This window comes from Algoriphagus taiwanensis (assembly GCF_036245645.1).
In the GTDB taxonomy this organism is placed as follows: Bacteria; Bacteroidota; Bacteroidia; order Cytophagales; family Cyclobacteriaceae; genus Algoriphagus; species Algoriphagus taiwanensis.
Map to the genome: position 1 here is coordinate 344,677 of NZ_BTPE01000003.1, position 57,671 is coordinate 402,347.

Annotated in this window: 43 protein-coding genes and 2 tRNA genes (2 of these 45 only partly in view); 18 read left to right on the plus strand and 27 right to left on the minus strand. The window is 43.1% G+C overall.

Annotated features, from left to right (window positions below; all coding sequences use genetic code 11):
- The 8 genes from AAA938_RS05845 to AAA938_RS05880 all read left to right on the plus strand — a co-directional run.
- Positions 1 to 1,390 carry the 3' portion of a M20/M25/M40 family metallo-hydrolase gene (locus tag AAA938_RS05845; RefSeq protein WP_338227705.1) on the plus strand. The gene continues 122 nt to the left of window position 1, outside the view, so 1,390 of the gene's 1,512 nt are visible here — the last part of the coding sequence; its start codon lies beyond the left edge, outside the window; it ends in the stop codon at positions 1,388 to 1,390.
- Complete coding sequence (locus tag AAA938_RS05850; RefSeq protein ID WP_338227706.1) at positions 1,390 to 2,541, plus strand: DUF819 family protein; 1,152 nt, start codon at positions 1,390 to 1,392, stop codon at positions 2,539 to 2,541. The genes AAA938_RS05845 and AAA938_RS05850 overlap by 1 nt, the downstream gene beginning before the upstream one ends.
- On the plus strand, positions 2,538 to 2,957 hold the full coding sequence (locus AAA938_RS05855; protein ID WP_338227707.1) for a DoxX family protein: 420 nt from the start codon (positions 2,538 to 2,540) through the stop codon (positions 2,955 to 2,957). Before AAA938_RS05850 ends, AAA938_RS05855 begins: the two co-directional genes overlap by 4 nt.
- Positions 2,957 to 3,430, plus strand: a complete 474-nt coding sequence (locus AAA938_RS05860; RefSeq protein WP_338227708.1) for a hypothetical protein — start codon at positions 2,957 to 2,959, stop codon at positions 3,428 to 3,430. Before AAA938_RS05855 ends, AAA938_RS05860 begins: the two co-directional genes overlap by 1 nt.
- Before the next feature lie 94 nt (positions 3,431 to 3,524).
- Positions 3,525 to 5,717, plus strand: coding sequence for a S9 family peptidase (locus AAA938_RS05865; RefSeq protein WP_338227709.1), 2,193 nt, complete (start codon positions 3,525 to 3,527; stop codon positions 5,715 to 5,717).
- A gap of 90 nt (positions 5,718 to 5,807) precedes the next feature.
- Positions 5,808 to 6,095 carry an AbrB/MazE/SpoVT family DNA-binding domain-containing protein gene (locus tag AAA938_RS05870; RefSeq protein WP_338227710.1) on the plus strand — a complete coding sequence of 96 codons (288 nt, stop codon included), beginning with the start codon at positions 5,808 to 5,810 and terminating at the stop codon, positions 6,093 to 6,095.
- Positions 6,092 to 6,430, plus strand: coding sequence for a type II toxin-antitoxin system PemK/MazF family toxin (locus tag AAA938_RS05875; RefSeq protein WP_338227711.1), 339 nt, complete (start codon positions 6,092 to 6,094; stop codon positions 6,428 to 6,430). The genes AAA938_RS05870 and AAA938_RS05875 overlap by 4 nt, the downstream gene beginning before the upstream one ends.
- 27 nt (positions 6,431 to 6,457) lie before the next feature.
- Positions 6,458 to 8,089: a M1 family metallopeptidase gene (locus AAA938_RS05880; protein ID WP_338227712.1), complete on the plus strand. Its 1,632-nt coding sequence runs from the start codon at positions 6,458 to 6,460 to the stop codon at positions 8,087 to 8,089.
- Between the two features lie 40 nt (positions 8,090 to 8,129).
- Here the strand turns inward: AAA938_RS05880 and AAA938_RS05885 are convergent, their stop codons facing one another.
- From AAA938_RS05885 to AAA938_RS05925, 9 genes are all read right to left on the minus strand, one after another.
- Positions 8,130 to 9,014 (minus strand): glycoside hydrolase family 17 protein, encoded by an 885-nt coding sequence (locus tag AAA938_RS05885; RefSeq protein WP_338227713.1) that lies wholly within the window; start codon positions 9,012 to 9,014, stop codon positions 8,130 to 8,132.
- A 5-nt stretch (positions 9,015 to 9,019) separates the two neighbouring features.
- Positions 9,020 to 11,365: an MFS transporter gene (locus AAA938_RS05890; RefSeq protein ID WP_338227714.1), complete on the minus strand. Its 2,346-nt coding sequence runs from the start codon at positions 11,363 to 11,365 to the stop codon at positions 9,020 to 9,022.
- A 42-nt stretch (positions 11,366 to 11,407) separates the two neighbouring features.
- Positions 11,408 to 12,676 carry a glycoside hydrolase family 17 protein gene (locus AAA938_RS05895; protein ID WP_338227715.1) on the minus strand — a complete coding sequence of 423 codons (1,269 nt, stop codon included), beginning with the start codon at positions 12,674 to 12,676 and terminating at the stop codon, positions 11,408 to 11,410.
- A 25-nt stretch (positions 12,677 to 12,701) separates the two neighbouring features.
- Complete coding sequence (locus AAA938_RS05900) at positions 12,702 to 14,456, minus strand: glycoside hydrolase family 3 protein (protein ID WP_338227716.1); 1,755 nt, start codon at positions 14,454 to 14,456, stop codon at positions 12,702 to 12,704.
- 21 nt (positions 14,457 to 14,477) lie between these two features.
- A complete protein-coding gene (locus AAA938_RS05905) occupies positions 14,478 to 17,933 on the minus strand; it encodes a hypothetical protein (RefSeq protein ID WP_338227717.1) in 3,456 nt (1,151 codons plus the stop codon).
- A gap of 84 nt (positions 17,934 to 18,017) precedes the next feature.
- Positions 18,018 to 20,516: an immunoglobulin-like domain-containing protein gene (locus tag AAA938_RS05910; protein ID WP_338227718.1), complete on the minus strand. Its 2,499-nt coding sequence runs from the start codon at positions 20,514 to 20,516 to the stop codon at positions 18,018 to 18,020.
- 25 nt (positions 20,517 to 20,541) lie between these two features.
- On the minus strand, positions 20,542 to 21,369 hold the full coding sequence (locus AAA938_RS05915) for a glycoside hydrolase family 16 protein (protein ID WP_338227719.1): 828 nt from the start codon (positions 21,367 to 21,369) through the stop codon (positions 20,542 to 20,544).
- Positions 21,370 to 21,402: 33 nt separating this feature from the next.
- Positions 21,403 to 22,809: an Ig-like domain-containing protein gene (locus AAA938_RS05920; protein WP_338227720.1), complete on the minus strand. Its 1,407-nt coding sequence runs from the start codon at positions 22,807 to 22,809 to the stop codon at positions 21,403 to 21,405.
- Positions 22,810 to 22,838: 29 nt separating this feature from the next.
- On the minus strand, positions 22,839 to 25,979 hold the full coding sequence (locus tag AAA938_RS05925) for a glycoside hydrolase family 2 TIM barrel-domain containing protein (protein WP_338227721.1): 3,141 nt from the start codon (positions 25,977 to 25,979) through the stop codon (positions 22,839 to 22,841).
- A 386-nt stretch (positions 25,980 to 26,365) separates the two neighbouring features.
- Here AAA938_RS05925 and AAA938_RS05930 point away from each other — a divergent pair, with 386 nt between their 5' ends.
- The 3 genes from AAA938_RS05930 to AAA938_RS05940 all read left to right on the plus strand — a co-directional run bounded on the left by AAA938_RS05930 (position 26,366) and on the right by AAA938_RS05940 (position 30,245).
- Complete coding sequence (locus AAA938_RS05930) at positions 26,366 to 27,832, plus strand: SLC13 family permease (RefSeq protein ID WP_338227722.1); 1,467 nt, start codon at positions 26,366 to 26,368, stop codon at positions 27,830 to 27,832.
- A gap of 308 nt (positions 27,833 to 28,140) precedes the next feature.
- Positions 28,141 to 29,568, plus strand: a complete 1,428-nt coding sequence (locus tag AAA938_RS05935; RefSeq protein WP_338227723.1) for a sensor histidine kinase — start codon at positions 28,141 to 28,143, stop codon at positions 29,566 to 29,568.
- Positions 29,565 to 30,245 carry a LytR/AlgR family response regulator transcription factor gene (locus AAA938_RS05940; protein WP_338227724.1) on the plus strand — a complete coding sequence of 227 codons (681 nt, stop codon included), beginning with the start codon at positions 29,565 to 29,567 and terminating at the stop codon, positions 30,243 to 30,245. The genes AAA938_RS05935 and AAA938_RS05940 overlap by 4 nt, the downstream gene beginning before the upstream one ends.
- A 1-nt stretch (position 30,246) precedes the next feature.
- Here the strand turns inward: AAA938_RS05940 and AAA938_RS05945 are convergent, their stop codons facing one another.
- On the minus strand, positions 30,247 to 31,131 hold the full coding sequence (locus AAA938_RS05945) for an AraC family transcriptional regulator (RefSeq protein ID WP_338227725.1): 885 nt from the start codon (positions 31,129 to 31,131) through the stop codon (positions 30,247 to 30,249).
- A gap of 129 nt (positions 31,132 to 31,260) precedes the next feature.
- Between AAA938_RS05945 and AAA938_RS05950 the strand changes: the two genes are divergently transcribed.
- The 3 genes from AAA938_RS05950 (at position 31,261) to AAA938_RS05960 (ending at position 36,867) form a co-directional block, all read left to right on the plus strand.
- On the plus strand, positions 31,261 to 34,761 hold the full coding sequence (locus tag AAA938_RS05950) for a PVC-type heme-binding CxxCH protein (RefSeq protein ID WP_338227726.1): 3,501 nt from the start codon (positions 31,261 to 31,263) through the stop codon (positions 34,759 to 34,761).
- A 2-nt stretch (positions 34,762 to 34,763) separates the two neighbouring features.
- A complete protein-coding gene (locus AAA938_RS05955) occupies positions 34,764 to 35,624 on the plus strand; it encodes a sugar phosphate isomerase/epimerase family protein (RefSeq protein WP_338227727.1) in 861 nt (286 codons plus the stop codon).
- 124 nt (positions 35,625 to 35,748) lie between these two features.
- Positions 35,749 to 36,867 carry a Gfo/Idh/MocA family protein gene (locus AAA938_RS05960; RefSeq protein ID WP_338227728.1) on the plus strand — a complete coding sequence of 373 codons (1,119 nt, stop codon included), beginning with the start codon at positions 35,749 to 35,751 and terminating at the stop codon, positions 36,865 to 36,867.
- A gap of 210 nt (positions 36,868 to 37,077) precedes the next feature.
- Here AAA938_RS05960 and AAA938_RS05965 read toward each other — a convergent pair whose 3' ends face one another.
- The 4 genes from AAA938_RS05965 to AAA938_RS05980 all read right to left on the minus strand — a co-directional run bounded on the left by AAA938_RS05965 (position 37,078) and on the right by AAA938_RS05980 (position 41,129).
- Complete coding sequence (locus AAA938_RS05965) at positions 37,078 to 37,452, minus strand: hypothetical protein (protein WP_338227729.1); 375 nt, start codon at positions 37,450 to 37,452, stop codon at positions 37,078 to 37,080.
- 764 nt (positions 37,453 to 38,216) lie between these two features.
- Positions 38,217 to 38,289: transfer RNA gene (locus AAA938_RS05970), tRNA-Thr, on the minus strand.
- A 107-nt stretch (positions 38,290 to 38,396) separates the two neighbouring features.
- A complete protein-coding gene (locus AAA938_RS05975; protein ID WP_338227730.1) occupies positions 38,397 to 40,511 on the minus strand; it encodes a DUF349 domain-containing protein in 2,115 nt (704 codons plus the stop codon).
- A gap of 48 nt (positions 40,512 to 40,559) precedes the next feature.
- A complete protein-coding gene (locus tag AAA938_RS05980) occupies positions 40,560 to 41,129 on the minus strand; it encodes a YqgE/AlgH family protein (protein ID WP_338227731.1) in 570 nt (189 codons plus the stop codon).
- 101 nt (positions 41,130 to 41,230) lie between these two features.
- Here AAA938_RS05980 and pdxH point away from each other — a divergent pair, with 101 nt between their 5' ends.
- The gene (gene pdxH, locus AAA938_RS05985; RefSeq protein WP_338227732.1) at positions 41,231 to 41,866 is read left to right on the plus strand and encodes a pyridoxamine 5'-phosphate oxidase; all 636 of its coding nucleotides are present in this window, start codon (positions 41,231 to 41,233) and stop codon (positions 41,864 to 41,866) included.
- Positions 41,867 to 41,871: 5 nt separating this feature from the next.
- On the opposite strand, the gene bshB1 is transcribed toward pdxH, so the two are convergent.
- The 8 genes from bshB1 to AAA938_RS06025 form a co-directional block, all read right to left on the minus strand.
- Positions 41,872 to 42,588 (minus strand): bacillithiol biosynthesis deacetylase BshB1, encoded by a 717-nt coding sequence (gene bshB1 / locus AAA938_RS05990; RefSeq protein ID WP_338227733.1) that lies wholly within the window; start codon positions 42,586 to 42,588, stop codon positions 41,872 to 41,874.
- 9 nt (positions 42,589 to 42,597) lie between these two features.
- Entirely contained in the window at positions 42,598 to 43,599 is a 1,002-nt protein-coding gene (locus AAA938_RS05995) for a peptidoglycan DD-metalloendopeptidase family protein (protein ID WP_338227734.1), read from the minus strand.
- A gap of 54 nt (positions 43,600 to 43,653) precedes the next feature.
- Positions 43,654 to 44,592 (minus strand): thioredoxin-disulfide reductase, encoded by a 939-nt coding sequence (trxB, locus tag AAA938_RS06000; protein ID WP_338227735.1) that lies wholly within the window; start codon positions 44,590 to 44,592, stop codon positions 43,654 to 43,656.
- A gap of 161 nt (positions 44,593 to 44,753) precedes the next feature.
- A complete protein-coding gene (locus AAA938_RS06005; RefSeq protein ID WP_338218629.1) occupies positions 44,754 to 45,617 on the minus strand; it encodes a sigma-70 family RNA polymerase sigma factor in 864 nt (287 codons plus the stop codon).
- Positions 45,618 to 45,676: 59 nt separating this feature from the next.
- Complete coding sequence (pnp, locus tag AAA938_RS06010; protein WP_338227736.1) at positions 45,677 to 47,818, minus strand: polyribonucleotide nucleotidyltransferase; 2,142 nt, start codon at positions 47,816 to 47,818, stop codon at positions 45,677 to 45,679.
- 101 nt (positions 47,819 to 47,919) lie between these two features.
- Entirely contained in the window at positions 47,920 to 48,195 is a 276-nt protein-coding gene (gene rpsO, locus AAA938_RS06015; RefSeq protein WP_338223413.1) for a 30S ribosomal protein S15, read from the minus strand.
- A 72-nt stretch (positions 48,196 to 48,267) separates the two neighbouring features.
- Positions 48,268 to 50,019 carry an LptF/LptG family permease gene (locus AAA938_RS06020; protein WP_338227737.1) on the minus strand — a complete coding sequence of 584 codons (1,752 nt, stop codon included), beginning with the start codon at positions 50,017 to 50,019 and terminating at the stop codon, positions 48,268 to 48,270.
- A 71-nt stretch (positions 50,020 to 50,090) separates the two neighbouring features.
- Positions 50,091 to 50,486, minus strand: a complete 396-nt coding sequence (locus AAA938_RS06025) for an START-like domain-containing protein (RefSeq protein ID WP_338218625.1) — start codon at positions 50,484 to 50,486, stop codon at positions 50,091 to 50,093.
- A gap of 437 nt (positions 50,487 to 50,923) precedes the next feature.
- Between AAA938_RS06025 and AAA938_RS06030 the strand changes: the two genes are divergently transcribed.
- The 3 genes from AAA938_RS06030 (at position 50,924) to AAA938_RS06040 (ending at position 53,077) form a co-directional block, all read left to right on the plus strand.
- A tRNA-Met gene (locus AAA938_RS06030) sits at positions 50,924 to 50,997 on the plus strand.
- A 172-nt stretch (positions 50,998 to 51,169) separates the two neighbouring features.
- On the plus strand, positions 51,170 to 51,430 hold the full coding sequence (locus AAA938_RS06035) for a GIY-YIG nuclease family protein (protein ID WP_338227738.1): 261 nt from the start codon (positions 51,170 to 51,172) through the stop codon (positions 51,428 to 51,430).
- 309 nt (positions 51,431 to 51,739) lie between these two features.
- Entirely contained in the window at positions 51,740 to 53,077 is a 1,338-nt protein-coding gene (locus AAA938_RS06040) for an Nramp family divalent metal transporter (protein ID WP_338227739.1), read from the plus strand.
- 55 nt (positions 53,078 to 53,132) lie between these two features.
- Here the strand turns inward: AAA938_RS06040 and rplT are convergent, their stop codons facing one another.
- From rplT to AAA938_RS06065, 5 genes are all read right to left on the minus strand, one after another.
- Positions 53,133 to 53,477 carry a 50S ribosomal protein L20 gene (rplT, locus tag AAA938_RS06045; RefSeq protein ID WP_297337729.1) on the minus strand — a complete coding sequence of 115 codons (345 nt, stop codon included), beginning with the start codon at positions 53,475 to 53,477 and terminating at the stop codon, positions 53,133 to 53,135.
- Between the two features lie 106 nt (positions 53,478 to 53,583).
- Positions 53,584 to 53,778 (minus strand): 50S ribosomal protein L35, encoded by a 195-nt coding sequence (rpmI, locus tag AAA938_RS06050; RefSeq protein ID WP_338227740.1) that lies wholly within the window; start codon positions 53,776 to 53,778, stop codon positions 53,584 to 53,586.
- 24 nt (positions 53,779 to 53,802) lie between these two features.
- Entirely contained in the window at positions 53,803 to 54,357 is a 555-nt protein-coding gene (gene infC / locus AAA938_RS06055) for a translation initiation factor IF-3 (protein ID WP_338227741.1), read from the minus strand.
- Between the two features lie 82 nt (positions 54,358 to 54,439).
- Positions 54,440 to 56,389: a threonine--tRNA ligase gene (gene thrS / locus AAA938_RS06060; RefSeq protein WP_338227742.1), complete on the minus strand. Its 1,950-nt coding sequence runs from the start codon at positions 56,387 to 56,389 to the stop codon at positions 54,440 to 54,442.
- Positions 56,390 to 56,499: 110 nt separating this feature from the next.
- A protein-coding gene (locus AAA938_RS06065) for a 6-bladed beta-propeller (protein ID WP_338227743.1) crosses the window boundary here: on the minus strand, positions 56,500 to 57,671 show its 3' portion. The gene runs 22 nt beyond the window's last position; only the last 1,172 of its 1,194 coding nucleotides appear in the window; its start codon lies beyond the right edge, outside the window; the stop codon is at positions 56,500 to 56,502.

The window sequence follows — 57,671 nt, forward strand, 5'->3', positions numbered from 1 at the left end:
GGAATACCTCACCTTACCCAACAATGGAAAAGTGCCGGAGGACATTCTCCTAAATCTTGAATGGACCCAAACAGCTTTGGAGAAAAGAGGCTTTCAGACGCAAATTTTAACCGGAAATGGAGTTCCCCATCTTTTCGCACAAGGAAAAATGGATCCTGAGAAGAAAACCATTTTGGTTTATATGCAAGTTGACGGCCAACCTGTAGATTCCTCTGCCTGGAATCAGGAAAGCCCCTATATCCCTGAGCTGATGGAGGAAATAGGCGGGAAATGGGAACCGATTAACTGGAACTTTTTGGATGGGAAAATCAATCCAGAATGGAAAATTTTTGCCCGATCAGCATCGGATTCTAAGGGACCTACCATGACTTTTCTTTCAGCTTTGGATATTCTGAGAGAAAGAAATTTAGAACCATCGGTTAATCTGAAATTCATCCTGGACTATCAGGAAGAAATCAGTTCTCCAGAATTGGCACCGATAGTAGCTGCCAATAAGGATCTATTCCAAGCAGATGGGATTTTGATCATGGATGGCACCCGACACTTTTCCAATCTTCCCAATTTGGCTTTTGGTGCCCGGGGCATAGTCACCGCTACTATCAAAGTTTTTGGGGCATCCAATGACTTGCACAGCGGACAGTATGGAAATTTTGCTCCTAATCCTGCTTTCCAGCTTTCCAGACTTTTGGCAGCGATGAAAGATGAAAAAGGAAAAGTCTTGATTCCGGGATTCTACGAGGGGGTAAATATTTCTGAGGAAGATTTTCGGGCCATGAGCGAAATCCCTGAAGACAATATAGAAATGGCTCATGAAATGGGTTTCGCGGAAGCGGAAAAAGTAGGAAGAAACTATCAGGAAGCACTTCAATTCCCTTCACTGAATATTCGGGGATTAAAATCCGGATGGACAGGATCTGAGGTTCGGACACTGATTCCATCTGAAGCAGTAGTAGAAATAGACATTCGAACAGTCAAAGAAACTCCCAATGAACGGCAATTGGCACTGCTTCAAAAGTTCATTTTGGATCAAGGATTTTACCTGATAGAGGGAGAGGAGCCTACGGAAGAAGAGCGTAAAAAATATCCCAAAATCGCTTCTTTCAAAACCCGCAATGGTTCTCAGCCTTTTCGTGCGGAGATGGATACCGACTTTGCAAATTGGCTGGACCAGGGAATGAGACAGGTGTTTGGAGATCAGTTTATCAAGACCCGACAGACCGGAGGCTCTCAGCCCATGGCTCCTTTTATCAATATTTTGGGAGCTCCAGCCGTTTCCGTTCGAATTCCCAATCCTGACAATAACATCCACGGACCCAATGAAAATATCCGAATCGGGAATTATCTGGAAGGCATTCAGACTTGCCTTGGACTCTTAACCCAAGACTTCTGATGGAGCTTAACCCGGATATTTTAGCATCACTTATAGTTATTATTACGGTTGTTTTTGTATTGAAAATCAATCAAATAAACAATCGTGTCATTCAAGGAATTCTGAACTGGTTTCCAGCCATTCTTTTTGCCTATGTCATCCCGGCAGGGTTTACTCATGCTTTTGGCTGGGACCTTTCGGGGGTGGTTTTGCACTCTTGGAGTCGAAACTGGATTATCCCGATCACCCTTTTGGCAGTGATGTCTGCACTTCCATTGCGGCAGTTGGCGATTGTGGGGGCGAGGCCTTTGATCTTGTTCTTTGCGGGGAGTCTTTTTATCGCCACACTTCCGGTAATCTTGGTTAGTGCCTTTACCCTCTTTTCTCCGGACAATCAGGCAATATTTATTGATCAGGATTACTGGAAAGGTTTGGTTCCGATCGTAGGTGGGTGGATCGGAGGCAGTACTTCTCAATTGATCTTGAAAGAATTGGCCCAAACCCCTGAGAATATCTTTCTGTCTGTGTTGGTTTTGGACAATATTCTAGTCAATATCTGGACGATTTTGATGTTTCAGTTTATCAAAAAAGGGGAAATGATCAGCCAATGGATGGGCATAAAGGACCCTTTGCCTGCAAATCTTGCTTCCGCAGACCAAACCACAGGGAAGAAAATCTATCCTTGGGCTATTTTTTTGGTATTTGTCAGTTTGGCAGGAATCACTTTTTGGCTAGAAATTTCATTCTTAAATCTGGTCATTAGTTTATCCATTTTGGGAATGATGCTCGGTAATCTGGTGCCTAATTGGAATACGGGCTTTTCTTTGAAATTAGGCGGTGTCTGCATCGTTTTGGTAATGGCCATTCTTGGGTTGAGGCTGGACTTCAGCAATCTGACTTTACCTTTCTCCTTTGTCGGTTTGGTTTTAGTTTGGCTGATTCTACATTTTCTGGGGATGATCCTTGTTTCCAGAGTTTTGAGATTAAATCTGATTTGGGTTCCAATAGCATCCATGGCCAATTTGGGAGGAATTTCTACCGCTCCGGCGGTTACGGCTGCCTATCGGAAAGACCTTATGCCGCATGCAGTGCTCCTGGCCATCCTGAGTATGGTGACCGGCACAGCCTGGGGGATGTTGACCATTTACTTGTTTTCCAACTGGATTTTATGACAAGGATTGGAAAACTGTATCAGCGCGAATTTCCTGATTTCGGAACCTTAATTCTCCGCATTGGTTTGGGTATTTACATGTTGAAAGCCAGTGGAAGTTACCTTTTCGAAGGAAAAATGGGGGAGTTGATTGGTTTTTTGGAAAGTCTAAACTGGCCAATTCCCGATATTTTGGCCCCACTTTCTCAAGGAGTGGAATTCATTTCGGCCATCCTTGTTTTAGCCGGAATTCGGTTGGGAGCCTTTTCCATGGCATTTACCTTATTTGTTGCTGTGGTCTTTGCTCATGGAGGTAGAATTCTAGAAGATGGGCAATTGCCGTTTATGTTGGCTACCTGTTTCCTGGCTTTAGGATTGATCGGGTCAGGAAAGTTCAGCATGGATTATTATTTGTTTGAAAGAAAAAGAAACCTGTGATGGAAATCCCCAGTCTGGCTCAACTCAAGAAAGAGCTCAGTTATCTCTCGGAGAAAGAATTGGTCGACTTAATTACCGAATTGGCCAAGTTTTCAAGAGACAATAAGGCCTATTTGTACTTCAAACTCAATGAGCGAGACATGCCTCAGCTCTTCGTCAATGAGGTGAAAGAGGAATTGGAGGAAGCTTTTCAAACGGCAAACACCAAGAACTACTTTCTGGCGAAAAAGTCAGCACAAGCTATTCGCAGGAAATTGAATAAAGCATTGAAGCTGAGTAAAAACAAAGCTGATCAGGCTGAATTGATCCTTTATTTCTGTGAGCAAATGAAGAAATCCGAGTATCTCAAACATCACCATCCTGTTATTGATAATCTTTATCGAGTTCAAATTGGTAAAGCTGTAAAACTGATTTCAACCCTTCATGAGGATTTGCAAAGCGACTTTGAATATCGTCTTGGAGAATTGGAGTAAATTCCAATAAAGACCTAGTGGGTCCTCGTCCATTCCTATCTCCACTCCACAAAGTTTGTTGGGCAGACTTAGAATTTCCTTTTATTTTCCGCTTATGAATCCACTTCGAAAAATCCTCCTCAGTTGGCTGTTTTTCAGTCTAATTCTTATTTCATGCCCACTATCAGCCCAAAACTTCCAATGGGGTCCAGATGGCAATTCCTATTTTCAGTTGGAACAAAACCAGCTGGTAAAATATGTTCTGCCTTCCTTAGAAAAACAAGTCATACTTTCTGAGGCTGATTTGACTCCTCCGGGTGAAAGTGCCCTTCGAGTCAGAGATTTTTCCTTTTCTCAAGACAATCAAAAACTACTCATCTACACCAATACCAAGCGGGTGTGGAGATTGGATACCCAAGGGGAATACTGGGTAATGGATTTACAGTCCAAAAGTCTAAAAAAGACCGGAAAAGGCCTTCCGGCATCTTCCCAGCGTTTTGCCAAACTTTCTCCTGATGCAACCAAAATCGCTTATGTCAGTGAATTCAATCTTTATGTTGAGGATTTGGCTTCCGGTATAATCACCCAATTGACAAAAGACGGAAACCGAAAACTGATCAACGGAACTTTCGATTGGGCTTATGAGGAAGAATTTGCCTGTCGTGACGGATTTCAATGGAGTCCGGATAGCCAAAAGATTTCCTTTTGGCAGATCGATGCCAATCAGATTCGGGATTATTACATGATGAATTTTACCGATTCGGTCTATTCTCAGGTGATTCCGGTGGAATATCCCAAGGTAGGGGAATCGCCTTCTCCAGCCAGAATTGGAGTGATTGATTTGGCTTCGCAAAAGACGACTTGGCTGAATATTCCCGGTGATCCTCAACAGCATTATTTGCCAAGAATGGAATGGAATAATCCAGATTTAATCCTGGTTCAACAGCTCAACAGAAAGCAAAACCACAGCAAAATCTATGCTGTGAATGTTTCTGCTAACGAGGCCAAAGTGATCTCTGAGGAAAAAGAAGAAACTTGGATAGATGTCCTTTCTAACTGGGAAAATGTCTATGGATTGACCTACAGACATGAACTTAAGTGGCTAAATGATAAGAAATCCTTTCTTTGGTTTAGCGAAAAAGACGGCTGGAGACATGTGTATTCCATCGGTCTGGATGGCAAAGAAACCCTCTTGACTCCGGGCGATTACGATGTGATCAATTTGCTGCATCTAGATGAAAAGGCTAAAATGGCTTACTTCCATGCTTCTCCTGAAAATGCTACCCAAAAGTATTTGTATCGTATCAAATTGGATGGAAAAAGCAAGGCTGAACGAGTCACTCCAGCTCTTTTTGAAGGAACTAACACTTACACCATATCCCCTTCTGGCCAGTTTGCTTTGCATCAGTTTAGCAATTCCTTCACACGGCCATCTTCAGAATGGATCAGTTTAGCTAAGCATGCGCCTTTGGATGCAGATAAGAGCATTGAAGCCAATTTGGCTCAAAATCAGGGACCCAAAACCGTGGAGTTCTTCAAAATCAATACCGCTGACGGTACCGAAATGGACGGATTGATGGTCAAGCCAACCAATTTTGACCCATCCAAAAAGTATCCGGTGGTCTTTTATGTCTATACCGAACCTTGGGGTGCCACTGTAAAGGATGGCTACGGCGTGGCCAGAAACCGAAATTATGACGGCGATATGGCTGAGGATGGCTATATCTATATTTCCGTTGACAACCGAGGTACTCCAGCACCAAAAGGGCGTGCTTGGAGAAAGAGCATTTACCGAAAAATCGGCCGTCTGAATATCTCAGATCAGGCAGAAGCAGCAGCACAGATTGTCAAATGGGATTTTGTGGATCCTGAGCGGGTTGCTGTTTGGGGACATAGTGGGGGAGGTTCAGCTACTTTGAACCTAATGTTCCAATACCCAGAAATTTACAAAACCGGTATTTCTTTGGCAGCAGTGGCTAATCAGCTGACTTATGATAATATTTATCAGGAAAGATACATGGGTCTTCCTCAGGAAAATCTGGAGGATTTTGTCATTGGTTCTCCGATGACTCATGCCAAGAATCTTCAAGGCAATTTGCTTTACATCCATGGCACAGGCGATGACAATGTCCACTATGACAATGCCGAGATGCTGATCAATGAGCTGATCAAACACGGCAAACTTTTCCAGTTTATGCCTTACCCAAATCGTTCGCATGGAATCAACGAAGGAGAGGGCACCACTGCCCATTTGAGAAAGTTGTACACCGACTTTTTGAAAAGGTATTGTCCTCCGGGGGGAAGGTAGGATTCCGATTTGGAATTGGAGATTTGAAATTTGATGCTGATAAAGCACTTATTTTGTTATAACTTAGTTATTACAATAAATTTCTGATTTATGGAAAAGACCCTAACGACAGTCGGAAACAGCAAAGCTTTGATAATTCCTGCGGATTTGATCAAGAAATACAGTTTAGAGACTGTGATAATTGAAGAAACTGCTGAGGGGCTATTGATCAAGTCTGCGTCAAAGGATAGTGGTTTTCAGAAAAACCTAGACCGCTTGAAGAGGTATAAAAATGAGATTTACAGTCAAATGGAGCTTGAAGTAAATGATCCTGAGGTCAAGGAATATTATTCAAATCCCGACACTAATTTCTCAGACACCGACCCTGATATCAAATGATTCGCTCCAAAGAGGTTTGGTTAGTCGACTTTGCACCACAAATTGGCCAAGAAATCAACAAAGTCCGCCCAGCAGTGGTAGTTAATCATGATTCTGTTGGAAGCCTAAAATTGAAAGTGGTTGTTCCAATCACTGATGCCTTAAAAAGCCCAAAACAATGGTTGGTAGGAATTTCCCCTTCAGAAACCAATGGATTGATCAAAGAAAGTATGGCCGACTGCTTTCAAATAAAGTCCATTTCAGAGGAACGGTTTATCCGGAAAATCGGTGAGCTATCCAATGAGGAGTTTGATTCAGTCAAATTGGGTTTAATCTTGGTATTAGGTTTATTATAATTTTAAAGACAGTTTAAAAACCCATTTATGATTCGCTTTAGGTTTCTAATAGTTCTATTTTCATTTCTATCCATAGGTCATGCCTTTGCTCAAAAATCCTTCACCCGAGCGGATACACTCCGGGGCAGTATCACTCCTGAACGGGCTTGGTGGGATTTGAATCATTACCATTTAGCGGTAGAGATTTTCCCTGAAACCAAATCCATAAAAGGCTCAAATACAATTCGATACAAGGTCTTGTCTGAAAATCAGGTTATACAGCTGGATTTGCAGGAACCTTTGAAAATCACTTCTATAATTCAGGAAGAAGAGAAGCTGGATTTCAAAAGGGAAGGTGCTGCTCACTTTGTGACCTTGAAGAAAAAGCAGATTCCCGGAAACTTTGAGGAGCTGATTGTTTCTTACGAAGGGCAACCCAAAGAAGCGATTCGACCTCCTTGGGACGGGGGAATTACCTGGACAAAGGATTCCAACGGAAAGCCATTTATCGCCTCCTCCAACCAGGGAATCGGTTCGAGTATCTGGTGGCCACTCAAAGACCATCCAGCTGACGAGGTAGACAGTCTGATGATCAGCGTCACGGTTCCGGATGGACTAATGGACGTGTCCAATGGGCGATTGGTGGAAATCGAAATAGGTGAGGGTAAAAACACCTACCATTGGTCTGTAGTCAATCCCATCAATGATTATGGGGTAAATATCAATATCGGTGACTATGTCCATTTCGGAGAAAAATTCGAGGGTGAAAAAGGGACTTTGGACATGGATTACTTTGTTCTCCGGGAAAATCTGGAAAAAGCCAAAGTCCATTTCAAAGATGCCCGACGAATGATGGAAGCTTTTGAGCATTGGTTTGGGCCGTATCCGTTTTATGAAGATGGCTTCAAACTGGTGGATGCGCCTTATTTGGGCATGGAGCATCAAAGTTCCGTCACTTATGGCAATGGCTACCAAATGGGCTATTGGGGAAGGGATTTGAGCGGAACAGGTTGGGGATTGAAGTTTGACTTTATCATCATCCACGAAGCCGGGCACGAATGGTTTGCCAATAACATAACCTACAAGGACGTGGCTGATATGTGGATCCATGAGAGCTTTACCAACTATTCGGAAAGCCTCTTTTTGGATTACCACTATGGAAAAGAAGCCGGTCAGGAATATGTCAGAGGTACTCGGATGAATATTTTGAACGATCGCCCAATTATTGGAACCTATGGAGTCAATCAGCGTGGTTCGGGAGACATGTATTACAAAGGAGGAAACCTCCTCAATATGCTTCGGGAAATCTTAAATGACGATGAAAAATGGAGACAGATTCTCCGAGGCTTAAATCAGGAATTTTACCACCAAACGGTCACCACACAGCAAGTGGAAAGCTATATTTCCCAGGCCTTTGGTATGGACCTTAAGCCAATTTTTGACCAATATTTAAGAGATTCACGAATTCCGATTTTGGAATACTATTTCACTGAAAATCAAACCCTAAACTATCGATGGATTTCCTGCCTGCCCAATTTTACCATGCCTGTGGATGTAGAATTAGGAGGAGAGAAGCTCAGAATTCAGCCAAAAGCAAGCTGGAGTCAGGTTCAAGTCAAAAATGAGAGTGATTTAAAAGTAGATCTAGATTACTGTGTAGGGGTGGAAAAAATGCGATAAAAATAAAAAGGGCCTTGAAGGCCCTTTTTTCATTAATCTCTCAATATTTCAACTTTTCATCCTTATCCCAAATTCCCCAGTAAGCTCCAACATCTCCTTCAGCACCAACTTTCCAGGACTCATCAAAAGACGAGAAGTAGAATACCGGAATGTCATCCAATTTTGACCAAGTCTGGATATTGATAAAGTATTTCATGAAGTTTTCATCGGAAGGAACAGCCCCATAAAGTGGAGTCCCCTGGCTTGGCCAACCCGTTTCAGTGATGATAACTGGTTTGCCATTTCCAGCTCTTTTTGCCCTATTGTACATGTCCTTGATGTAAAGCAGGGAATATTCCATAGCGCAACCTTCCCAATACGGATAGCAATTAGAAAGGACTACATCGCAAGCTTCGGTGATTCTGGGACGGTGCTCAAACTCATAATAAGCATCCACGTATCCCACCGGAATCTTGGGGATTTCCTTTTTCACTCTTTCGATGAATTCCAACAGTTGATCTTCAGTCAGGTCCTTACGGTACATGACTTCATTGCCAACCGCGGCAATATCCACATAGCCTTCTTTTGCCAATTTGACCAGGCCTTCAACCTCAGCCTGATTGATTTCGTCATCTTTTCCCAACCAAGCTCCGACCAGGGTCTTCATGCCCATTTCTTTGGCGATGACAGGAATCAGTTCATTTCCTTCCGTACAGGAGAAGGAGCGAATCCATTGAGTATAGGGACGGAGAATTTCCAATCTTCTCCGGATTTGTTGCTCTGTGAGCGTGTCACCGGGTTTTTGTCCTTCTTCATAAGGACTGATGCATATTCCATGCATTCCTTCTTCGAGGATTTCCCGGAATGATTCCGCTAGTTCTTGTTTGCTTAAACCCTGCAGATTCTTCCCTGCAAGTGCCAAAATTTTGTCAGCATTAAATGACATAGTAATCAGTATTTTAAGTGTTCGTTTTTATCCCAAATTCCCCAGCTTTGACCCACTTCACCTTCGTGATGTACCTTCCAAGGTTCATCAAAAGATGAGAAGGTGAATAAAGCTATATTTTCTCTTTTTGCCCATTCGTTTGATGCGATGAGGTATTTCATGGTATTTTCTTCGGAAGGAACGGCCCCATTCATTGGCTCACCGGAGTCGGGCCAGCCCGTTTCTGTGATAATCACTTCTTTGTTTCCTGCCGCAGATTTGACCATTTCATACATTTTCTGCAAGTAAATTGGAGCCTGCTCGATGCTGCAGCCCTCCCAGAATGGATAGCAGTTGGCCAAAACCAAATCGCAGTTTTCTATGACTTTTGGCCGCTGAGAAAGCTGGAAATAAGTATCCACATAGCTCACTGAGACATTGGGAATGGCCTGCTTTACGCTATTCAAATAGCCCAGCACTTCCTCTTCAGATAGTTCATTTCGAAGTAAAACCTCATTTCCGACAACGGCTATGTCAACCAAGCCCTCTTTGGCAAGGCGAATCAATTGTGCTATTTCCGCTTCATTTTTTGCTTTATCGACTCCTAGCCAGGCGCCTACCATCGTTTTCAAGCCTTTTTCTCTGGCAATTTTTGGAATCAACTCATTCCCGTCGGTACAGGAGAAGGAGCGCACCCATTGGGTATGTGGGGCGATTATTTCTATCCTTCGACGAATCTGCTCCTCCGTTAGAGTATCTCCGATATTTTGTCCTTCGAGATAGGGGCTAAAGCACAAGCCATGGAATCCGGACTCAAACATTTGTGAAAACATTGCTTTCAATTCCAGACTGGACTTGCCTTGGAACCGGGTCTGCAACTGAGCAACTGATCGCTGATCAGCATCGGAAAGCGTAATAATTTTTCCGGTTTGATAATCGGTGTAAGGAGTGGAAGGTGCTTTTTTAGCTTCTTTTCTCCTTTTGAGTTCTTCCCTGATTTCGTTGGCTCTAGCCTCATCCACATCGTAATCATGCATGAGATACATAGCAGCAAGGGTTCCTAGCATTGGAAGTCCTGAGAAGAAAAGTCGAAGCCCATCCACAGCACCTTCGGGTTGGACAGCGGCATTTCCATCAAAGCCCACAACAGTCAAGATAACTCCGCTCAAACCGCCGGCAATGGCAAATCCAAACTTGACCATATACCAATAGATCGCCCCAAAAACCCCTTCACGACGTACTCCATAATTCAGCTCATCCAAGTCAATCACATCTGCAGTCATGGACATCATCAGGACGAAAAGACTACCAATTCCGAATGAATGGAAAGGAAGGGAAAAAATGAACATCCAAGGCTTTCCTGGGACAAAGAGGAACCAAAGAGAGGCATAACCAATTAAAGCGATTCCTTGGGATACCATGAAGGCATTTTTCTTTCCGATCTTTCTGGACATCCTGGCCACAATCGGAATTACAATGAATGTGGTCACTAATGCACCTACACTTCCGAAAATCGGAGTCCAATAGCCCGCCGCTCCTGCATCTCCATTGAATAAGTGCCAAACGACGATGAAAAAGACAAAGCCAGCAACTGTATTAAATGCGTTGAAGATGAAGAAGGTAGAAATACAAAGCTTTCTAAACGGAGTGGATGAAAAAGCCTCTTTGAAACCTCTTAAAATTTGAGAAAGGCTATCTCCGATGGCATTGAAAGTGAGTGGGGAAAAGTTTTCATTCAAAGTAGATTTACTTTTAATGAAAATAGCCGGCACCATCGCACAAATCGCAAAAATGACTCCTACCCAGATCGCTAATGTCCGGGTCGCAGATTCTGGGTTAGGAAACCAACTCGGATCATACATAATCACCCAAAACCAAGGCGCAATCACCCAAGCCCACTGCCCAATCCACTGCGCGATAGCCATGATTTGAGTTCGCTCATGGAAATCCTCACTCATCTCATACCCCATGGCCACATAAGGAACACTAAATATGGTCAGACCGATGTAGAAAGCGAAGGAGCCCAAAAGGAAATAGATGAAGTTGTAATTCACGCTATTTTCCCCGTAGAGCTGCCACATCACTGAGAAAGTGACACCCATCACTATTGCCCCAAGGAAAACATATTGTCTACGTCTTCCCCAGACGGATTTGGTGTTATCAGAAATGAAGCCCATGATCGGGTCGGTGACAGCATCAAGCACACGAGGGAGAAAGTACACAATTCCCCACATCCATCCGGGAAAGCCCAGATTCTGCACGAGCACCACCATGAAAATTCCAAGGGACGCGGGAAACATTTGATTGGCTAACATACCCACGCCGAAGGCTATCTTTTGCCCCATCGGCACAGAAGTGGTCTTGGTTGACATAGTTTTGGGTTTTGGTGGTTAATTGGTTTGAAATAGGGTTGATTAATAATTTGCAGGTGGTGCCAAGACAGTTTTTAGCACGCTTTCTTTGTTCCCATCAAAGGTTTTGGTGATTGGATTTCCATCTCGGGTCAGGTCCTTGAAGATTCCTTGGTCGACCATATCCCAAAGGACATATTTTGCTTGACCTGTCTCTGTGAAGAGGCCAAAGTGGTTTTCTGAGCCAATAGGGTTGTTGGCGTCTTTCCAAGGTTCATTGAATCCTTCGAAATAAAAGCAGGAAATGCCGGCCTTATTGGTCCATTCTCGCATCAAATGATAATATCGGGCCTGCTTGTATTCATCGGTCGCATGGGAGCCCTCCGGTCCGTATAGCCCATCCGAAACAGAAGCCCAGCCGGTTTCTCCAATATGGATCGGTTTATTCACCCCGATGCTTTTCATGTAATTTCTCACTGAATCGTACTGAGCTTTGGCAAAATCTACCGCTCTAATCATCGCTGCGTCGACTTTTTCCATTTCCGATAATTTAGATTGCTCTACCGGTACCCTCCAGAAATTTGGATTGTAATGGGTGTTGTGATAGGGATAGGTATGCATTGAAATGTAATCCACTGCTTTCGCCAGTTTAGCGAGGTCTTCGGTATGATAAAGAGGATCCCCGCCACCCCAAGAGGCGAAATCATCCGAACTGGTAATCCAAAGATCTTTTGGAAGTTTTCCTTCTTCCTTGAGTGATTGAAGGTGGTTTACCCACTTGAGAATTACAGCAGGCTGGACAAAATAGCTTGTAGCCCACTTGACCATGGCTTCATTTCCTACTGCAAGGACTTTTACAATGTCCGGATACTGATTGGCCAAAGCCACTGCACGGTCTATTTCTCCGGCATTTTGCTCGCTTTCTACCTCATGGTCGGGCTCTAAATCCGTCCAGGCATTCTTACAGTCAATCCACGCCCCGAGCATCACGTACATTTCGAAGTTTTTATCTTCCGATTTCAACTCACTGATGGCCTTTAGAAGATTAGAGGCATGAGCAAATTGGACATTGTAGGTTCGGAGAACCTTGATATTCATGGCAGAAAGAATTTTCAAATCCTCTTTGAGCTGGGCAATGCTAGGTTGGATTTCTCTGGATTTGGCACGATAGCCTTCATAGGATATGGCTTGGTATTCGGGATTTCCTAAAATTTCTTTTGCTGTCACTTCTTTAGTATTAGTTGATTGTTCTTCTGTTGATTTTTCGTTGCAGGAAAAAGCTGCCCAAGCGGCTATTCCTATGCTTAGTAATTGGAAATAGGATTTTTTCATGGCAAGTATAGTCTAGAAAGATTGACTATTGGTTTTGATTTTCTGGTTTATAAGTCAATCCAAATCCGATAGGGTAGAGCCATTCTATTGAATTATCCCAATGATTCGGACCAAATTTTCCTTGGTAATCTTCCGTTGATTTTGGCCAGGAATGAGGCAATTTTCCTTTGAAATCAAAGAATCCAAATAGCACTTCGGCTATTCCATCTCCTTCCGAACCAGGCAACCAAGCCGCTACAAAGGCGTCGCTCTGCTCGATTTGTGGAGTTACTACCAAAGGCCTTCCGGAAATAAGAACCACCACAGTTTTGATTCCTTTTTGAGAATAGGTTTGGATCAATTGCTGATGCTCTTCGGTGAGTGTGAGTTGAAATAGATTCATTTCTCCTCCGATATCTCCAAAAAACTCTGCGTATGGATTTTCTCCCACCACGATGACCGCCGTGTCCACACCTTCTATCTCTGCGGTTCCATCGGGATCATATTTCACATCGTTGAGCGCAAACTTTTTGATGCCCTGCAAAATGGTGGTTGCTCCCTGATAATTTTCAGTAGTCCCTTGCCAGTTGACTGTCCAGCCACCGGATTGAAGGCCAGAATTATCGGCAAACTTGCCCACCACGACTATCTTGGAGGTTCGTTTGAGTGGTAGTGCCTGATTTTCATTTTTCAAAAGAACCAAAGATTCCCGTACTGCCTGCCGAGCAACTGACCGATGTTCAGAAATCCCAATTACATTGATTAGGCTTTTGTCAGGGTAAGGATTTTCGAAAAGACCAAAGCGGAATTTTTGCTTCAAAATCCTTCTGACAGCATCATTGATTCGCTCTTCGGCAATGCTTCCATCCAAAACACCATTTTTAACCCCTTCTTGAAAACCGTCCAAGTCTCCATCTACCGCCATCACCATGTCGATACCGGCATTGATGATGTCATTTTGACCAAAGCGGGAATAGGCCTTCCAGTCCGAAACGACTATGCCTTCAAACCCCAACTGAACTTTGAGTAAATCAGTAATCATAGCCTTGTGGGCATGCATGGGAAGCCCATCTAGGGTATTGAAGGAGGCCATAATCGAAGCAACTCCGGCATCCACGGCAGCTTGATAGGGTGGGAGTAGACGCTCCAACACTTCTTCCCGACTCAAGGAAGTATTTCCACCTTCAACTCCAAAATCAGTAGCTCCATCGCCGATAAAGTGCTTGGCAGTAGCCATTACACCCATATTTCCGATTTTCTCCTGATGGCCTATTACCGAAGCCTGAGTCAGTTCGGCGGTGAGTTCGGTGCTTTCGGAAAAAGCCTCGTAAACCCGACCCCATTTTTCATTCATTGGAATAGCAACACAGGGTGAAAAAACCCAATTGAAACCCGTGGCCTTGGATTCAATAGCTGTGATTGCAGCGGCTTTTGTGACCAAATCAGTACTCCCTGCAGCTCCCAAACCGATATTGTGTGGGAAGATGGTCGCACCCTCAAAGGTATTCTGTCCATGCACAGCATCCACTCCGAAGATGAGCGGAATTCCCAACCGGGTGGAAAGTGCCTGCTTTTGCAATTCAGTAAACTTGGCCTGCCATTCTTCAGCTGTTTTTCCGGGCACGGGACCTTGCGTATGAATTACCGAGCCGATAAATTTTCCTTTGATGTTATCAGGAGTGATATCGTCAAAATGCCGGACCTGGGACATCTGACCGATTTTTTCTTCCAGAGTCATCTGGGAAATCAGCTTCTCGATTTTTTCCTCTACTTCAGGATCCAGATTGAATTTCTTTGCCATAATCCGATTTTTATGAGTCGGTTACTTGATTGAGTCCTGATTGAGGAAAACATTCACTCTTTGAATCTCTCCGGTGCGGGTAAAAATTTTCCCACTCGTCTCCTTATCCAGGGTCAGTGTGTTTTCAAATGCGGTTTTTACTCCGTTCACAGAAATGACTTCGATTCCATTTTTCCCGGCTAATTCATAGACTACCGGAACTTGGCAGAAGGTGAAGCAAAGAGAATTTTCTGAGACCGGAAATTCAGCCATTTGCCCATGTACATCCACGTATTTGAAAACTTGACTCTCGGTTAAAAACTCAGATCTCTTGAGCATAAAGGGTTGAAATACAAGCTTTCCATCTTGGATATGTACGCCCAGTTCCCCAAATCTGGAAATGATATCTTCCTTGACCTGTCCTGTCATTCCAGGCTGCTGAGCACCTTTTCCAGCCGGGGTGTGCGAATAGGGGTCTGTAGAGAAAGCACCATAAACGCTTGGCGATTTGTGCACTCCGATGCCTTCATTGATTTCATAATAGTGGTTAATGAGTCCGTTTAGAATCTCTTGGGAAGCGTTTTCGGCATAGGCTTTTTCACAACATTCCCATACAGCCAACTGAAGTTTGGAGACCATGTGCCAATAAATTGACCCCAGTCCCTCATAGCCGTAGAAAGTACCCGAGCGTCCGGTAAAGGCTTTGTGATTGAACACTTTTTCAAAAATCTGAAGGGCTTCTTTCTTGGTTTGTGCTGTAACTGGATAGGTTTTGGAATCCAAGCTTTCCATGGCTTTAGCCAAGTCTGAAGCATTTTTGAAGGCTCCATTGAAGTGATATTGCCCGTCCACATCCATCTCCACTATGCTTTTGTCGCCTTTTTCAATCAGCTTGGACAAAAGTGAAGATTGGTTGACCTCAGCTTTTGGAATGTTGTTTTTCTCCAAAAATCCCGGTAATTCTTTATTGGGATACAGGAGATAGCTGTTCTGATCTTCTCGGTAAAGTTTACTAGCTCTTAGGGCATCCAAAGTCTGAAGCACCTGTTCTGAGCTCAAAAAGCCTGAACTCAAGGCCGCCACCTGTCCCTCAAGCATTTCAGGAAGATAGGAAATGGAAACTTCCTCCTCATTTTCTATCGTCATCAGGTTGTATGCATGATAGAGTTGATCTTCCCGCTTGTTTGCCACGATGGTATGCTCCAAATAGCTATTGGCCAAAGCTGAAAAATCAATCAATTCCTGAATGACAAGCTTCTTTTTCTCACTGCTGAATGAGTTCTGATAGATTTTAGTCCGGTATCGACTGGCAGCCATTCCCAACTCATCTAGCACTGTTTTTCTGTCCTTGTCAGTAAACTGACCAGAAAGCAATGTGCTGTGAGATTGGAGTGCTTGGGCGGTTTCGTGGAAAAACTCCAAGAGTTCGGCTGAAATCTGAACCTCTTTGCTGGGGCTATTTGGAAGTATTTCTGCGAAAAAGCTCAAAAATCGTCTCAAATAGTACAAGGTCACCATGGAAACTCCATTTCCGACCAGTGCATTGTTTGCATCGTTCCACTCCGGTCTTTGGGTATTCATCCAGATACCCCCTTCAGGGATGAAATTGGATAGCTTAGCCAGCACAGAGGCCATGATTTTCTCCAAAAAGTTCACCTGATGTATTGCTCCTTTTTGATTTTGGATCAAAGCTGCATCTGCACCCAAGCTTGACCATCGCTTTTGGATCTGCTGATCCAGATGATGATCGAAATCAATGGTGTCCTTGGGGTTTTTCAGAATGTCCTCATAAGGTTTGATTTTGTAAGGAACATTGGCGTAGACAAAGAGGTCCTCTCCGAAATAAGTAGCCAAGCTTCCTGGGGAATAATTCTCCGCAAACTCAAGGAATTTCAAGAGATAGATGATCTGATGATCTCCCCAATATCCGATGTAGGACCAAGGATCATCGGCTTCGATTCGTTCCCAATCTATCCCGTTTTTGGTGATGCGATAAGGATTATAACCATCAAAGGTAGAGGCATTTAAGAACTTCAAGATCATGCCTTCAATGAACTCAGGATAGGAGAGGGCTAAGGCCTCCCAGTTCTGGAAAATATCTCTCCAGTTTCCGGCATAGTCCAAGACTTTGGAGCCATCAGATTCATTTTTGGTATTGATGGAAAAATGATTCCAAGGTCTACTTGGATCTCCGTGTCTGCGGCTGAATTTCAAGGGTAAATACTCCAAGCAAAGACGCTTAAAGTCCAAGTCATTGGATTCTTCAGCAAGATTCTTCAAGGCAGTCACTGAAAACTGCTCTGGCAATGCCTCCAAACTGCTTTGATGACGGGAAAATACCTCCTTGTTGGCATTTAGGATATTGCCTTTGAGATCTGCTTTTTCAATCAGGTAATTGTTGTCAAAAATTCCACCCCGCATGATGTTAAACATGGAGTTGGCAAAGTGGCGTGTGTCCTTAAGTGAATCGGCTGTAAGCTGAAATGCATCCGCTGCACCATTCAGCTTAATCAATTCCTTGGTGCCTAACTCCACATCGTTTTTGACTTTTGAAATCAAATCGGAGTCATTTTTTATGGCTTGCGCCAAGGCTCGGATTTGGGAGACATTCTGATTGATGTCAGCTACAATCATCCAGTCCTTGCTTTCTCCAGCCTTCAGCTCCAAGTCCGCCGACACAAAATAGGCTCCCTTTTTGGCTTTGACGTCTGTTTCCTCCTGAAGACTTCCCCCTTTTCTGAATCCATCCAACTGGGAAGAGGAGAGGAGTCGGGTCGCTTTTTCCAGTCCCAAAGACCAAGCAATGCTGGCTTTTAGGGCTTCACTGGGCTCGGCTTTGTCTACGATTATCGCACTCAAAGCAAATATCCCAATCCCGCTTTCGGCATCCAGCTCGTTTCTCTTGTAGGCATCCACCAAGTTGCTTCGCATATTTTGCAGAGCACTACCCACACCATACGGCATGATGTTTTGTATCCCGTCCAATAAAGAAAGCCGGAGGGATTGTCCTGAGGTATTGATTAAGCGACTGGTCTTTACAAACCCAAATTGCTCACTGCTGGACCACTGATATTGAAAACAGAGTTGGAGATCAAGATTCTCTTCTTCGAATAGGATCTTGTTTCCATAAATGTTCTTGAACAGGTTTCTCTTCAATCGGTACTGATTGGCAAAATGAATGGAAAAAGGCTCCCAAACATGAACTTTTCCTTCTTTCTCTAATCTTATGATTGTTTTAGAACCTGTTATTTCAGACGACTCAATGATTTTGTCGTCTGTGTAGTAAGGAAAAAGGGCATTTTCAGGATCTTTTCTTCCAGCACTGATTCCTCCATTGCTTCCGATAAAAAGCCAATGGTTGGACGGGCTGATGATACTCATGAAAAAGGGAGGAATCCGATCACAATTAGAGATTTTGAGAAATTGCTCGGAACCGATGGTGACTGACTCAAGTAAATCCTGTTGGTTAGGATCCTGCATACTTTTGCCTTGTTGCATAATTTGGGCGTGAATTGAATTTTATGAGAAGCGAACCGGACTTTTCAATCCGGTTCGCCAGTGAAATTGCTTAAGTTTTCTTTTTTATCTTTTTTCTATCCGCACATTATCGATCAAAACTGCACCTGCGCCGCCTCCGCCAGTGGCGAAATTGAAATCAAGGATAAATAAAGTGCCTGCAGGATCGATTGCATCAATGTCCTGGGTGATAGTTGTGAAGGTGGTGTTATTGATAGCATTCTGGGTATCAAAGGTATTGGTGGTAATCACTCCTCCTCCTGGATTTGGCACCTGAGTTTGCATATGCAAAGCAGAACCAGTCACAGGAGTAACCACTTTAGCATCGTAACTCACTCGGATATTGGCATTGCCTTCATAATCAACCGTCGCATTGGTGTATCTAAAAATGTAAGCCCCACCAGCCGGGTCATTCAAGGTAAGGAGAATGGCCCCAGAACCTCCGACACCACCGTCTGCACTGTATGCTAAAGTAGCATTGGGGTTGTTTTCAGCATTTGCCAGTCGAGCCCATTTTTCGACTGCATTTTCAGAATTAAACTCATCGATGAAAAACGCCTCTCCGGTACCGCCTGGACCATCACTACCTTCCCAACGGATATCATCAAAGTAGTAGGTTTCGGTAGAACTGGTGAGCGTTCCGTCCGTGCCATCCGGATTATCCGGCTTGATAACCAATTGATTCAAACCGGTATTTGAGCCTGGAATGTCTGTGAAGACCACTTCAAGTTCCACCCAAGTATTGGCTTGAGCGACAGTTCGGAACTGAGGCGGAGGATTGCCAGAACCTGGCGCCTGAGGTTCGCTGTTCAGTTCAAATCTCATCACGACATCTGCTTTGGAAGAGTAAACTTTAAGCTTGAGCGTCTGATTGGTATTGAAGTTTTCAGCAAAAGCATTCTGGAAGCCAGCCCATCGATTAGTTCCTGCTGATTTCACCACTTTGAGTGAATTTTCAGAAGTATTTATTCCAGTTTTGGATGGGTTAGGGGCCAGTTCTGTCGTCAAGCTTCCTTCCCCAAAGAAGGTGCTGATAAAGGATTCGCAGGATTCGAAAGTGACCGGGAAGTCAACTGCTGCCACTGCAGGACCTTCACATCCGGATCCACCACCAGAACCACCACCATCGGACTGAGCAATATCATCGATGTAGAAATCACCTGCCGTAGTCCCAGGACCATCCACGAAAAGTGTCAGCTGAGAATATATACCTGATGCATCACCAAAATCAAAAGTAAGCTCTTGCCAGCCAGAGGCAGCAGCTTCTGCGACCACTTCCACAGGATCGGCTGAGCCACTCTCAAACTTCATCAATACAGGCACACCAGCAGTTGGGGTATTGAATCGCATGGTGATTATTTTTCCCTGATTAAAATTAACAGGGGTAGAGAGCGTGAAGAACATGCCCTCAAATGCTGCCCCAGAGTTGGTTATTTTTCCAACACTATTTCCTGAGTTGCTAGGGTCAGTGACCACTGAGAAGGCGGCACCATTAAATACGGTAGTTTGCAACTCCACATTCTCAAAGTCGAGTGGGAGAGCGGTGATACTCTGAGAGAGAAGCTCAAGGGAGACGTTGTCCAAAACGACGACACCCACATCGGCACCCATATCAAAAATCACCCGGCTATTGTCACTGTCAAAATTCGCGGTAAACTCAGCACTGAATCGCTGAACCTCATTCGTAAGCTCAAATTCCTGAGTCACATTGGTCCAGGGATCTTCATTCAAGCCAATTCCTGCCAGCATGGTTCTACCATCTGCTTGGTCTGTGACCGCATTGAAAGAAAGCCTGTATTTACTTCCGGCTCGGATAGGTAATACCTGACTGATATTGACATCAAAAGGATTTCCTGCAGTTGTCACGTTAGTAAAGGTGAATGAATTGCCTCCTTCCTCTCTGACTTCAAGACCATTTCCTATCCATCCCGATGTACCGTCCTCAAAGTCACCATTGACCAGTACACCTTGGTCATAATTGACCTTTACGGTACGGGTGACTTCTTCGGCGACATTTCCTGCAGCATCAGTCACATTGTAAGCTAGGACATATTCTCCCGGCTGTAAAGGATTGACCTCACCAGTCACAACAATATTTGCCGATACGTCTCCGTCCACCTCATCATTAGCAGTGGCTCCGGGATCGGTAAATTCATCCCCGATTTCAAGTTCGATGGAGGAATCCCCCAAGAGAGTAATCACCGGAGGATCCTCATCAATAATGATAACTTTTAGATCAATGGTTATGGTCTGTTTGTCTTCATCAGAACCTCCCGCATTGGTAGCGACCAGACTTACATCGTAGGTTCCGCTCTCCATATACATTTTTCGGGGATTACTTAATGTAGAAAATGTACCGTCACCAAAATCCCATTGAAAGGTTTCTGCATCGTCAGAAGTATTGTTGAAAGTAACTATACCACCGGTTTCTGAATCAATGGAATAGGTAAAACCTGCGGTGGGAGGAGGGATGACTAATTCATCTTCCGTACAACCTAAAGTGAACAGCAATGATCCGACTACCAAAAAGCTTAGTAAAAGATCGAGTCTAAATTTCCTAGTCATTTTCATATAGGATTAATGTGATAAATTATTGATATACTCGGACATAGTCGATGAGCATGGTTTGTGGAAAACGAGTATTTGGAGAAGGAGAACCCACAAAATTTCCGCCTACTGCCACATTCAATAGAAGGAAAAAATGTCTATCAAAAACCCATTCTGAACCAGCAGGAATATCTGCCGGAGTCAATCGTTTATAAAGTCGATCATCTACAAAGAAGTCGATGAAATCAGAACCCCATTCGATCGCAAAGACATGAAATTCAGTGTCAAATCTTCCATCAAAGAGCTGGAAGGCTGTGGTAATTGCATTTCCTGCCGAATAACCCGGACCATGAACGGAACCCAAAACTGTACTGGGTTGCTGTCCTCTGAGCTCCATGATATCAATCTCGCCTGTTTGAGGCCACCCGACGCCATCAATATTTGATCCCAGCATCCAGAAAGCCGGCCACAGTCCCTGACCGAATGGTGTCTTGATTCGCGCTTCAATTCTTCCAAACCGAAATTCCTTAAGGCCTTTAGTCGTTATCCGGGCCGAAGTATAATTTCTACCCGCAAACGGTTCGTTGATCGCTTTGATGACCAAGTTGCCTTTTCCGTCTATATGAATATTTTCAGTTCTATCGGTGTAATACTGAAGTTCATTGTTTCCCCATCCGTCAGTTCCAGTACCTATGTCATAGGTCCAAAATTCAGGGTTTGGTGGATCTCCTGTAGTCCCATCAAATTCATCTGCCCAAACCAAGGTGTAGCCCCTGTCCGGAAGCTCGTTGCTGTCAGTGCAGGCACTCAGCCCAACAAAGCCCAAGGAAAAGAAAAGGATTGTACCTAATGTTTTATATGTCTTACTCATGATCTTTCTTGTTTTACTTTAGGCATAGACTGATCATCTATAGAAATAAATATTGTCAACAAAAATGTCGGAAATGGTCCCGTCTGATACGAAGAAGATCAAATCCACATCATTGGGTGTTCCCAAACCTGTAAAATCTCTCAAAGGAATATCATAACTAACCCACTCCTCAGATATTAGGGGCTTGTAGTTACCTAGATTAACTGCTCCTGAGGTCTCGCCCGGACCGTTGTTATTGATAATTTGGAGTCGGATAAAATCTCCCGGATCTACATTTTCTCTCACATTGATATCCAAATGAATATGGGTCATCGCCGATGCGTCCACATCCGGAGAATTGAACATATTGACACTCACAAAATTGAGATTGGTGTAGCTGAGAATATTCTCTCCTGCAATAGAAGTAAGTCCTCCCTGAGTAGTCGCAAACTGGAAGAAACCGTTGTAATTATCCACCTGGACATTCGTGTAGGCATCGCTGAAAATAGATACCACATTACCGGAATTTCTGGCAGGTGGAGTAGGGGCTCCGATGAATGGTCCTTCTGAAATAACCGTTAATGCCCCCGTTGCATTGATCGAACTGGACGTGCCTCCTAGAGAAGCTGTTATGGTGCTGGTACCTGTAGCCAAAACTGATACCTCCCCAAATTCATTGACTGAAGCCACGGCGGGATTGGAAGACCTAAAATTGAAATAAGAAGGAGCAGCTACTACAGAAATATCCGTCCCGTCAGCATTCATTACTACACTTGTACCAGTCACCGGGATCGTCACTCCATTAAAGGAATTGACAGACTGATTTTCCCCATTTAGGATTCTTGGCAAGGGTTGGGCAAGAGTAGGTAGATTTTCAAATCTCAGTTCGTCTATCCAAAAAGAAAATCCAACTTCCTCACCTTCAGGGCCGATTCCTCCTGCAGCAAACTGAAACACTCCTCTTTCCTCCAAAAGCTTGGAAGGATCAGGAATCGGAATAATGAACTTCTGCCAGTTGGTTGTGAATTTTACGTTGGTTCGGAACGCCCGATAGGTGTCCCCTTCAAAATTCTGCCCAAATCCAATCTCAGAAATAGTAGCGGCCTGACTGGATCTGGCATAAAAGGTCAAAGCATTGTAATCTTGCAAATCTCTTCCCGCTCCATCGATTCGGAAGATGGCGCCGGCAAAATTCCCTCCTGGATCATCAGCATCTGGCACATCGATTCTTATAGAAGAGGTACCTTTAAACCGTTCATTTTCATCTACCGAAAATACATCTGGCTTGGCGCCTTGGTAGGGGAAATAGAAATCAGTACCCAGGCCCACAAAATTATCCGTGAAAATATCCGCAGTTCTGCTATATCTCGCTAGTGGAAGATCTTCAAATTCTTCTCTTACACATCCTATTGTACCAAAAATCAATAGGGCACTAAAAAGGAATATAAATTTATTTTTCATGTCCATTCTGTTCAAACTGTTAGTCATCATTATCTCCCGATATGGATATGGATGTAAGTCCTCAATTCCCATTCATTTCCGTTAGGAAAACCGATTGCCTTGGGGTCTGGTACGATATTTCCGCTCACATCTACAGTTTGGGCTGGATTGTACCGGGGAGAATACTGGTCAAGTGAGCGCCAAGTAAAGCGAATACCCATGGTGGTATTTGGAAGCATGTACCATTCTTGCTTTCCCACGGAGGTAGAGATATCCGTCATGACCTGCAGTGGAAAGGTCAAGTTGAAATCCCGGTGAAAGTCAAATGGTCCCCAATCATTAAATTTTATGAAAGATGCCACTTTCAAGTCCTTGTAGATCAATCTCACATCCCCACCGAATCTCTCTACAGTTCTGGGATCGGGACCATTTGCCTGCCCGTTTCCGCCGTATAGATTGGCGATAATCCCAAAGCGGGAATTGATCTTGGAAACTATCCGTGTATTGACTTCCCACAAATCCAAGGCAGGCGGAGCACCGTCAGCTGCCACAGGTACACGGCCTGTCCCCGGAAAAATAATTGCTGCGTCCATGGTGGTAGGCAAGTGCCTGTACACAAAACCCAAACTGGCGGCGAATGGAGCATCTTCCTGCATGTCATTGTCCCACTCATACATCCATGTACCGGGAGTTGGGTCAAAAGTCAAAAGAAGTTCTCCTCCTATAGTCTCTCTGTTTGATCTCACTACAAAAGGATCCTCCAGGATGTTTCTTGGTCTGGCAGGACCGCCGACAGTGGTGGGAATGGGATCCACCAAGGGCTTTTGCCACATGAAGTTTGGTGCGATCTGAAGGTTTCCGGCTGTGTATGTGGCTCCGGTAAAAATGCTGTTCTTGTTTCCGCTTCCACTATCCTTAAGAGTCCAGCCGGTAAAGGTCCGTGTGGCATCTCCTCCGCCATTTGCGACCAATCCCTGAGAGGAAGCTTGCGCATACCAATTGATTCTCCCGCTGGAGTAGGAAACTTTTACTTTTCCTCCCCAGAGATCAGTACTCCGGATCCGATCGGTGAATGTTTCAAAATTTCCTTCTTCGCCCCGAACAATTTGAAATTCTCTGCCTACCAAAGGCTGACCGGCCCAAATACCGCCCAATTCCACTTTTAAATTTTCGGAAAACTTGGTTTCTGTCTGAAAGGTCAGTCTTCTAGTTCTTGGTTGTGGGATAGCGATAGAGCTCACTGCGACTGCAGGATCGTCCAAATCCTCATGAAAAATTCCGGTGACTGCCGTTTTTCCCAATTCTTTTCGGTATTTCACCAAGAGGGCAGGGTTTGCACCCCACCAGAGCTCTCTACCGAAAGCGAGTTTTAGTCCTTTTAGCTGCTTTTTCCCTGAAATCTCCATTCCTGAGGGAGCGAGGGCATTATAAATATCAATGTTGGGTCCGTAGTTAGCTTCAGGATAAAGGCCAAAAAAGTCTCCTTCATATCCCCAATGGTAATGTCCTGTACGGTAAAAACCATTGAGATCAAACAACTTGTGCTTCCAGGTATATTCAGCCTGATAGACAGCCACTCTTCCCAAAGCTTCCACCACTTGGGTTCCTGCTTGGGTTTGAATATTCACCGGACGACCTCTGTTTTCGTAGAAAATCTCATCGATGGGATTCAGGGCTACATTACCCAAGACGTTGAAAACCACATTTGCGCGCACATTGGAAGATGGATTGGCTTCCACACCCACAAAAAAGGATTGCATATGATCAAAGCCCTGCTGATTGGGAAAAGTCACTTGGTCTGGATCAGGGTCTTCGGGAGTGGTAGTTAAGTATCCGCCCGTATTGAATGTAGTAAACTGGGCTCTCAACTCACTCACCGAGAGCAATCCGGCTTGCTCACCCATCAAAGCGGCTTTGTCTCCTCGTGCCTTCAAGACAGATTCAACCATATCAATGGAAGCAAAATGATTCTGAATGGACTCTAGAGTAACTCCAGCTTCATAGGGATTTACCTGATGAGCTTCCTGAAGGGCATAATAAGCAGCTCTTGGATAGAGTGTATAAAGACCCCTAGGGGTAGTTTGTCCTTTAGCAGCAATTCCAAACCACTCCTCATTCATGTTGTTTTCGCCCTCGACAAAATCATGGAAATAACCTCCATTTGACCAGGAAGCCTCCGAATTATGAAGATCCAAGTCTACAGTTTGGCCTGTTTTCCACCATCCATCACTAAACTGAAATGTATATCCTCCTAAGGAATTCCCTGCTTTGCCTAAGCCGGCTGCATTTTCATAGATTTCCTTCCAATTGTTGACCATAAAATAGGCCTGAGACTCCTGATCTTCGGCATTTTCTATAGCATTAAAAGCATCCGCACCAAACTCAGTAAATAAAATAGGCTTGTTGAGCTCATTTTTTACCCGCTCAAAAGCATCACCGAATGAAACGCCACGATACATGTTGGTGCCAAAAATGTCAATGTCTTTACATTCTTCTTTGATTATCTCCAAAAACAACAAATCTCCATTACATATAGCGATGGGAACGCTGGTGTCAATGTTTTTCATAGCCAGCGTAGCTTCATTGAATAGCTTGTACATCGCAATAGCTCTCGTGGTGGACTCTCGGTCTTCGATTGGGATGTCTTCAGTCTCAGCACCTTCCCAAAATAATCCATAGTTATTCTCATTCCCCAAAAGGTAGAGTAGGAGACCGGGTGTACCCTGATATTCCTTCACCATTTGAACCACCTCATTTAAAAGCAGCTTTCTTACCCTTGGATCAGCGTATTCTGTGTTGGCCATCCAGCCCCCGTCGATGGTCAATCCATATCGTCCGAAGGAATGATTGAGCATGGTATAAATCCCGTACTTTTCGTAGATGTACTTGATCCACTTGGCAGGAATTCCGGTATAAATCCGGACCGAATTGACACCCATATTTTTTAATAAGGGCATTTCGGAATCGAGCGCAGCCATAATGATGTCATCGGGCTGTTTCCACAAACTGTAGTTGAAATTGGTTCCAATCGGAAAATAATCCCAGTTCATCCCGTTGACCATGAAATCTTTTCCATTTACCTGGAGCTTCATTCCACTGTCATTCTGAACTACACTTACCCGATTGCTTTGAGCTTCAACAAAAACGGTAGCTAGCAATAAAGCCAGAGCTGTTAAATAGAAGTGTTTCATTGCACTTGGATTTGAAAAACAGAACTAAATAAAAACCTTGAATAGACGTGCTATCAAAAGATACTTCTAGTTATCGAAAAAATAGGGGCATTCCAAAAAAATGGACTACATCATTTCTTTCATTTTACCTCATCAAAACCTCAAATTTGGCTCATTCAATCGATTTCCTGATTTCTTTACCTTGTTTAAACAGCCTATAGAGCCCATATTGACAGAAATTGTAGTGCACTCAAAAAATAAGCACCTAAACCTGAATTTTAGAGATAAAATTCTTAATTAATTGTTTTATAATTTATCTTATGTTAAATAGAAATTTTAAACAGGAAGAAACAATACTTTCTTATCTTGGGCCTATCATCCATCATTAGTGAAGATTCCTCACCCCCATGACTAATTGGTTTTCAAGAATCGGTCTTTTCCTTGGACCTATAGCCTTCCTGATTATCTTATTTACCGTACAGGCACCGGGATTGAATCCTGAAGCCAAGGCCATGCTGGCACTGACTGCTTGGATGGCGATTTGGTGGATCTCTGAAGCCTTGCCTATTGCAGGCACCGCTTTATTGCCTTTGATTTTCATGCCCACTTTGGGATTGCTAAAAATCGGTGACGTTTCTGCCAATTACATGCATCCCACAGTCCTATTATATATGGGAGGTTTTCTTTTGGCTACAGGAATCGAAAGATGGAACTTGCATCGACGTATCGCACTTAACATAATAAATTTATTAGGAACTAACCTTCGCACCACTGTTTTGGGATTCATTTTGGCAACTGGATTCCTGTCCATGTGGATTTCCAATTCAGCTACATCGTTGATGATGCTACCCATCGGTTTGGCTGTAGTATCCCAATTCAAAGCTCAATTGGGAGAAAATAATGATTCAATTTCCGATAAACTAGGGAAAAACATCATGCTGGGAATTGCCTATTCAGCTTCTATCGGAGGAATGGCTACCTTGATTGGAACCCCAACCAATGCAATTCTTCATGCCGTCGTAAAAGAGCTCTACAATTACGAAATTCCATTCAACGAGTGGATGTTGTTTGGTTTTCCCTTTGCCTTGGTCCTGCTCTTTATCTGTTGGTATTACTTGGTAAGTTTTGGAAATCACCTTCCAAAAACATTTGAATTGAGCGGAGGTAAATCTTTAATTTCCAGTCAGTTAAAATCCTTGGGAAAGATCAGTTTTGAAGAGAAAACTGTACTGATTGTCTTTGGTTTAGTTTGTTTTGCTTGGATCACAAGAAGCTTTTTATTGGCTCCGATTATTCCTGGCTTGGATGATACCATTATTGTTCTCACAGGGGTGGTTTTACTTCTTTTACTCCCCTCTTCTACTCCGGGAAAGCGGATTTTGGACTGGAAAACGGCAGAAAGAATTCCATGGGGTGTTTTGATTTTGTTTGGAGGAGGATTGGCTTTGGCAGAAGGTTTCCAAAGTACTGGACTTGCCGAGTGGATCGGGCAGAAATTCACGCTTTTGGAAGGAGTAAGCTATTTCCTCCTTTTATTAGTGATCATCGCCTCGGTCAACTTCCTCACTGAAGTGACTTCCAATGTGGCTACTGCCTCCATGCTTCTCCCCATATTGGCCTCTGTAGCCATCAAGCTTGATTTGCATCCTTTCGGCTTGATGGTAGGCGCTACCTTGGCGGCTAGTTGTGCTTTTATGCTTCCGGTGGCTACTCCTCCCAACGCAGTGGTGTTCGGTTCTGGGTACCTTCAGATGAAAGACATGGTTAAGGCCGGACTTTGGCTGAATATCCTCTCCATTTTGATCATTACAGCCATGGTGTATTTTATCTTGCCTTGGCTTTGGGGCATTGACTTGATGGAATATCCTTTTTAATCAAAAAGCCAAATATTCTAATAGATCGAAGGATTTCGGATTCCTAATTACCGTTTCCCTTGCTCTAACTTCCTTTCCATCCCAGCAAAACCCCATTTCGTCCCATTTTTTTGATTGCTCTGGTCCGGGATTCTAATCTTGTCCCATCAACTCTTCGATCCCGCTTCACCGATGGACACGAGAAAAACATTTATCCTATTAATTATTGCAGCATTGATTTACAATCTGGTTTTGATCTTTTCCTGATCGAAAGCAGAGATTCTATCCAGATTTTGAAAACCACTCCAAAAAATATCCTAAACTCACCCATGAAATCCAAAGCACTAGATTTCCGTCAAATCGAATGGTGGATCGTTACCAGCGCCACCCTGATCGCATTTCTATTTATCCTGTTTGGGTATCGACCCCAGTTTTACAACGATTCAGACTTTGCCATTTTCAAATTTGCCAGCCGGTTGATCATTTTGGCGGCACTTTACGGTGCTTTTCATCTGATCCACATGGTGCTGATTCCCAAACTTCAAAGTCAATCCAAAAAGTGGCCCAGTATCCTTTGGATCTTCGTAATTGGCCTGTTCACTTTTGGGATTTGCGCCTTGTTCGGCTATCAGGCTGAATTGGTTAAAACTCCTTTTCCAGCCTTCTTCTTGGGAATTTTGGTTCTCTATGCCTGCTATTTGATTGGCTCCCATCTTTTTTCCCAAGCCCTGACACCGCCAAAAATCCGGGATTTCCAACTTTATAATATCTCCAGGCTGATCTTGGGCTATCTTTTTACCCTGTTTTTTTTAATCCAGGTGGAGCCGATTAGCAGCCAAGGTCCTGCTATCCTCTTCGGAGTTTTCATTCCGGTGATTCTGATTGCCAGCCTTTACAATTTCTTTCTGGTGTATGGCAAAAAGAAACAGGGCAAAATCAAGCAATCCCGATTGTTCAATTGGGGATTAGTGGCTGTATTGCTGCTCATTTTCCTGATTATTTCTGTAGAAGAAAACCAAGAAGAGATTTTCTTTATCGGCGGTCTAGGCACGGTGGCCTTCATCCAGTTGATCTTTTTCCCGCTGACTTCTCTCGTCTTCAGAAAGTACGATTCCTTTGTGGGCCAAATCCACAATCTATCCTTTCAGGTAGACCAAGGCAATGCAAACTTTGATTTTCTCCGCTCTCAGATCAATCCACACTTTCTTTTCAATGCACTTAATACTCTCTATGCCAGCGCTTTGATAGAAAATGCTGAAAAAACTTCCGATGGCATACAGAAGTTGGGAGACATGATGCGCTTTATGCTGCACGAAAACCAACAGCCAAGAATTCCTCTTTCCCGAGAGATTGACTACCTGCGAAATTATCTGGACCTGCAGCTGCTTCGATTTGGTTCACAAAGCAACTTAGACTTGGATATCCAGATCAATGAAGGGAGCTGTCAGGGGGAAATTGCTCCCATGTTGATCATTCCGTTTGTGGAAAATGCCTTCAAGCATGGCATTTCTTCCAAGGAGAAATCCTGGATCCGGCTTAATTTGAGATGCATTTCAGGCTCAGTCCACCTCGATTTGGTCAATAGCATTCACCCGGATAAGCCGCAAAGCGAGAAGTCCAGGGAGGAATCAGGAATTGGACTGGACAATGTGAAAAAACGATTGGAATTGCTCTATCCCGGTCAGCATCAGCTCAGCCTGATCTCAAATGATTCCGATTTCTTTGTGCATCTTTCAGTTCAATTTGCCCATTCATGATTCAGGCTATTGCCATTGACGACGAATCTTTTGCTTTGGAAGTGATCAAATCCCACGCTTCCAAAGTCCCTTTTCTGGACCTTCAGGAGACCTTTACCAATGCGGTAGCCGGCTTGGAATATGCCAAAAACAATCCGGTAGACCTGGTTTTCCTCGATATCAATATGCCGGATATTTCCGGAATCGACTTGGCCACGCTGCTGCCCAAAGAAACCATGGTCATCTTTACCACCGCCTATTCTGACTATGCGGTCAAAGGCTTTGAACTTGATGCTACGGACTATCTGCTCAAGCCATTTCCGCTTAGCCGCTTTCTCAAAGCCTGCCAAAAAGCTCAGGAATGGCTGGAACTGAAGCCTAATCAGCAGAGTGCGTTTATTTTCGTCAAGACGAATGAGGGCTTGGCAAAAGTTGATTTCACAGACTTGCTTTATTGTGAAGCTCAGGGAAATTATGTCATTTTTCAGCTGGAAAATGAGAAAATCATCAGCAGAATGACCCTATCCGAAACTGAAAAGCTCCTTCCCTCCCACTTTATCCGTACGCATCGATCCTTTCTTGCCAATCAAAAGCAAATCCAAAAAGCCGAAAGGCATCAGCTTAAACTCGGAAAATTCCACGTGCCAATCAGCTCTAAGTATATGGAGGAAGTTTTTGAGAAGATTAAAAACGACTAAATCAGGAAACAGCAGCAAACGAATTCAAAAACTCCTTTCGGTACTCCAAAGGAGTTTTTTTGATTCTTTCTCTAAAAAGCCGATTGAAATTGGACAGGGTAAAAAAGCCGCATTCCATAGCTATCTCACTGATATTCAAATCTGTCTCATGAAGCAGCTTGCATGCATGGGAAATTCGAACCTCAGTCAAAAAATCAGAAAAGGACTTATTCACTCTCGATTTGAAATACCGGCTAAATGCGGAAACAGAGAGATTGCTGATTCTCGCAGCTTCCTCCAAGCTGACTTTTTCTTGAAAATGTTGCATAACATAGGCATATACCTTCCCCATTCGGTCCTTTTCTGACTCCTTATTGGTATTGATATATCCGGCATTGGCAATAAGTCTGCAATCCGGAGAATCCACCATCAGGTTTAAAATTTTCAGAAAGTGAATCAAGGAAGCCGCACCCTTCAATTGAAGCATTTCCTGCAACATTCGGGTGATTTTTTGATTGGTGTCTCCTAAAACCTCTATTCCCCGCTCTGACTTTTTCAGCATTTGCGCTATACCTTCCATTTCTTCCAGTTGAAAAACTGAATTGTTCAGGAAGTTTTCCGGGAAATAGATCACAATTCCGTGTGTTTCCAGACCATTGTCAGGATCGTGATAGTCCTTATCGTTTTTCCAAAGGTGAGGCAAATTGGGCCCCGTAAGCACCATATCCCCTTCTTTGAAGGCCTTCATATGATCACCGACAAAACGGGTCCCCTTTCCTTTCAGCACCACAAAAAGCTGATATTCAGAATGAAAATGCCAATTGACATCAAAAAAAGGAGCGATCAACTCTTGGATCACAAAAGCTTTTCCCTCGGGAATTCGTGTCTTTTTTACAGGACTTTTCACTGTTTTAATTCATTTTTTTTAATAATGAGATCTCAATTTGACAAAATTAAGTCAGAATTCAAGTTAAAACAGTGAGAATTCATTCCGTTTATTTCGGATAATTACCTTGTAAAACTGTAAGCCCAAAGTATGACCCGATTACAATCATCCAATCTGACCTTTGCTGCCCTGCTGTTCGTGGTTTTGTTCGCTTTTTCCTGTGGGAAAAAAGAGAGCTTTCTCTCCATGACAGAACCTAGAAGGGTAGAAATTCTCGTGCTGGGACACGAAAGTGAGCATCACAATTCTGAGAAATTGATGCAATATCTCGGAATTCCCCTTTTCCAAAAAGGCATTAACCTTACCTACACTTCTGATCCAAAGGATCTGAATGATGAGGTGTTATACAATTACGATGGCCTGATGATCTATGCCAATCACGATGAAATCACGGCAGATCAGGAAAAAGCGCTCAAAGCCTATGTTCAAAGTGGAAAAGCATTGATTCCTATCCATAGCGCTTCTTGGTGCTTCCGCAATTCGGATTGGTATGTCAAAACCGTGGGCGGACAATTTAAATCCCATGGAGATGGCAATTTCACGGCTACTATTGTCGACGCTGCACATCCTATTATGAAAGGCATTGAAGAGTTTGAAACTTGGGATGAAACCTATGTCCATTCCCAAATCAATCCGGATATGCATGTCCTGATGGAGCGAGTAGACGGTGATCATCGCGAGCCTTACACCTGGACTTTGGAAGAAGGAAAAGGAAGGGTTTTCTACACTGCCTATGGACACAATGAAGAGACTTGGAAGCAGCCGGAATTTCAAGAGCTGGTAGCCAATGGAATCTTATGGGCTGTGGGTGACGAGGTGAACGCTCTTTTAGCCGCTTACGAAATCCCTCAGCCGGAATTCCGTGATGCTGAAATTCCCAACTACGAACGAAAAGATCCTGCCCCTCGCTATCAGTTGCCTCTTTCTCCTGAGGAAAGCATGAAAACCGTGCAGCTACCTGTTGGCTTCGAGATGACGCTCTTCGCTTCCGAACCTATGATTATCAATCCCATGTCCATGACTTGGGATGAAAGAGGACGGCTTTTCGTCATTGAGACGGTGGATTATCCAAACGAAGTAAGAACAGAAGGAGGAAACGATAAAATCAAAATCCTGGAGGACACAGATGGTGATGGAAAGGCAGATAAAGTGACTGTTTTTGCAGATAATTTGAATATCCCTACTTCAATCATGGCTGTCAATGGCGGGATTTTGATCTCCATGGCTCCTGATTTTGTCTTTCTGAAAGATACGGATGGCGATGATGTAGCGGATGTCCGAGAAGTCGTCATGACAGGTTGGGGAAAAAGCGATACCCACGCCGGTCCTTCTAACCTGAAGTATGGCTTTGATAATAAAATTTGGGGAGTCTTGGGCTATTCCGGATTTAGAGGTACAGTAAGCGGAAAAGAGCATTCCTTTGGCCAAGGAGTTTACCGCTTTGAGCCAAGTGGGGAAAACCTGGAGTACTTAGGAAACACCTCCAATAATACTTGGGGCTTGGCTTTTACCGAAGATTTCGAAACCTTCATTTCCACCGCAAACGGGCAGCACAGCGTGTATTTTTCAATGGAAAATAAATATGTGAAGCGTCCCGTATTCCAAGGTTCAGCCAATACCGTACATGGCATCGATAGCCATTACGATATGCCTCACCTCACTCCTTTTCTTCGTCAGGTGGACTGGCATGGAGGCTATACCGCAGCTGCAGGACATAATTTCTATACGGCCAGAAGTTTTCCTGAGAAATTCTGGAATCGGATAGCTTTCGTAGCTGAACCCACCGGTCGAGTACTTCACAATGCCGTCATCGAATCGGATGGATCTGGATATAAAGAGAAAAACGGATTCAATATTTTGGCCAGTTCAGACGAATGGTTCTCCCCTGTTCACGCCGAAGTGGGCCCGGATGGTGCTCTTTGGGTAGCTGACTGGTACAATTTCATCATTCAACACAACCCTACTCCTAGAGGCTTTGAAAATGGAGCCGGAAACGCCTACATCAATCCACTTCGTGATAGTCAGCACGGAAGAATCTATCGAATAAGCTACAAAGGCGGAGAGGACTCCAAAACCTTTGATCTGAAAGATGCAAGCAATTCCGAACTGATTGAGGCTCTGAAAAGTGAGAACATGTTCTGGAGATTGACTGCTCAGCGCTTGATCGTCGAGCAGCAAAACACCAATGTCCTTTCAGACCTTTACAAAATCATTGCAGATCAAACTGTGGACAAAATAGGTTTGAATGCTTCTGCTGTAAATGCCATTTGGGCACTTCATGGACTTGGACAACTGGATGGAAGCAACAAGGAAGCAAGTATGGTGGTAGAGAAAGCACTCCGACATCCTTCTGCCGCTGTCCGAAAAAATGCCCTGCGAGTCCTTCCTTCAAACCAGGAAAGTCTCCGAGCGATACTGGGTTCAGGCGTTTTGGATGATCCGGATATGCACACCCGTAAGTTTGCTTTCTTGGCACTTTCTGAAATGCCATTTTCAGAAGATGCAGCAAAGGTATTGCTACAGGCTGCTGACAAATCCGAAAACGGAAATGATCCTTTCTTGCCTCAAGCTGTATTTGCAGCGGTGCTCTCCCATCCTATCGAATTTGCTAAGCGGGATAATACAGCAGCTCTTCAGGCTTCCGGAGACTCAGAGATGTCTTTGGCAGATCGAATCAGTAGAAGCTTGGTGGCCGAGCAATATCCTTTGGATTCAAGAAACTCCATCCTCTTTCCACCGGACATAGCTGGAAAAGAGATTGAAATTAGAATGATCGTTTCCAAAGGCAATAATCCAATGGATGGAATTTTGGTGGCTTCTGGCAATAATACAAATGGATACAGTTTGTACATCTTCGAGGATGCTCTTCACTTTGCAGTAGCGCAGGATGAAAAATTGACAATCATCAGTACCAAAAAACCACTTCCTGAGGAGCAATTTATCATTGATGCAACCTTGGTGGAAGATGGAAGCATGAGTTTGAAAATCAACGGTGAAGAAATCGGAAAGGCCAAAACCAAAGGCCTATTCACAGCAGAACTTTCCCCAAAAAGAGTTCGTGTAGGCCAAAATGATTCCAGAAATCAAGTTGGAAAATATGTGGGAGGCTGGATGTTCTCTGGAAGAATAAGCAACAAATCTACCTTAGCCTTGAAAAAACCGGGGGCCAATATCGAAATGATGGAAGGTTCGGCTACAACAAGTACAGCCAATGGCACCTCTCTTGTCAAACTGGCCGTTATTCCACATGAGATGAAGTACGATAAGGCTTCTTTCAAAGTGAAAGCTGGTTCCCAGGTAACCATCGACTTCGAAAACCCTGACTTCATGCAACATAATTTGGTCATCGGTCAGAAAGGCTCATTTGATGCCATCGGAGAGGCAGCCGACGCCCTTGCCCGTGATCCAAAAGGTGCGGAGCAAAATTATGTTCCCAAAATACCACAAGTCATTGCCGCTACTCGATTGGTAGATCCGGAAGGACGGGAATCCCTCGTTTTTGTAGCTCCTACCGAGCCCGGTGAATATCCGTTTGTCTGTACCGTACCGGGCCACTGGAGAATTATGAACGGAATCATGATTGTGGAATAAGGATGGCACTGGACGTAACCTTCAGCGTGAGTACCTGGCTTTGGACTTCGCCATTCAACTCCGAAACAGTTTCTCTTTTTGAGAAGATCAAATCTTACGGATACGATGCTGTTGAAATACCGGTGGAAGATCCCCAATTAATTGACATAGACCGGGTCAAGAAAGCACTCGCAGAACACGCTCTCAAACCTATCATCTGCGGGGCTTTCGGGCCTACCCGGGACTTGACTCACGAGGATCCCGCTTTCCATCAGACCTGTTTTGAATACTTGGATGCTTGCTTTGAAATCGCATCTGAATTGGGAGCAGGATTTGTTGCCGGACCTATGTATTCAGCGGTGGGAAAAGCTCGTCTGATCTCTCCTGAACAAAGAAAAGTGGAATGGAATCGTGCCGTCACCAATCTCCAAAAAGTCTGTAAACGTGCTGGTGAATTCGGTTTGGACATTGCCTTAGAAACCTTGAATCGCTTCGAAACGGACCTAATTAATACTGCCGCTGAGCTCAAACAGTTGATTTCAGATATCAACGAACCTCAGGCCAAGGCGCTTTTAGATGGTTTTCATTTAAGTATTGAAGAGCCTAGTATTGAGGATGCAATTGCAGCCGTTGGGGATAAATTGATTCACGTTCAAGTATCTGAAAACTACCGAGGCACTCCTGGAACAGGTCAAACCAATTGGGCGGCTTGGAAGCGAGGGCTGGAAAAGATCGATTATCGAGGTGCCATTTCTATCGAAAGCTTTACTCCCAATGTCAAGGAATTGGCAGGAGCAGTCTGCATTTGGAAGCCCCTGGTACCCTCTCAGGATGACTTTGCCAAAGAGGGTCTTGAATTTCTCAAAAAATGGGCAGCTGATTAGACAATAGTATCAAGATGCAAGTATCAAGACAACATTAAACAACACCGGACATCTTGCAACCCACGCCGGACATCGTTCATCTGAAAACATTTCCATCATTTAAACCCAAAAAAACAACACAACTATGAGCCAAAAACCAATCAATATCGCCATCATCGGCCTTGGATTTGGTGCTGAGTTTATTCCTATCTATCAAAAGCACCCCTTGGCAAATATGTATGCAGTTTGCCAAAGAAATAAGGAGAAAGCCGAGGAAATCGGGAAAGCTTTTGGAATAGAGAAAGTCTACACAGACTATGACGAGCTGCTTAAAGATCCCAATATTGATGCAGTCCATATTAATACTCCCATTCAAAATCACGCGGAACAATCCATCAAAGCACTGAAAGCTGGAAAACATGTCGCCTGTACTGTTCCCATGGCAACAACAGTAGAGGAATGCCGTCAGATCGTCGAACTCTGTGAGGAGACGGGGCTGACTTACATGATGATGGAGACGGTGATTTACAGCCGGGAATATCTGTTTGTGAAGGAAATGTATGAGAAGGGTGAATTGGGTAAAATTCAGTTTCTCAGAGCCTCACATCAGCAGGAAATGGCTGGTTGGCCAGGCTATTGGGAGGGCCTCCCTCCTATGCATTACGCCACTCACTGCGTAGGCCCTGTATTGGCTTTACCTAAAGGACAAGCTGAATATGTGTCTTGTCTGGGTTCAGGGAGAATCGATGAAAACTTAATCCCAAAATATGGCTCTCCTTTCGCTATTGAAACGTGCCATATCAAGCTGAAAGATTCCGATTTGGCAGCTGAGGTAACTCGCTCCCTTTTCAATACAGCCAGACAATACCGGGAAAGCTTTGACGTGTATGGTTCAAAAAAATCCTTCGAGTGGACACTGATCGAGCATGAAGATTCCGTAATTCATACCGGTGAAGTCCCTGAGAAGGTGAAAATACCTGACTATGCACACTTGCTTCCTGATGGCATTCAGAAATTTACAACTCAAGGAGTTTATGATTCGGATGAAAACCAGCATTTGTCCTTTACCCAAGGTTCCGGTCATGGAGGCTCTCACCCGCATTTGGTTCATGAATTCCTCACCGCTTTGTCTGAAGGCAGAGCTCCCTATCCTGATGCCAGACAATCCGCCAATATCACCTGTGTGGGTATTTTGGCCCATGAGTCGGCGATGGAAGGCGGAAAAATCAAATATCTGCCAGAGTGGACTCTCAGCAAAAAGTAAATTAAAAAAGAGGCTGTCTTATGAATCGTTTCGTTGTCAGCCTGAGCGGAGTCGAAGGCCTTTTCCAACTCTCTAAACGACATTTCGACTTCGCTCAATGTGACAAACTTTACATTTTAGACAGCCTCTAGTTTTAGATTTTTACTTCGGAGAGAAAAAAGAAATAGTTTCAGTCTTTGGACATCTGACATCGGACATCCTACATCCAACTTACTTCACCTTTTTCGCTTCTGTCACAAACATATCCATCAGCGAACCGGAAGCACTTTCTTCGTCAACTTTTTTCAAACTGATATACACGTCGTAGCCTGTGATATTGAAATAAGCCGTCAGCACATCATCAGTGATGGTCACTGATGACATTTCCTTTTCAGTACCAGAAGGATCTTCTACAAAGTACCCCATGGTTTTGCCGTCTTTAGTCTCAAAACGCATAGGGATAGTTGCTGTGCCCTGAGGAGTATCATAAACAGTCACGGCCCACTTTCCTTCAAAGTATTCAGGAGAGGCTGTAAAGCTGGAAAGCGTGACTAAGGAACCCATGGCCACAATTAGAACTAGCAATAAGGAGGATAATTTTTTCATTGATGTAAAGGGTTAAATTTTGCTTTGGAATTTAAAGAATATTTGGACTTACAAAAAGATTAAGAAAATAAAATTAGGCATTTTAACAGGGGATTGAAATATTCTTGGGTATACCTTTTGGATCAAGTCTCGTGACTTGGATCTACCCTGACCGACTGGTTCAAGTCTCCTAACCTTCCAGAAACAGACGGCCTGCCCGACCCTTACTGGTTCAAGTCTCCTGACCTGCTCTCTCGGTTCAAGTCTCCTGATTTTATTGAAAAATTGAAGATCCCATGGTTCAAGTCTCCTGACTGGTTCAAGTCTTCTGACTTGGACCTACCCTGACCGACTGGGTCAAGTCTCCTGACTTGGACCTACCCTGACCGACTGGTTCAAGTCTCCTGACCTTCCAGAAACAGACGGCCTGCCCGACTCAGGCGGGCCTATCCTATGGTTCAAGTCTCCTTACTAGTTCAAGTCTCCTGACTTGGACCTACCCAGACCGACTGGTTCAAGTCTCCTGACCTGCCCGACTCAGGCGGGCTTGGACCGATCAAATACCCTCTTTCTAATGAAACAAGGCAGTCAAAAGACTGCAAGAAGGGAAAGTCCAAGTTTGAAAACTTGAACTAGCGCGTGGGATGGTTCAATAGTCCTTATCTGCCTGAATCAGGCAGGCCTGCCCGACGCAGGCGGGCTTGGAGCTAAGTACCTTGTGTGAACAATTTGTGAGCAAACAAAAAAGGCACTTAGATCTTTCATCTAAGTGCATAATAATTAAGAGCCCCTTGCCGGGATCGAACCAGCGACCTACTGATTACAAGTCAGTTGCTCTACCAGCTGAGCTAAAGAGGCGTTCCTTAATGGTGCTGCAAATATAGACTTACTCCACTTTACTGCAAACCCAAAACCTGATAAATTTCATAAAAACCGCTATCTCTCAGATTTTGAGCGGGAAAAATTTAGAATTCCCGTAAGATGGAAAGCTTCTTTTTCAGCTTTTCAATCTCTTCTTCTGCTTTTTGGATTTTTCCGTCAAACTGATCCTTCAACTTATCAGCTGTTTTGGAAGAAGCGAAAAACTCGAGGTTGTTTTTCCAAAGAGAAATGTTGTTTTCCAAATCTGCAATTTGCTTTCGTATGCCATGCTCTTTTTTGTTGAGCGTTTTGATGGCATTAGGATCACTTTGGATTCTGTTCAGATTCAATCGGAAAAGGAAGTCTTCTCTTCCCTCCTCTGTGGAATCCAACTGATCCAAATAGAAATCAATGGCTTCTTTGAATTGATTTTGAACCTCTTTGATATTCTTTCTTGGCACAAAACCGATTTCATTGAAGGCTTCCACAAATTGCGTCAACTCCTCCTCTGATTTGGAATCTTGCGAAGCTGCCGCTTTGATCTTTTGAATGAGCTCAAGCTTTTCCTTCAGATTCTTATCAAATTCTGAATTGGCTTGTTTGTTGGAGTTTCTTCGGTTTTCGAAGAAGGTATCACAAGCATTTTTAAACCTCTTGTAAAGGGAATCTCTATGTTTCTCTGGAGTAGGCCCCAATTTTTTCCACTCTTGCTGCAGTTGGATCAATTGATTTGCTGTTGACTGCCAATCTGTATTATCCTTGAGGTCTTCAGCCTTGGATATCAATTCCTCTGCCTTTTGTTGATTGGTGGCTCTGACCTCATCCAAATGCTTAAAGAAAGCATTTTTGTTATGGAAGAACTGCTTGAATAAAGACCAGAAGTTCTTGTTGATTTCTCGGCCAGTCTCTCTTGGGACAGGACCGATTTTCTCCCAGGCTTTTTGGATATCCAAAATCTCTTTGGTCTTGGAATTCCACTCTTTGATTCTTTCTCCACTAAATGAGGCAAACTCAGTCAATTGAGCAATGAGTTGTTCTTTGGCTGTCTGATTGGCCTTGAACTCTTCTTTCTGTCCTTCAAAATAGACTTTTCTCTTGTCATAGATCGCATCTGAAGCAGCTTTGAATCTTTGCCATAGCGCCTCTTGCTCTTCTCTAGGTACAGGACCGATATGCTTAAATTCCTCATGGAGTTCATTCAGCTGCTTGATCGCCTCCTTTAATTCCTTGACTTCAGAAAGGACTTCTGCTTTTTCGCAGAGTTCCAATTTGCTTTCCAGATTTTTCTTTCTGTCTAGCTCTTTGAGTTCAAAATAAATGCTTCTGTTATCATAGAATCGATCCATGAGCGCATTATAGCTCGCCCAAAGACTACGATTTTGAGCAGCAGGCACTGGACCAATAGATTTCCATTCTTCCTGAATGGATTTGATCACGTTCATGGAAAGAGTGGTCTCTTCTCCATCAACCAATTCTCTCAATCTATCGAGAATTTGATTTTTGGTCTCAAGATTTTTTTCTTTCTGACGCTCGGTTTCCTTTCTGAGGGAATTAAGCTGATATCTGAAATCATTGAAGACTTTATGAAATTCTCTCTCTTCTTCGTGCTGTCTATATTCAAAATCATCCTCTACTCCACCCTCTTCTTTGAATTTGGCTAATGCCTCTTCTTTTTCCTTGTTGACAATTTCTTCGAATGCGTCCTTGATTTCATGCGCAAGCTTATCCAGCTTAAGGATATTTCCTCCCTGAAGCTTGTCTTTGAGTAGCTTTAAAAGTTGGATTTTAGTGAGTGATGACAAATCCAAATGCTCTTCATGATCTTCTTCCTCATCATTTTCAGAGTCTTCGGAATCGTTGCTTGCAGCTTCTGAGGAGGAAACTTCTGCAACAACAGGAGCTTCACTTTCTTCAGAAATTTCTGCATTTACCTCTACCTCCTCAACGATTTCCGCAACAGTAGATTTGATTTCTTCTGGCTTCTCTTCCGGAGTATTAATTGCCGCTTCAGCTTCTACGACCACGGAATCAGAAGAATCTACCACTTCGGAAGCAGATTCAACTTCTATTTGATCTGCTTCACTTTGAGCAGGTTCTGAAGATTCAGAACTCTCTGATTCTTGTAAATTTTCACTTAGCTTTTCTTTACCAGTCGCTTCCTCAGCTGAAGCTTTGGTCACCTTGTCCTTATCGGACAAATCGTTACTTCTATCAGTCATAAACTCACTATAATTTCAAGGCAATATGGGCAAAAGTAGGGATTTTGCCTAATTTAATCTTGGGTCCACGGGATAATTTGCAATAACCTTAAACTCCCCTCCCATGTTTTTTAAAAGTCCCTTCCATAACTCTTCCGGGGTATTTTGAAGTGTTTCCGGAGATATTTGATCTCGATAAACAATCCATGTATTGGCTTCGAGTTCCTCAGTTAACTGGCCGGCTCCCCAGCCAGAGTAGCCGATAAAAAACATGATATCCTGAGGCTCAAATCTTCCAAGTTTTAGATTTTCAACCAGAGATTCAAAATCCCCTCCCCACCATATTCCGTTTCCGATAGGGATACTTCCTTCCAAAGCCTTTTCCCCAAAATAGATGAAATGGAGAGTATTCTGCTCGACTGGCCCGCCTACAAATACCTCATTGTCCAAAAAAGCCAATTCCTCAACCAAATCTCCCAAATGCAGAATAGAAGGCTTGTTCAATACCAGACCAAAACTTCCCTCCTCATTGTGATCACAAAGCAAAACTACCGACCGGATGAAGTTTTCATCCTGAAGAAAAGGCTCTGAAATCAACAGATTCCCAGCAATCGGATCGTTTTTTTGATTTTCGGACATGAGACTTGAATCACTTTGAGTGAAAAATATAGATCATAATTTTAATAATCCAATGGCAGACGTACTTTTAACCTGAAAAATATTCCAATTCGATAAGTCCTATGAAACTTTCAGACATCAGAAAAGACTACACCCTCAAATCTCTGGATATCAGCGATGTAAGCACAGATCCGTTTCGGCAATTTTCTCTTTGGTTTGATGAGGCTGTGGATTCAGAAGCTTTGGAAGTCAACGCCATGTGTCTTTCTACTCTTGGACTGGACGGCTATCCTTCAGGAAGAATAGTGCTCTTGAAGGGAGTGGATGAAGGGTTTGTCTTTTTCACCAATTATTCCAGTGCAAAAGGAAAAGAGATCGAGGCCATGCCAAAAGCCTCCTTAACTTTCTTCTGGGCAGAGTTGGAGCGACAGGTAAGAATTGTGGGGGATTTGGAGAAAATATCAGAAGCAGAATCTGACGAGTACTTTTTTTCCCGGCCCGTAGGATCCCAAATCGGTGCTTGGACTTCTCCCCAAAGTCAGAGAATTGAAAATCGGGAAGTACTTGCAGAAAGAAACAAACAATTGGAAGACCGATTTTCCAGAGAGCCAATTACCCGCCCACCTCATTGGGGAGGATATAGATTGAAACCCAAGCAGTTTGAATTCTGGCAAGGAAGATCTAGCCGACTTCATGATCGAATCGGCTATGAGAAAAATGGTGAAGGCAAATGGACAATATTCCGTCTTGCTCCCTGAGGAAGTTATTTTAGATCAAACAAATCCTTGACACCAATAAATCGCTCAATGGTAAAACCTTCTCCGTATTTGGTATGAATCCGGTGCCCCATCTCCCTTGACCTCGATTCAATAAATGGCAGAAATTCCGGGGATGAAATAAAGCTAGCGGGTTCTTTACTCTCAGGATCAAAAAACTGGGATTTAAATGCCATGATACTGGCCACTTTGGTGTCCCAGTAATCAGTGATGTCAACAATAAAATCCGGGTTGATGTAGTTGTTTTGAATGTAGTGGTAGACAAACTTGGGTCTCCATGGATCTTGATCTTTCCCATCAAGTTGGGTAACTATTCTTCTCAAACCACTCATAAAGCAGGCATTGGAGGCAAGAGAAGAACCTTTTCCGTGATCCGGGTGCCGATCAGTAATCGCATTAGCCAAAACAATTTCTGGCTGATACTTTCTAATGACCTTGATCAATTCCAGTTGGTGAACTTCGTCATCTTTGAAAAAAATATCTTTGAAGCCCATATTTTCCCTAGCAGCAAGCCCTAGAACTTTTGCAGCTTCTGCAGATTCCTGGAGTCTGATTTCAGGTGTTCCTCGGGTTCCCATTTCTCCTTGTGTGAGATCTACGATACCCACTTTGTAGCCTTTGGCAATGTGTGCGGCAATGGTCCCTGAACAACCCAATTCAGCATCGTCTGGATGTGCTGCAATGACTAAAATATCAAGTTTCATGTACTACTTTTATTTAACCCTTAAGTTTTGGCCGATTCTCAGAATGGTACGAGTGGAAATTCCATTCAGGCGGGTGATTTGATTGATAGGAACTCCGTATCTTCTAGCAATACTTCCTAAAGTATCCCCTCTTTTGACTCGATGGTAAGCTGCTTCTCTTGCTTTGGCCACATGACCAAAAAGCTCTTTTGAAATCAATAAATCCTGTTTGGTTAGTTCTTTTTTCTCAAAATCATAAACCAGTTCAGGATCAAACGGAAGCCCTTTGTATCTCAACTCATAATGCAAGTGGGCGCCGGTACTACGACCGGTACTCCCTCCTCTTCCCAGCAAATCTCCAGCTTTGACTTCATCTCCTACTTGAGCGATTTGCTTGGAAAGGTGGCCATAGACAGTTTCAAGACCATTTTTATGTCGGACTACATAGAAGTATCCATATCCGTAGCGATCATAAGAGCGCACCCGGACAATCCCATCAAATCCTGAGAAAACCAAATCTCCTGTATTCAGATCCAAATCAGTCCCGTAATGCATCCGTCCCCATCTGGGTCCAAATCTGGAGTTAACTTCAATCGGATCCCAATCCACTGGCATTTGCCAGTTCATCCCGAATCGAGGATCATATAGTCTTAGTGAGAGACTATCCTGAAAATTTCGAATATCAAGATTGTAAATATCTACCTTCTTGCTATCCCAATTAGAGTAGTGTTCGAAGGCAGTGACCCAAATACTGTCGATTTGAACTTGTTCCGAAATTTGAATCAATTGATTGGTTGGTGCCCAAATAAAGCCCAGTGGATCCTCACTGATGATGGACTGCATCCGGGCCAGATTCACCTCGCTTTGGAAAAGGATGGAATCTGTTTGAGTGGAAAGGGTACGGAGATAAGCCTCCTGATCAAACTGCCGAAGTTCGATATTCCTCCTTTCAGTAGGTACTCCAGTCTGGCTGTTTTTCTTGATAATCTTAGGAAAAACTTGAGCATTGGCTTCAATGAAACCAATGCTCAAGAAAAAGACTAAAATTATCTGTAAATACTTTTTCCTCATTTATTAAATTAAGGATTATTCTTGTTCGGCTAGGAAGCGCTCTGCATCCAAGGCTGCCATACATCCTGTGCCAGCCGCTGTGACGGCCTGACGGTATACATTATCCTGTGCATCTCCGCAAGCGAAAACTCCTTCCACATTGGTACGGGTGGTTCCCGGTATAGTTTTGATATAGCCGGAAGAATCCATGTGAATGAAATCTCGGAAGATGGAAGTGTTTGGCTGGTGACCAATAGCAACAAAGAAGCCAGAAATTGCGATTTCTCTTTTTTCTCCAGACAAATTGTTGACTACTCGTACCCCAGTTACCTCATCAGTTCCCAGAATTTCCTCAGTCTCAGTATTCCACAGAATTTCGATTTTGGGATTATTTTTAACCCGCTTTTGCATGATTTGAGAAGCGCGCATTTCGTCCCTTCTTACGATCATGTAAACTTTGGAGCAGATATTTGCCAAATAGGAGGCTTCTTCGCAAGCAGTATCCCCTGCCCCAATGATCGCCACTTCTTGACCACGGAAGAAAAATCCATCACAGACAGCACAGGCCGAAACCCCTTTTCCGTTAAGGCGAGTTTCACTTTCCAATCCAAGCCACTTTGCAGATGCACCTGTGGAGATGATGACTGTTTCTGCGCTGATCTGAACTTGATCATCTACAGTGACTAAATGCGGTCTTTTTGAAAAATCCACCGCCGTCACCAAGCCATACCTTACTTGGGTGCCAAACCTTTCAGCTTGTTTCCTGAAATCTTCCATCATTTCCGGCCCCATGATTCCATCGGGATAGCCGGGATAATTTTCCACATCAGTAGTGATGGTCAGCTGACCACCTGGCTGTCCCCCGGTGTAGAGGACAGGATTCATTCCAGCCCTTGCAGCATAGATAGCTGCTGTATATCCGGCAGGACCCGAGCCGATAATCAATACTTTTACTTTTTCAACTTCTGGATTCATCAATCGCTGCTGTTAAAACGGTTCAAATTTTGTCAATTGGGAATTTGAAACAAAAATCAGGAAGGTTAAAATTCCTTAAGGTAAGTTTGGTCACCAAACTTCAGGTAAATCTTTCCCGAATAGGTAATAAAAAAGGGGCTTTACAACCCCTTTTCAATTTATTATCCCAAGTAGGGCTTCAAGGTTTTGCTTCTTGAGGTGTGCCTTAATCTTCGGATGGCTTTTTCTTTAATTTGTCTTACACGCTCTCGGGTGAGGTTAAACTTCTCTCCGATTTCTTCAAGAGTCATTGCGTGTTCTCCATTCAGACCAAAATAAAGGGTGATGACATCTGCTTCTCTTTGGGTGAGTGTAGAAAGAGCACGCTGCACTTCTTTACGAAGAGAGTCTGTCATCAGGCCATCATCAGGCTTCTCATCTCCATCATTTTCCAATACGTCCAAGAGGCTGTTTTCTTCCCCTTGTACAAATGGAGCATCCATAGAGACATGTCGACCTGAAATCTTCATGGTATCAACGACTTCAGAAGCGGTCACTTCCAAAACTTCGGCCAATTCTTCTGGAGAAGGCTCACGCTCAAACTTCTGCTCCAACTCGCTGAAAGTCTTGGATATCTTATTCAAAGATCCCACTCTGTTTAGTGGAAGTCGAACGATACGGGACTGTTCTGCCAAAGCTTGAAGAATGGACTGTCTGATCCACCATACAGCGTAAGAGATGAATTTAAAACCTCTCGTTTCGTCAAATCGCTGTGCGGCTTTGATCAAACCTAAGTTTCCTTCGTTGATCAAATCACCCAAAGAAAGACCTTGATTTTGGTATTGCTTAGCCACAGACACCACAAATCGCAAATTGGCTTTGGTCAGCTTTTCAAGGGCCAATTGATCGCCTTCTTTGATTCGCTTGGCCAAAACTACCTCTTCATCAGCTGTCAACAGGTCTACTTTACCAATCTCCTGAAGATACTTATCCAAGGATTGGGACTCTCTGTTGGTAATCTGTTTGCTAATTTTTAGCTGCCTCATTCAGTCGTTATGTTTGAGAATTTAATGTTTATAGTTTTTCCGATTTACCCTCGATGGTATTATTCCTTAACGGCAGGCTTTTCTGGTTTTGGAAGAAGAGCCTTTCGGGAAAGCTTGAATTTACCGGTTTTTTTGTCAACATCGATCAATTTGACCATGATCTCCTCTCCTGGTTCAAGAACACCGTCCATGCTTTCCAATCTCTCCCACTTGATCTCGGATATATGAAGTAAACCATCTTTACCTGGCATAAATTCCACAAATGCTCCGAAAGGCTGAATATTCTTAACCTTTCCGGTGTAAGTCTCACCGATTTCAGGCTGAGCTACGATCGCTTTTACACGACGGATAGCAGCATCCATATTGGCTTGATTGGCAGAGAAGATATTGATTTTACCCTGATTGTCAATTTCTTCAATCACAATAGTGGTAGCGGTATCTTTTTGAATCTCTTGAATGACTTTTCCGCCTGGTCCGATCACTGCACCAATGAGTTCCTTTGGAATCCACATCATGAAGGACCTTGGCGTATGCGGCTTCAGATCAGGCTTAGGTGCCGCGAGAGTTTTGCTGATTTCCTTCAAAATATGAAGTCGGCCTTCCTTGGCTTGGTACAAAGCTTCTTTAAGAACTGAATAGTCCAAACCTTCCACTTTCAAGTCCATTTGGCAGGCAGTGATTCCTTGTTCGGTACCTGTCACTTTGAAGTCCATGTCACCTAAGTGATCTTCATCTCCCAAAATGTCAGAAAGAATGGAATACTTGCCGGTTTTGGAATCAGAAATCATACCCATGGCAATTCCGGTTACAGGAGCTTTGATTTGAACACCCGCATCCATCAATGCTAAAGAGCCAGCACAAACTGTTGCCATGGAAGAGGAACCGTTGGATTCCAAAATATCAGATACTACCCGGATGGTGTAAGGATTGTCAATTTCAGCAGGCAAAACTTTCTTGAGAGCTCTCATCGCCAAATTGCCATGTCCCACTTCTCTTCTACCTGGACCTCTGTTTGGCTTCACCTCTCCAGTAGAGAATCCTGGAAAGTTGTAGTGCAAGAAAAACTTATTGTAGCCAGAAATAACAGCACCGTCAATCATCTGCTCATCCATCTTGGTACCCAAGGTACAGGTAGTGATGGATTGGGTTTCACCTCTGGTAAATACTGCAGATCCATGAGCTGAAGGAAGATAGTCTACCACAGACCAAATAGGTCTGATTTCATCCAGCTTTCTTCCATCCAGACGCTTTTTCTCATTAAGCGTCAGATTTCTTGCAGCTTCTTTGTGAATCTTATGGAAATAAGGACCGATTAGGCTTGCCTCATACTCATGCTCCTCGCCTAAGTTTTGGACAAATTCTTCTTTAATCGCTTTCACCAATTCCGAACGCTCGGATTTATTGGCGATTTGCTTGCTTACTGCAGCATATAATTTATCATACAATTCTGCCTTCATTTTGTCATAAAGGGCAGAATCTGATTTTTCATGATTGTATTCGCGCTTTTTCTCCTTGCCTACCAGCTTGGTCAATTCGATTTGAGCCTGGCAATGACGCTTGATTTCTTCATGAGCATACTGAAGAGCTTCAACCATTTCATCTTCGGAGATTTCATTGGCCTCCCCTTCTACCATAAGGATATAATCCAAAGAGCCCGCAACAATAAATTCAAGAGAAGCCTTCTCCAAATCAGCAGGACTTGGGTTGATAACTAGCTTCCCGTCTATTTTGGCAACTCTCACCTCAGAGATAGGACCGTTAAAAGGAATATCTGAAACGGCAAGTGCAGCAGAAGCAGCCAATCCGGCTAATGCATCAGGAAGTACGGTTTCGTCATAGGACATCAAAGTGATAGCCACCTGAGTATCAGCATGGTAATCATCCGGAAAAATAGGACGAATCGCTCGGTCTACCAGACGGCTGATCAAAATTTCATAATCAGAAAGTCTTCCTTCTCTTTTTAGAAAACCACCGGGAATCTTTCCTGAGGCGGCAAATTTTTCTTGATAGTCAACAGACAAAGGCAAAAAGTCTACACCTTCACCTGCCTCGGTTTTTGAAACTACTGTGGCCAAAAGCATTGCTTTTCCCATCCTCACTACTACAGAACCGTCCGCCTGCTTGGCCAATGCGCCGGTTTCAATGATAATTTCTCTGCCATCTTCCAAAGTGATGGACTTGGTGATCAAATTTGGTAACATAAGTTATGGTTGATATTTTTTCTTTCGTCTTAAAAGTGAAGGCATCCAGCTTAAAAAGAAAAAAGTAAGGTTCTCGAACTAGGAGAACCTTACTAAAAGGATTATTTTCTGATTCCGAGCTCGGCGATGATTGCTCTGTAGCGCTCGATTTCTTTCTTGTGGAGGTAATCCAACAAACTTCTTCTCTTACCTACCAACTTCAACAAACCCAGTCTTGAGGAGTGATCCTTCTTGTTTGACTTCAAATGCTCAGTCAAATGCTGGATTCTGTGTGTGAAGAGGGCAATCTGAGATTCAGGAGATCCTGTGTCTGTAGCAGATTTTAACCGTCCATGATTCTTAAACAACTCTTGTTTTTTCTCTGATGTTAAATACATGTTTAGCTAAATTAAATAAAACAGCTACAAAGGTAGAGTTTATAATCCAATTTTAAAAGAGAGAGCGCTTTTTCATTTTTTAAATAGGCCTTTGAATTTTTTCAGGAAACCCGAATAAAAATCCGATTCAAATAGCCTTGCGTCTTTTTTTGCTTGTCTTAAAAAGAACAATCCGAATGGTATCAGGCATAGGTTGGAGAAGAATGTACCGAAAAGAGGATCTGCAAGACCTTCTTTTGCCCATTTTTCACCGGTAATGGTTAGAATGTAATAAAGAATAAAAAAAGTGATGGAAATAAGCACAGGCATTCCCAAGCCACCCTTTTTGATTATTGCTCCCAAGGGTGCACCAATCAAAAACATCATGAAGCAAGCAATAGCCTGAGTATATTTTTGGTACCAAGCTATTTCAAATCTTCGGAATTCCCGTTCATGCCCATCGATCTGTGAGGCTTTTACATTAAAGGTATTCTTTAAATTTCTGGAATTATTGAGTGCCATGGTGATGGCGTTGGAGAAATATCCCCTTTCGTACATCATGGAGTCTACCAAGTTTTTCTCTTCCTCGGTCAGGGGAGCAGTACGAACTGATTTTTTCTTAACCTCCCCTACTCCTGCAGTATCCACTGAGGTAATGACCGGCTGCTTTCTTAATCGAGATATCTTTTTTGAACTTAAAGCCTGACTTTTTTTATTCAATAGTGCTGAATCTATCTCTGGACTGGAGGCAATCGTGGTTTCCAAAGTGATTTTCTTGGTTCCTTGATCAGAATTATTGACTGAAAGGGAATCGTTCAGTTTGATAGCTACCTGAGTGGAATCCAAAGCTTCTTTTTCCCTTTGTTGAAGTATTTTTTGCTTTCTCAGCGTGTCATCTAATGCCTTCCTTTCCAGGATTTCCTCACTGGGAGTCAACACTCGATTTTTGGTGAAAAAGGGATAAATACCCTCAGCAGTTTTGAAATTTTGAAACTTGAGATCATTGACTAAAGAATAAATAGAGTCTAATCCCAATTTGATTTCGGGAATATTCTTTATGGCCCTATTGGTCGACCAAAGATCCTCAGGAGTTCTGTTCAGTTGAAATGCAGCAAGGTCAAATACCATCACATTTTCGGAAAACTTGGTCCTAGAAAACTCCACAGGGGGTTCGGCAATTCCCCTGCTGGAACGTGCCTCTTTGTAATTTTGCCCATTGAAAAGAGTCAGTTTCATGTAGGCATCATTCATAAAAGTCTCCATCCTTCCGGAATCAGCCAGTGTCACACTCAAATTTCCCAAGCCTTCTGCGTGGTTGTATATAATAATATCACGCAGTCGGACATCATCCAGCTTTTCATTGACTTTGATGCTGTAGTTGGGGATACCTGCGTAGAAAACCCCCTCCTTGATATCCAATGCAGGAGATTTTGTTCGGATATCATACAAAAGACTGAAGGTTTTCAAATTGACTTTTGGAACCAGGTAATTATTTGAGAGATAAGCTGCGATAGTCAGGACCACAGTAAAAATCCCAATTGGTCTCAGTGCCCTTACCAAAGAAATACCACTACTTTTGATTGCAGTCAACTCAAAATGCTCACCCAAATTCCCAAAAGTCATCAGGCTGGAAAGCAAAACGGCCAATGGAAGCGCCATTGGAGAAATACTGATCACGAAATACCCGATCAATTCGGCATAAATGCCGAAACTCAATCCTTTGCCGAAGATTTCGTCAAAATATTTAAGCATGTTGACAATCAATAGAATGAAGTCAACCACAAGAAAAGTGAGTATAAATGGCCCGATAAACGACCCAAGGATGAGTTTATCTATTTTTTTCATGAAAGCAATTCCCTCCCGATGCCTACGCACTTTTTGGTTTGGGAGTTCAAAAATGGGGATTTGAAATCAAATTACCCACCAATTATTTCTTTCAATTTGTAAATCAGTCCCTCCCAAATCGCTTCAAGTTCATCCTCCTCATACTCATTGGAGTAATCTATCACCTTCAAAAACAGAGACTGGGTAAGCTCGTTTTCTTCCAGTTTAAACTCGATGTAGGAATGATCCCTTTCATCAGGATTCTCAGGGTCAAAAAAGTCAAATTTTACATGGGCATTAGATCGTAAGGAAGCCAATCGGGCGTAGTGATCTTCGTTGTCAAAATTGAAGATATAATTCTTATCCTCATCTATACGGACATTATCTGCAAACCACTCCTCTAACCCGCTTGCCGTACTCAAATATTGAAAAACAATCTTCTTGGACGCATTTATTTGATAATCAGCAATAAATTTATTTTTTACCATGACTTAATCGGTTTAGGGAGTTTTTTTCCCACTTTTTCTTTTTTCTCAACTTGGATTTCAAAGTACAAGAACTCATATTTGCATTCCCATTTGAAAAGGGAGGGTTGCTCAGAAAATAAACGATTTTCCCAACCCGATATTGAGCAGTGATTGTGACTTAATATAGGTATTAATTCCAACTTTCAATACCCCAAATTAATTATTCAAAAAATTCTGGCGAGGTAGCTCAGTTGGTTAGAGCGCAGGATTCATATCCGCCGCGGCGGACAGGGGTCTGCCTGGCTTCATACAGGTTCAACTCCCTGATAAATTTGAAATATTGATTACAGTAATTCTGGCGAGGTAGCTCAGTTGGTTAGAGCGCAGGATTCATATCCGCCGCGGCGGACACTGGTTCAACTCCCTGATAAATTTGAAATATTGATTACAGTAATTCTGGCGAGGTAGCTCAGTTGGTTAGAGCGCAGGATTCATAACCCTGAGGTCACGGGTTCAACTCCCGTCCTCGCTACAAAGGCTTTCGGAAACGGAAGCCTTTTTTTGTTTAATGTATAGAATGGCTTTTCCAGTTGGTTTGATCGCAGAATTCATATCCGCCCCGGCGGACACGGGTTCAAATCCTCCCGAATCCTTTCGGGACTACAAAGGCTTTCGGAAACGGAAGCCTTTTTTTATTTTCGAGTATGGATGAGTTCGTGGTTTATATCCTTTTTTCTCCTTCAACCGGGAAAACTTACACTGGTATGACTTCTGATTTGATAACACGATTTCATTTCCACAATCAAAAATCTACCAAAGGATTTACAAAAAAATTTCGGCCTTGGATTGTCGTTCATGTTGAGTTTTTCCAAGTCAAAAAAGAAGCACTAAATCGGGAACAAGAACTAAAGACAGGCAAAGGCCGTGATTGGATCAAAAATTTCATCTTGCCATCTTACTTGTAGGTGGGAGGATTCATATCCGGTACGCCGCTGGGCACAAGGTGTGGCGGACAAGGGCCTGCTTGGCTTCAGACAAGTTCAACTCCTCCCGAATCCTTTCGGGACTACAAAGGCTTTCGGAAACGGAAGCCTTTTTTATTTCCAAAGATTTCCCCGTTCTTTTTTTCATTTTCAAATAGGGATAGCCAATCAATTAAATTTCCTGCTCCATTTGAATTGAGAATTGTTCTACAACCCATTATTCTCCTCCGTTTGTGGTTTATTTAAAACCCAAACTTTTTCCGGAAAATCACTTTTTGCCTATCTTCAATCATGATAGAAAGTAATCGAACGATTGCTGTAAAAAGTGCTCCCCGATCTTTTCTTGAAAAGTTAAAATTCCTTGGCCCGGGATTTATTCTGGGAGCTTCAATTGTAGGTTCTGGGGAATTAATTGCCACCACAGTCCTCGGTGCCGAAGCCGGTTTTATCACTTTTTGGGTAATTCTTTTGAGCTGCTTTATCAAGGTTTCCATCCAATTGGAATATGGCAAAAATGCCATCCTAACAGGAAAACCACTAATGGTCGAGTTTAATGAGTTGGCAGGTCTTAGAATAGGAAAAGGGCATTGGACAGTTTGGACCATTTTTTTGTTGACACTTTTCAAAATCATTCAGCTTGGAGGCATGATCGGTGGTGCTGCAATCATCATTAATTTAATTTTCCCAAGTCTCTCTTTACCTTGGATCGCATCATTTTTGGGGTTAAGCCTGATTCTTTTCTTTTTGAAAAATTATTATCCATTAATTGAGAAAACATCCACTTTCCTTGTTTTTGGATTCACTTTGCTCACCCTAGCTTCGCTAATCGGTCTTTTTTTCACCCCATTCAGTTTCACTTGGGAGCAGGTTGCCACGGGTCTAACATTCATACTTCCCTCGGAATTAATTTTTGTTGCGATTGGTGCATTCGGAATTACCGGAGTAGCCAGCGATGAAATCATAGCTTACACTTATTGGTGTCAGGAAAAAGGATATGCAAATTATGTAGGCAAAAATGACGGTTCTGAAGATTGGAAAATCCGAGCGAAGGGATGGATTAGCATCATGTATTTGGATGCATTTATAGCTATGCTAATTTACACACTAGTTACGTCCTCTTTTTATCTTTTGGGCGCCGCTATACTGCATGGAAAACAAGAGATTCCTCAAGGTTTGGATTTGATTCGTTCCCTAGCTTCAATTTATACAGAGATATTGGGCCCAAAAGCCCGATTTGCCTACTTGATCGGAGGTTTTTTTGCCTTGTATTCAAGTGCTTTTGCGACACTAGCCTATTGGACCAGACTCTTTCCGGATGTGTTTAGCCAGATGGGTTGGATTGAAAAATCAGAAAAAGCCTGGGCTAAAACCGTAACATGGCTCTCGGTAATTTTCCCTGTTTTATGGGTGTTGATATTTGTATTTATTAAAGAGCCAGGTTTCATGGTTCTTGCCGGTGGTGCAATAGGCTCCGTGATGCTTCTGGTTGTTATATTTGGAGGAATTCAATTTCACAGAAAAAACCTTGGTCTTCAGCTATTTAATGGTCCAATTTCTAAAATAATGTTTTGGTTGAGCACATTATCAATTCTATTGGTCTCGGCTTACGGTATCTACAAACTATTCTAAACAAAAAAGCCTTCCCAACCGGGAAGGCCTTCCGCAAAATAAGGATGTGCCGACCTTATTTTACTCTTTCAACTACAGCTTTGAATGCCTCAGGGTGATTCATCGCCAAATCAGCCAAAACCTTACGGTTAAGCTCGATATCGGCTTTTTTCAACATCCCCATGAACTGAGAATAGGAAATCCCGTGCTCTCTAGCACCGGCATTGATACGCTGGATCCACAAAGCTCTGAATTCTCTCTTCTTCGCTTTTCTGTCTCTGTACGCATACTGAAGACCTTTCTCGTACTTGTTTTTGGCTACCGTCCACACGTTTTTACCTCTTCCGAAGTATCCTCTTGTGGCCTTAAGCACTTTTTTTCTTCTTGCTCTTGACGCTACTGCGTTTACTGATCTAGGCATGATTTTTTGTTTTTTGACACTCGGTGTTCCGTTTGACTGGAATCTTGATTACCGAAGCATCTGGTGAATAAATAAACCTTAATTAATTGTTGAGATTAGTCGAAAATCAGATTTTCAACATGTCTCTTACTCTACCTTCGTCGGAAGTGTGAACCAAACCAGCTTTGGTCAATTCTCTCTTACGCTTGGTAGATTTTTTGGTGAGGATGTGGCTTTTGAAAGCGTGCTTCCTCTTGATTTTGCCGGTTCCTGTTAGGGAAAACCGCTTTTTTGCACCGGATTTAGTTTTTACTTTTGGCATTTTACTGTATTTAGTTGGTTGAAATTACTTTTTCTGTGCCTTGGGGGCAATGAAGATATTCATCCGCTTACCTTCCAATCTTGGCATTTGCTCCACTGCTCCATAGTCTTCCAAAGCCTGAGCGAATTTCAGCAGAAGCATCTCTCCTCTCTCTTTGAAAACAATGGAACGCCCAACAAAGTGAACGTAAGCCTTTACCTTAGCTCCCTCTTTTAAGAAGTTGATCGCATGCTTCAGTTTGAAGTTGAAGTCATGATCGTCGGTATTAGGCCCGAAGCGGATTTCCTTTAAAACTACCTTAGCTGCATTGGCCTTGATCTCCTTCTGCTTTTTCTTCTGCTCGTACTTAAACTTCGCATAATCGATGATTTTACATACGGGAGGTGAGGCGTTAGGAGAGATCTCCACGAGGTCTAGCTCGTTTTCCTGGGCAAGTCTGAGGGCTTTTTCGATAGGAAGTACTGCATTTCCTCCCTCTACAAAATCACCTACAAGGCGCACTTCACGTACGCGTATTTTCTCGTTTACCCGATATGGTTCTTCTCTTCTTCCTCTGGGCTGTTGTGGTCTTTGACTCAAGTTTGCTAAGTGGTTTATTTTAAATTGCCTGCAAATATCGGAATTATTTCCAATTCAAAAAACTGAATGAAAGAATACGTCATCAGTCTTTGCTTAAGGATTGGGAAATAATTCCTTGAAAATAATGAATAAACTCATCTATTGTTTGGCTTCCCAAGTCACCTTGTCCATGTTTTCGGACAGATACTTTGCCTTCTTCCTGTTCTTTTTCACCTACGATGAGCATAAAAGGTACCTTTTTCACTTCAGAATCCCTGATTTTTCGGCCGATTTTCTCATCTCGGTTATCAATCGATCCGGTGATACCTGCATCTTCGAGTAAACCTTTCAATTCTTCTGCGTAGGCTACATATTTCTCGGAAATAGGAAGAATATTAATTTGCTCAGGGGCTAACCAAAGCGGGAAATCGCCGGCACAATGCTCGATCAATACCGCCACAAATCGCTCCAAAGAGCCAAATGGCGCCCTGTGAATCATAACAGGCCGGTGCTTTTGGTTGTCCGAACCGATGTATTCCAGCTGGAATCGATCAGGAAGCTGATAATCTACCTGAATGGTTCCCAATTGCCACTTTCTTCCCAAGGCATCCTTTACCATGAAGTCCAGCTTAGGACCATAGAAAGCCGCTTCTCCCAATTCGGTGACAGTCTCCAAGCCCTTCTCTGCAGCAGCTTCAATAATCGCAGCTTCTGCTTTTTCCCAAGCTTCATCGGTACCGATGTATTTTTCTTTCTTTTCCGGATCTCTCAAAGAAATCTGTGCGGTATAATCCTGAAATCCAAGTGCTTTGAATACGTAAAGCACCAAATCAATCACTTTGATAAACTCTTCCTTGACCTGATCCGGACGGCAGAAAATATGCGCATCATCCTGAGTAAATCCTCGAACGCGGGTCAAACCATGCAATTCGCCACTTTGCTCATATCTGTAAACGGTTCCAAACTCTGCATATCGAATAGGCAAATCCTTATACGATCTAGGCTTATGCTTGTAGATCTCGCAGTGATGCGGGCAGTTCATCGGCTTCAGCAAAAAGGCCTCCCCTTCGTTGGGTGTAGTGATAGGCTGAAAGGAATCCTTACCGTACTTCTCGTAGTGACCGGAAGTCTCATACAAAGCTTTGTGCCCGATGTGAGGAGTAGTCACCTGCTGATAGCCGGACTTATCCTGTGCTCTTTTCATAAAAGCAACCAATCGCTCCCTGAGCAAAGTCCCTTTAGGAAGCCAAAGTGGAAGACCCATTCCCACTTTCTCAGAGAAAGTAAAAAGCTCCAATTCGCGTCCGATCTTTCTGTGATCGCGTTTTTTGGCTTCTTCTAGCAAGGTCAAATAATCTTTTAGCTCCTGGGCTTTGGGGAAAGTGACTCCATAAATACGAGTCAGCATTTTGCGCTTCTCATCCCCTCTCCAGTACGCTCCGGCGATATTGGTCAGCTTTACGGCTTTCACAAATCCAGTATTCGGAATATGCGGACCACGGCAAAGGTCAGTGAAGTTCCCCTGCTCATAAAAAGTGATCGAGCCATCTTCCAATCCTTCCAAAAGGTCCAACTTGTACTCATCTCCTTTTTCCTGGAAGTAGGCCACCGCGTCTTTTTTGGATATTTCCTTTCGGATAAATTCGCTTTTCTGTTTAGCCAACTCGATCATTTTGGCCTCAATCTTTTCGAGCTCCTCTCCTTCCAGTTTGTGGTCACCAAAGTCCACATCGTAGTAGAAACCGGTTTCAATCGGGGGTCCGATTCCGAATTTGATCCCAGGATAAAGCGCTTCTAATGCTTCTGCCATCAAGTGGGCTGAAGAATGCCAAAAGGTATTTTTTCCTTCTACATCATTCCAAGTAAGCAACTGTAGTGTTGAATCTTGTTCAATAGCTCGGGTAGCATCCCAAACCTGACCGTTAACTTTGGCAGCAAGAACATTCCGGGCCAAACCCTCGCTGATACTGGCAGCAATCTGCAGTCCGGTAGTTCCTTTTTCATACTCCCTCACCGAACCATCGGGAAGGGTAATTTTAATTTGTTGTGACATGTGTTTTTGTTTTTCTGCCCATACAAACAGGCAGGTGAATCAGGGTGCAAATATGCATAACCGAAAACCAAAGGAAAAATCTGGGGAAAAGGAATATTTAAATGAACAGTTTATTCCTTTACGGTGTAAACAATTAATACTGGGTTTTCAGAGTCTTTAGCCGCGATAGCCACTTTGCCCAACTCATTCCCTTTTCCTTTAATGTAGTCCTCAAAGGCTTTCTGGCTTAGAGATTCTTTCTTTTTTTGAATCAATTTAAATAAATCCTTACCTGGATACTTTTCTCCTACCATATTATCATTAAATCGATATAAAAGAGAGTATGAATCAAAACCACCATCCAGATCATTCTCTATCCGGCCCTTTATAACATGGTTTTCTTGAGTTTTTCTGTCAAAAAACACATTGAAGAAAGCCTCCTCATACTTGAAGCCGGAATAAAAAAGCGACTCAGTCAAGAACCATTGGTGAGGGACGAAATACAGTTTTGCCCTTTTATTTATAAAATCCAGCCTCTGCAGGGCATCATGCTGTTCCTCAATAAGCTTCATTTCATCCATGCTTTGGGCATATTTCCCAAAATCAAATGCTAGTGTGGGTATCAGTTTTCCATCTTTTCCTTTCCAAATGGTATCCTGAAACGCCATTCCAAAAAAGACCTCTCCCCTAAAATTCAAAAAATTGTTTCTTCCTGAAAAACTACCATAATATCCCCTTTCTTGAAATGGTAGAAAAGCGGTCGAATCCTGAAAATTTTCATTTACACTTCTAACAAAAAATTCTTCGGAGTCACGGGTATTGGAATAAAAATAATAACGATTTTCTTTTTCGGAATAAATGCCAGAACCCACATGTTTTTTCAATTTTTCTTCCCGAAGAAATTTTCCATCCAAGCTAAACCACATTAATTTCGGAGGATAAACACCTAACAAGAGTATCTCTTCATTAACAATGATTGCATTATCAAAGTCCAAATATTTTTCTGGCCCCTCTCCGTATGCCCGGATTTTTGATAAATAATTTCCCAGCCTATCAAATACATGAATACACTTGCAACCAAAAATATCTAATGTGAAAATCTTATCTCCATGAAAGATAATTTTTTGTATACCAGCATTTAGTTGAGCAGCTTCTGAATCATCCTTAAGCCAAATGTATTCGACCTCCGGCTCGAAAAATTCCGAAAGTTTACCCTCCTTAGCTTCCGAAAGATCGATTTTGATGACTTCCAACCCATCCTTCTCAGAAATAAAAGATTGCTTTTCAACTCTTGAGCAGGAAA

Excerpts from the sequence above, each read along its gene's own strand:
- AAA938_RS05850 (WP_338227706.1), top strand. The coding sequence starts at position 1,390 with ATGGAGCTTAACCCGGATATTTTAGCATCACTTATAGTTATTATTACG.
- AAA938_RS05855 (WP_338227707.1), top strand. The coding sequence starts at position 2,538 with ATGACAAGGATTGGAAAACTGTATCAGCGCGAATTTCCTGATTTCGGA.
- AAA938_RS05860 (WP_338227708.1), top strand. The coding sequence starts at position 2,957 with ATGGAAATCCCCAGTCTGGCTCAACTCAAGAAAGAGCTCAGTTATCTC.
- AAA938_RS05865 (WP_338227709.1), top strand. The coding sequence starts at position 3,525 with ATGAATCCACTTCGAAAAATCCTCCTCAGTTGGCTGTTTTTCAGTCTA.
- AAA938_RS05870 (WP_338227710.1), top strand. The coding sequence starts at position 5,808 with ATGGAAAAGACCCTAACGACAGTCGGAAACAGCAAAGCTTTGATAATT.
- AAA938_RS05875 (WP_338227711.1), top strand. The coding sequence starts at position 6,092 with ATGATTCGCTCCAAAGAGGTTTGGTTAGTCGACTTTGCACCACAAATT.
- AAA938_RS05880 (WP_338227712.1), top strand. The coding sequence starts at position 6,458 with ATGATTCGCTTTAGGTTTCTAATAGTTCTATTTTCATTTCTATCCATA.
- AAA938_RS05885 (WP_338227713.1), bottom strand. The coding sequence starts at position 9,014 with ATGTCATTTAATGCTGACAAAATTTTGGCACTTGCAGGGAAGAATCTG.
- AAA938_RS05890 (WP_338227714.1), bottom strand. The coding sequence starts at position 11,365 with ATGTCAACCAAGACCACTTCTGTGCCGATGGGGCAAAAGATAGCCTTC.
- AAA938_RS05895 (WP_338227715.1), bottom strand. The coding sequence starts at position 12,676 with ATGAAAAAATCCTATTTCCAATTACTAAGCATAGGAATAGCCGCTTGG.
- AAA938_RS05900 (WP_338227716.1), bottom strand. The coding sequence starts at position 14,456 with ATGGCAAAGAAATTCAATCTGGATCCTGAAGTAGAGGAAAAAATCGAG.
- AAA938_RS05905 (WP_338227717.1), bottom strand. The coding sequence starts at position 17,933 with ATGCAACAAGGCAAAAGTATGCAGGATCCTAACCAACAGGATTTACTT.
- AAA938_RS05910 (WP_338227718.1), bottom strand. The coding sequence starts at position 20,516 with ATGACTAGGAAATTTAGACTCGATCTTTTACTAAGCTTTTTGGTAGTC.
- AAA938_RS05915 (WP_338227719.1), bottom strand. The coding sequence starts at position 21,369 with ATGAGTAAGACATATAAAACATTAGGTACAATCCTTTTCTTTTCCTTG.
- AAA938_RS05920 (WP_338227720.1), bottom strand. The coding sequence starts at position 22,809 with ATGAAAAATAAATTTATATTCCTTTTTAGTGCCCTATTGATTTTTGGT.
- AAA938_RS05925 (WP_338227721.1), bottom strand. The coding sequence starts at position 25,979 with ATGAAACACTTCTATTTAACAGCTCTGGCTTTATTGCTAGCTACCGTT.
- AAA938_RS05930 (WP_338227722.1), top strand. The coding sequence starts at position 26,366 with ATGACTAATTGGTTTTCAAGAATCGGTCTTTTCCTTGGACCTATAGCC.
- AAA938_RS05935 (WP_338227723.1), top strand. The coding sequence starts at position 28,141 with ATGAAATCCAAAGCACTAGATTTCCGTCAAATCGAATGGTGGATCGTT.
- AAA938_RS05940 (WP_338227724.1), top strand. The coding sequence starts at position 29,565 with ATGATTCAGGCTATTGCCATTGACGACGAATCTTTTGCTTTGGAAGTG.
- AAA938_RS05950 (WP_338227726.1), top strand. The coding sequence starts at position 31,261 with ATGACCCGATTACAATCATCCAATCTGACCTTTGCTGCCCTGCTGTTC.
- AAA938_RS05955 (WP_338227727.1), top strand. The coding sequence starts at position 34,764 with ATGGCACTGGACGTAACCTTCAGCGTGAGTACCTGGCTTTGGACTTCG.
- AAA938_RS05960 (WP_338227728.1), top strand. The coding sequence starts at position 35,749 with ATGAGCCAAAAACCAATCAATATCGCCATCATCGGCCTTGGATTTGGT.
- AAA938_RS05965 (WP_338227729.1), bottom strand. The coding sequence starts at position 37,452 with ATGAAAAAATTATCCTCCTTATTGCTAGTTCTAATTGTGGCCATGGGT.
- AAA938_RS05975 (WP_338227730.1), bottom strand. The coding sequence starts at position 40,511 with ATGACTGATAGAAGTAACGATTTGTCCGATAAGGACAAGGTGACCAAA.
- AAA938_RS05980 (WP_338227731.1), bottom strand. The coding sequence starts at position 41,129 with ATGTCCGAAAATCAAAAAAACGATCCGATTGCTGGGAATCTGTTGATT.
- pdxH (WP_338227732.1), top strand. The coding sequence starts at position 41,231 with ATGAAACTTTCAGACATCAGAAAAGACTACACCCTCAAATCTCTGGAT.
- bshB1 (WP_338227733.1), bottom strand. The coding sequence starts at position 42,588 with ATGAAACTTGATATTTTAGTCATTGCAGCACATCCAGACGATGCTGAA.
- trxB (WP_338227735.1), bottom strand. The coding sequence starts at position 44,592 with ATGAATCCAGAAGTTGAAAAAGTAAAAGTATTGATTATCGGCTCGGGT.
- AAA938_RS06005 (WP_338218629.1), bottom strand. The coding sequence starts at position 45,617 with ATGAGGCAGCTAAAAATTAGCAAACAGATTACCAACAGAGAGTCCCAA.
- pnp (WP_338227736.1), bottom strand. The coding sequence starts at position 47,818 with ATGTTACCAAATTTGATCACCAAGTCCATCACTTTGGAAGATGGCAGA.
- rpsO (WP_338223413.1), bottom strand. The coding sequence starts at position 48,195 with ATGTATTTAACATCAGAGAAAAAACAAGAGTTGTTTAAGAATCATGGA.
- AAA938_RS06020 (WP_338227737.1), bottom strand. The coding sequence starts at position 50,019 with ATGAAAAAAATAGATAAACTCATCCTTGGGTCGTTTATCGGGCCATTT.
- AAA938_RS06025 (WP_338218625.1), bottom strand. The coding sequence starts at position 50,486 with ATGGTAAAAAATAAATTTATTGCTGATTATCAAATAAATGCGTCCAAG.
- AAA938_RS06035 (WP_338227738.1), top strand. The coding sequence starts at position 51,170 with ATGGATGAGTTCGTGGTTTATATCCTTTTTTCTCCTTCAACCGGGAAA.
- AAA938_RS06040 (WP_338227739.1), top strand. The coding sequence starts at position 51,740 with ATGATAGAAAGTAATCGAACGATTGCTGTAAAAAGTGCTCCCCGATCT.
- rplT (WP_297337729.1), bottom strand. The coding sequence starts at position 53,477 with ATGCCTAGATCAGTAAACGCAGTAGCGTCAAGAGCAAGAAGAAAAAAA.
- rpmI (WP_338227740.1), bottom strand. The coding sequence starts at position 53,778 with ATGCCAAAAGTAAAAACTAAATCCGGTGCAAAAAAGCGGTTTTCCCTA.
- thrS (WP_338227742.1), bottom strand. The coding sequence starts at position 56,389 with ATGTCACAACAAATTAAAATTACCCTTCCCGATGGTTCGGTGAGGGAG.